The following is a 45,990-nucleotide window of genomic DNA, read 5'->3' as shown; positions in this document are numbered from 1 at the left end:
TAGCCCCGCTTGTTGTCCTCACGGATGACAGGCGGGGCTTTTTGTCGTGCTCCCCGCTCCCCGAGCGCACCGGCTATTCTTCACTAGGCACCCGCTCCCGTCCCCCCACGGTTGAGCGGGTGCTCTCGCACCCCTGAATGGCCCTACAGCCTCACTAGCCCACATTCCGGGCATGCCCACACGACGGCGTTGTTTCGTACCTCAGCGGCCATGGGGAGCAGGCACAGATCGCAAATAGGCGTCACTCTGTCGTCCATGCCCCCGACTTTACGCCGCTCGCCAATTTGTTGTTGAATTGCGACATGGCAGAACCGCGCGCGCCCCGTCCGCCGCTCGCTTACTCTGTTGTCGAGGCCGCAGAGGCCATAGGCATCTCGGCTTCCAAGCTCGAGCAGATCATTGCTCGCGGTGACATCGCCCCTCGTTGGATTGACGGAAAGAGGATTCTGACCGCCGTCGAACTGCTTGCCTATCTGGACTCTCTTCCATTCGACAAGCCCGAGTGAGCGTGACAACATTTTGACAACACTCTCTAGGAATTGACGCCAATTCAAGCCGTGTCATCTAACCCAACATCCGCGTAAATACGGGGGAGTTGAGGGGTTGTGACATAGGGTTAAGGGTCATAATAGAGTTCAAATCCCACCGTCTCCGCAGTGTGTGAAGTCGCAAGACATTGGAATAGCTCGAACCCACGGATTGTGGGTTCGAGCTATTTTTTTGTGCCTCGGGGTTGGTAGTCCCGGCTGAGGTCGATGGTGGCTTCGCGGAGGATCCCTCTGGTGGCAGCGTTGATGGTTCAGGCGGTGGCGGGTGTTGCCCGGTGGGGCAGCGAGTGGTGTGGGCGCCTCTGGTTTCATTCCTCGGCGAATTCCTCGAGGAGGAGCTGTAGTGGGGCGTGCGTGGTGGCTTGCGCCGCTTTGGCGGTCAATCATTTCTGCAGGGTCTACTGGAGGCGTTCGACTTTCCCTTGGGTTTGCGGGTGGTGGGGTTTGCCGTTCTTCTGGGTGATGCCGCGGGCGGGAGGGCCGATCCGTTTCGACTAGGGTAAACCGCGGAACAACGCTTCCCTGCAGTTGGAAGGATCACGTGCGCACTACCGCCGCTTCGAACGGCCATCGACGCATGTTCTGGCGACTTGGCATGCTCGGGGTCTTCATCATCGGAGTGGTCGTCGTAGAGATCGTGCTGCCGATGCCCACGGTCGATCAAATCCGTGCCGCTGCCGGCAGCGCCGGGGCGATGGGGGTGTTCGCGTTCGTGCTCGCCTACGGCGTGCTCACGCTCACGCCGGTGCCGAAGAATGTGCTCAGTATCGCGGCCGGCCTGACCTGGGGGTTCGGATTCGGATCCCTGCTGGTGTATCTCGGCGCTCTGCTTGGCGCGACGTTCGGCTTCGTGATCGGGCGTTTTCTGGGCCGGGAAGCCGTCGAACGATTCACCGGCGCTCGGGTCGCTCGGATCGATGAACTCCTGCGCAGGCAGGGCCTTGTCACGGTCATCGGCGCCCGGCTGATCCCCGTGCTGCCCTTCACCGTCATCAACTACGCTGCCGGGCTTACCGCGGTGCGTCGCGTCGACTACGCGCTCGGCACGGCCCTGGGTATCATCCCGGGTACCCTCGCCTACGTCGCCATCGGCGCCTTCGGACTCGAATTGGGTTGGCCGTTCTGGCTCGCCGTCGGGGTGCTGGGCGGCCTGACCGTGCTCGGGCTGTATCTGGGAAAAGGGGCCCGGCGACGCGTGAAAGCCGCACCGGGAACGGGCGAGACTGAAGCGGATGTTTGACGCCTTCTGCGCCGTGCGCTTGAGGTCCCACTGCGCGCCGCAGCGGTGACTCTGGATCGCCCCTGGACCGTCATCGAACGCGACGGCCTGAATGTGCGGTCCACATTCCTGCGGGGCGGGCATATTCGTGTGGTTGCCGGTACGATCCCCTAAACCGCGAGGGGTGTCCTGTGTGTCCCAGATCGCAGAAGTCCTGAGGGCCGGCGCCTAGGTTGGTGGGTAGAACACAGACAGAGACGGAAAACATGAGCAGGCAGAGCACGAGATTGGAATTCCCCGGATCCCAAGGGTCGCCTCTGGCAGCGCGGCTGGACCTCCCGGACACGACACCCCGAGCGTATGCCTTGTTCGCGCACTGCTTCACCTGCAGCAAAGACGTGCTCGCCGCCGCCCGGATCTCCCGAGCCCTGACCGATTTCGGCATCGCGGTCCTCCGATTCGACTTCACCGGCCTGGGCCAGTCCGGGGGCGACTTCGCCAACACGAACTTCAGCTCCAACATTGACGATCTGGTCCACGCCGCCGGGTTTCTCCGTGAGCACTATGCGGCACCCTCGCTTCTGATCGGGCACTCACTGGGCGGGGCGGCCGTGCTCGCCGTCACCCACCGCATCCCCGAAGTACGGGCTGTGGTTACCATCGGGGCTCCGGCAGACCCCGACCACCTCGCTCATCTCCTGGTTGAGAACCGCGCCGAGATCGAAGCGCGCGGAGAGGCTGAAGTATGCCTCGCCGGCCGTACGTTTCGCATCCGTCGGCAGTTCCTCGACGACATCGCCGCGCAACCGCAGGCCGAACGCATCCGCAACCTGGGTGCGGCCCTGCTCGTCATGCACTCACCCGTCGACAGCACCGTCGACGCGGACAACGCGCGGCGCATCTACGATGCGGCCCGGCACCCCAAGTCGTTCGTCGCACTCGACGGAGCCGACCATCTGCTGACCAAACCCGCCGATGCCACGTTTGCGGCAGGAATGCTCGCCACCTGGGCCAGCCGTTACGCGTTCGACCCGGTCCCGGAGCCGATCGCTCCCGCGCCGGCGGCCGATCCGGCCGAAGGGCTGGTCGTGGTGTCCGAAAGCGGCACGGGCGCCTTCGCCCAGAACATCACAATCGGCCGGCACCGGCTCACGGCAGACGAACCCGAACCGATCGGCACCGACACCGGCCCGTCACCGTATGACTTCCTCCTGGCGGGTCTGGGCGCGTGCACCTCGATGACGGTGCGAATGTATGCCGAGCGTAAGAAGTGGCCGTTGGAGAAGGTCACCGTGACCCTCCGGCACGGCCGAATCCACGCGCAGGACTGCGCGGACTGCGAAACCGAAACCGGACAGGTGGACCGGATCGAACGGGTCATCCGGTTCGACGGCGACCTCGACGACAGCCAGCGCCGGCGACTGCGCGAAATCGCCGACAAGTGCCCCGTGCACCGAACCCTGCACGCGGAGGTCATCATCGACACGATTGTCTCCCCGGCCGGGGAAGGCGCACGAGTCAGGGAACCGGCCGGCGCGGAAGGACTCGGATGAGTGACCTCCCGATCGCCGACCATGCACTGCTCTCGGATCGACACTCCGCCGCCCTGGTGACCCGGGACGGTTCGATCGCCTGGCTGTGCTTTCCCCGGTTCGACAGCGAATCCGTGTTCGCGTCGATCCTGGACGACAATGCCGGGCACTGGTCGATCCGACCGAGTGCGCCGAGTACGTCAACCCGGGCGTATGTGGCTGGAACGATGGCCCTGCAGACCACCTTCCACACCGACGAGGGCACCCTCGAACTCCTCGACGCCCTCGAGCTGGGGGGCGGGGTCGATCCACACCGCCTCGGCGAGAACGCCCCACATACCCTGCTGCGCGGCGTTCGCTGCACCAGCGGGCGGGTCACCATCGAGATGGTCTGCCGACCTCGACCCGAATACGGTCTGGTGGTCCCGGTCTTTGCGGAGATCGATTCCGGTGTCGTCGCCACGGGCGGTTCGGGCCGGCTCACCCTGTCGCTTCCCGCCCCCGTGACGGGTCTCGGCGGGGAGATCCGGGTTCGGTTCACTCTCGAGGCGGGGCAACACCGGTATTTTGCCCTGCAGCGCACTCGCCTCGGCGAGCCGCTACCGGGTGCTTATAGCCAGGCTGCGATCGCGGCCGGTCTGGCGGCCACGACCGCGAGTTGGCAGCAGTGGTCGGCGATGCACCAAAGCTATGACGGGCCGTGGCGGGAGCTGGTGCATCACTCGGGACGGGTGCTGCAGGCGCTGAGTTACCAGCCCACCGGTGCGATCGTGGCCGCCGCCACGACATCCCTGCCCGAGGAAATCGGCGGTGCCCGCAACTGGGACTACCGCTACTCGTGGGTGCGCGATGCCAGTTTCACCATGAAGGCACTCTGGGTTGCTGCCTGTCCCGACGAAGCCCACGAATTTTTCGCCTTCATGACCGCTGCCGCCGCGCACTCCCGCCCCGACCGTCATCTGCAGATCATGTTCGGCATCGGCGGCGAACACGACCTGTCCGAACGGGTCCTCCCGCAACTGGCCGGGTGGCGGGGGAGCGGCCCCGTACGGGTCGGAAACGGCGCCTGGGACCAACCGCAACTCGATGTCTACGGCGAACTCCTCGATGCCGCGTTCCGACTTCGAGGGCAACTCGGGGATATCGAACCGGCCACGCGAACCTTCCTGGTCGCCCTCGCCGACGCCGCCGCAAGCCAATGGCAGCAGCCGGACAACGGCATCTGGGAAGTCCGTGGTGCCCCGCGCCACTTCCTGTACTCGAAATTGATGTGCTGGGTGGCCCTCGATCGGGCAATCGCCATGGCTGACCAGCTGCACGCAACCGACCGAATCGATGAGTGGTCAACGACGGCCGCACAGATCCGCGCCACCATCCTCGAGAAGGGATGGAACGCGGAGGCAGGCGCCTTCACGCAGGCCTTTGGTTCGCCCGAGCTGGATGCGTCGTCATTGATGATGTCGATCGTGGGATTCCTGCCGGCATCCGACCCCCGCGTCCTCGCCACCGCGGATGCCATCAGCGCGCGGCTCATGGATACCCGAGGGCTGGTCTATCGGTACCAAACTGACACCGGCGTCGACGGCCTGACCGGCACCGAGGGCACCTTCCTGCTCTGTACTTTCTGGCTCGCCCACGTGCTCGCCGCCGGAGGTCGGTCCGGTGAGGCTCGCGAGGTGTTCGAGCGGGCCGTGAGCCACATCAACGACGTGGGCCTGCTCGCCGAGGAGATCGACTCGGAAACCGGCGAGCAGCTGGGCAACTTTCCCCAGGCCTTCAGTCACGTCGGTCTGGTCAATGCCGCGTGGGCCATCCAGCAAGCCGAAAGCGGCAACCCGGCTGACGAGGGAAGAGCACCGGAAAACGCCTCGTAGCGAGAGCGTCACCGCGGCGGGGTCTGCACCATCCGACAACCGCGGTGCGCGCTCCAACAAACCGGGCGGCACCCCGGCTGGATACGGTCAGGGTACTAACGGACTCACAGTGGAGGACCCATGGACACCTACGACGCTCTTCTCGCGACGATCACACCGAAGTCGGGACCGACGAGGGAGATCCTCGACCCCGCGACGGGAGCCGTTGTCGGCCTGGCCCCCGTAGACACCGTCGACGATCTCGACCGCGCCGTTGCCACGGCCGTCGCGGCCCAGCCGGCCTGGGCGGCCCTGGGCCACCCGGAACGCATCGCGATCCTGAACCGGGTTGCCGACGCCATCGACGCCTCCGCTGAGCCGCTCGCCCAGCTCCTGTCCCGGGAACAGGGCAAGCCGCTCAACGGGCCGAACGCCCGGTTCGAGGTCGGAGCCTGCTCCGCCTGGCTGCGTGCCACCGCCGCCACCCCGCTCGAGGCCGAGGTCGTCGTCGATGACGGCCAGGTCCACGCCGAGATGCACTACCGCGCAATCGGTGTCGTCGGCGCGATCGGACCGTGGAACTGGCCGATGATGATCGCGATCTGGCAGATCGCCCCCGCGCTGCGGATGGGCAACGCCGTCGTGGTCAAGCCGTCGGAATACACGCCCCTGAGCGTGCTGGCCCTGGTCGCGGTGATGAATCAGGTGCTGCCGGCCGGTCTGCTGACCGTCGTCTGCGGTGACCGCGAGGTTGGCGCGCGCCTCTCCGGCCACCCGGACATCGGCAAGGTCATGTTCACCGGCTCGACCGCCACCGGCAAGGCAATCATCAAGAGCTCCGCCGACACGGTCAAGCGCCTCACCCTCGAGCTGGGCGGCAACGACGCCGGTATTGTTCTCGCCGACGCCGACCCGAAGGCGATCGCCGAGGGCCTGTTCTGGGGTGCCTTCATCAACACCGGCCAGACCTGCGCCGCCCTCAAGCGGCTCTACGTGCACGACGACATCTACGACGCCGTCTGCACCGAGCTGACCGCGGTCGCCGCGGCCATGCCCATGGGGGTCGGACTGGACGAGCAGAACGTGCTCGGCCCGCTGCAGAACAAGGCGCAGTTCGACATCGTGTCCCGCCTCGTCGACGCCGCGAAGGCATCCGGCGCACGCGTGCTCCTCGGTGGGGACCCGAAGCTGGACCAGCCGGGCTACTTCTACCCGGCCACGCTCATCGCCGACATCGACAACGCCAACCCGCTCGTCATGGAGGAGCAGTTCGGGCCGGTCCTGCCGATCATCCGTTACACCGACCTCGACGACGTCATCGCGCAGGCGAACGGCGTCGACGTCGGGCTCGGCGGATCGGTCTGGTCCTCCGACCTCGCGAAGGCGCGCGAAGTGGCGGCGCGGCTCGAAACCGGGACGGTCTGGATCAACGGGCACGGCGGAGTGCACCCGATGATCCCCTTCGGCGGATCCAAGCAGTCCGGCTACGGCCTGGAGTTCGGCGTCGACGGCCTCAAAGCGCTCGGAGTGCCCCAGGTGATCAACGGCTGAGCCGCCCGATCGACGGGATCGCCGTTCACCGCACGCTGTGCCGGGTGAGCGGCGATTTCCGTGTCAGCTGGCTGGTTCCGTCAGGTCGACGACGTGGGACTTGACGTGGGACTTCAGGGATTCGATCCCCTTGATCGCAGCGGCCTTGGTCATATAACTTTCCGACGTGGCGATGACCTCACCGTTGTTGGCCTTGAGCCTGAACTGGTAGCCGCCGGATCTGTCGACATACACTTCGTATTTGCCGCTCATCACACGCTCTCTTCTTCGCCACGGAACATCATTGTCGACCGTTTGGCCGGTGACCTCAGACTACGCTCCGGCGGAGTGACGTCTCCCCCTAGCCCGGCGCGGGACCGTTCACTACGATCGAGGTCGGATCCGTTTCATCACGACCTGCGCAAGGGGGTCCTCGAAGCCAGGAGCAAGCATGCCAACGATCAGCCCGTTTCTCTGGTTCGACAGCCAGGCCGAGGAGGCCGCCACGTTCTACGTGTCGGTGTTTCCTAATTCCGAGTTGCGGAGCGTCTCGCGCTACCCCGACGACATGCCGGGAGTCGGCGGAACGGCCATGGCGGTGTCGTTCGCGCTCGACGGGCTGGAGTTCCAGGCCCTCAACGGAGGGCCCCAGTTCCCGTTCACGGAGGCAATCTCTTTCTTCGTGCGAGCCGACACCCAGCCCGTGATCGATGACCTCTGGTCGAGGCTCACCGAGGGTGGCGAGCCCGGCCGCTGCGGCTGGTTGAAGGACCGGTTCGGGCTGTCCTGGCAGATTGTGCCGCCGCTTCTCGGGGAGCTGCTCGGCGACCCCGACCGGGAGCGTTCCGGCCGGGTCATGCAGGCGATGCTCGCCATGGCGAAGATCGACATCGCCGAGCTGCGCGCCGCCTACGCGGCCTGAGGCGCGCGGCCTGAGACGCGCGGTCGCTGAGGCGCGGAAAAAGCACCCTGGCGGGCGCTGGGAGGGTGTCTTTTCCGCGCCTCAGCGGGGTCTGGCGCGAGTTGCTCGCGGGGAACGGACTAGGCGGGGGTGAGCATCCGGGTGATCGCCGAGGTGAAGAAGGAGAGCCCGTCGACGCCGCTGCGCATGGCGTCGGAGGTGTCGGGACCGAAGCCAGGCTCGACCGCGTGCTCGGGGTGCGGCATCAGACCGACGACATTGCCGCGGGCATTCGTCACGCCCGCGATGTCGTTCAGGGAGCCGTTCGGGTTGACGTCGAGGTAACGCACGACGACGCGGCCTTCGCCCTCGAGCCGCTCCAGCGTCTCGGCCGAGGCGATGAAGCCGCCCTCGCCGTTCTTGAGCGGGATGGTGATCTCCTGGCCGGCCTCGAAGTCGCCGGTCCAGTCGGTGCTGTTGTTCTCGACCCGCAGCTTCTGGTCGCGGCAGATGAAGAGGCCGTGGTCGTTGCGGATCAGTCCGCCCTCGAGCAGGTGCGCCTCGGCGAGCATCTGGAAGCCGTTGCAGATGCCGAGCACCGGCATCCCCTTGTTGGCCGCGTCGATGACCTCGGCCATGATCGGGGACAGGCTGGCGATGGCCCCGCAGCGCAGGTAGTCGCCGTAGCTGAAGCCGCCCGGCAGCACCAGGGCGTCGACGCCGTGCAGGTCGTGCTCGCCGTGCCAGAGGGCGACCGGCTCCGCGCCGGCCAGACGGATGGCGCGCTGGGCGTCGCGATCGTCGAGCGAGCCGGGGAAGGTGACGACGCCGACGCGCATCAGTGGGTCTCTCCGGCGGGTGCCTCCAGCACGTGGATGCCGACGACGTCCTCGATCACGGAGTTGGAGAGCACGGTGTCGGCGAGTTCCGTGACCTCGGCCAGCACGGCATCGTCCACGTGGCCGTCCACGGTGATCTCGAACCGCTTGCCCAGGCGAACGCTGGTGTACCGGCTCTTGCCGAGGCGACCGAGAGCGCCGGCGACGGCCTTGCCCTGCGGGTCAAGCAGCTCGGCCTTGGGCATAACTTCTACGACGATTGTTGGCATGGTTCACTCCGGAGACGTCAGGGGGTGGATTCCACGATTCTACAGGGCAGCCGCGGTGCCGCGCCCGGCGTCGGTGTCTGCCGCCAGCCCGCTCTGACCGAGCAGCACCCCACGGAGCACGTCGCGGATCGCGGCGACGCCCTCGAAGGTCTCGACGAAGCTGGTGCTGAGCGGCGAGAGCCCGATCCGCAGGGCGTCGGGGCCCCGGAAATCCGGGATCACATCGTGCTCCCAGAGCGTCTTCGTGACCTGGCGCATGGCGGGGTGGTTGATCGTGACGTGCCCACCCCGGTGCGTGTGCTCCCGAGGTGAGGCCACCCGCACGCCAAGCGGCGCCAGCCAGCTGTCGACGAGGCTCAGCGCGAACTCGGTGAGCGCCACCGATTTCGCGCGCACCTGGTCGATGCCGGCCTCCTCGATCATGGCGATCGTGTCCTGCATGGCGAGCATGCCCACGACGGCGGGTGTGCCGCTCATGAAACGACGGATGCCGTCGGCCGGCACGTAGCCCGGGCCCATCGTGAAGACGTCCTTGGTTCCCATCCAGCCCTGGACCGGCTGGGTGAGCACGTCCTGCAGGTCGTGCCGGACGTAACCGAACGCGGGGGCGCCCGGTCCGCCGTTCAGATATTTGTAGCTGCAGCCGACGGCCAGGTCGACGTCGCAGAGATCGAGTTCGACCGGCACGGACCCGACCGAGTGGCTGAGGTCCCAGAGCACCAGCCCGCCCGCCGCGTGCACGACCTCGGTGATCGCCCGCATGTCGGCGAGGAAGCCGGAGCGGTAGGCGACGTGGCTGAGCAGCACGAGGGCGGTCTGCGGGCCGACCGCGTGCCGAACCTGGTCAACGGTGACCCCGGAGGCCGGATCGGAGTGGATCCAGTTGAGGGTCAACCCGCGTTCGGCGGCGATGCCCTCGAGCAGGTAGCGGTCGGTGGGGAAATTGTCGGTGTCGAGCACGATCTCGGTGCGCACGGGAACGTTGTCGATCCGGCGGTAGTCCACGGCCGCGCGCGCCAGCTTGTAGAGCAGCACGGTGGTGGAGTCGCCGACGAACACCTGGCCGGGCGCGGCGCCCAGGGCGGCGTGGCCGAGGTCGTCACCGATCTTCAGGGGGAGGTCCATCCACTCGTCATCCCAGCCGCGAATCAACCGGGTGCCCCAATCGTGGGTGAGGAACTCGGTGATTCGGGCCACGCTGGCCAGGGTGGGCCGGCCGAGTGAGTTGCCGTCGAGGTAGGCGAACGGGTTCGGGGTGGCGTCGCCGACGGTCTCCGTGCCGACGAACTGGCGGCGGTAGTGGGCGAGGCCATCGATGCGGTCCATCCGGCGCGCGAAGGCGAGCTGGGCATCCTGGCCGCCGAGGCCGGCGTGGTTGGTGTCGGTGCTGGGGGTCATCGGGCTTCCTCGGGTTCGGACGGCTGGGGCGGCACGCTCCTATGATGACCGACTTCCCGGGCAGCCGCAGCCGGGACCACGCGGGCCGTGCACAGCCAGGCGGTGAAGCCTCGCGCGTCGCCCGGTCGGTCGCCGGGGATGAGCGTGACGGGATGCCCGACGCCTGGCCGCGGCAGCGCGGCCGGAAAGGCGCCGATGGAGTCGATAGTCAGGGCGCGGAGGAGGTCGTCGGGGGTGAGCCCGCAGGCCAGCAGGGCGTCGAGTTCGCGCCGGTTGAGTCCGGTCGGAAGCGGCCCGTTGCCGAGGTCAGTGCCGTAGAGCACCTGGCCGCCGGCGGCGTGGAACCGGCGCAGGTTGTCGCTCGCGGTGGCGAAGGCCGGGTCACGCCGACCCCAGCCGTGGACGTCGAGGGTGCTGATCCAGGTCATCCGCCCGGCCATGGCGCCGATGAGGTCGGCGTCCAGCGGCTCGTCGAATGGGGTGTGTGCGAGGGCGTCGACCCCCAGGTCGAAGGCGGCGCGGGCCTGGCCGGGACCCTCGGCGTGGGCAACGACCGGCACGCCCCGCTCGTGGGCTCTCGCGACGATCGCCGCGAGCACGTCGCCAGGCAGCACCGGCCCCGCCGCCGAGTTCAGGGTGACCTTGATCACGGCTGCGCCGGCCGCGAGCTGCCCGTCCACGGCGGCCGCGGCATCCGCGGCGCCGGTCACCTCGCGCACGCTGCCGGACGGTGTCCAGTCCTGCCTGGCCGGGTAGCCGCCCGGTGCGGTGAGGAACTGGCCGGCGAAGGTCGCCCGTGGGCCGGGGCCGCCGGCATCCGGCGTCGGGTGCGGGCCGCCGAGGTCGAGCACCCTGCCGATTCCGCCCGCCGCCAGGAGTGACGGGTCGATCAGGGCGAGGTGCACGTGCGCGTCGAGGAAGCCGGGATAGACGGTGCCGGTCATGCGGTGGCGCCCAGCCTGCGGCTCAACTGCCGAGCTCCGTGCGCACGGCGAACAGCTCGGGGAAGAACGTGAGCTCGAGCGCCTTCTGCAGGAACGCGGCTCCGCTCGACCCGCCGGTGCCGTGTTTCATCCCGATGATGCGCTGCACCGTCTTCAGGTGGCGGAACCGCCAGAGCTGGAAGTTGTCCTCGAGGTCGACGAGCTCCTCGCAGGCCTCGTAGGCGCCCCAGTGCAGGGTGGCGTTCTCGTAGATCGTCCGGAAAACCGCCACCAGCTCCGGATGCAGCACCCACGCCTCCGTCACGTCCCGCTCGAGCACCTCGGTCGGGATCGAGAAGCCCTGGCGGTGCAGGTAGCGCAGGAACTCGTCGTAGATGCTGGGCGCCTCGAGCATCTCGGTGAGCAGCGCGTGCCCCACGGGGTCGCTCTCGAACACGGTGAGCATGCGCCGGTTCTTGTTGCCGAGCGCGAACTCCACGGCCCGATACTGGTAGGACTGGAACCCGGACGAGTTGCCGAGCACCCCCCTGAACTCGGCGTATTCGCTCGGCGTGAGGGTGGCGAGCACGGACCATTGCTCGGTCAGCGTGCGCTGGATGTGCTTGACCCTGGCGATGCACTTGAGGGCGGGGGAGATGCGGTCACGGCGGAGGTGCTCCGTGGCGGCCCGCAGCTCGTGCAGCACGAGTTTGAGCCAGAGTTCGGTGGTCTGGTGCTGGATGATGAACAGGAGTTCGTCATGGTGTTCCGGTGAGCTCACCGGGTTCTGGGCGCTGAGGAGGGTGTCCAGGTCGAGGTAGGAGCCGTAGCTCATCCGGTCCCGGAAATCGGTCACGATCTCCGGATCGAAGTCCCGGGTGTTGTTCAGGGCGGACATGCGTGCTCCGTTCCGCACGACAGACATCGGGCCGCAGTGCCAGGTTTGGTTGACTGCATTCTCGTGGGACACGCCGGTGGACGCAACATGACGACCCGCAAACTCCGGTCGTGGAGGATCCCCTCCGCCAAGTCGGAGGTTGGGGTCCTAGAATCAAGCCCATGACTTCGCCCGAGCAGACCCAGCAGGACGGGGCGCAGCCGAGACGGCGTGACGCCAGACAGAACCGCGAACGTCTCCTCCTGGAGGCGCGCGCCCTGATCGCCGTGCACGGTGTCGACGCGTCCCTGGAGGAAATCGCCCGCCGGGCCGACGTCGGCGTGGCCACCCTCTACCGCAACTTCCCGACCAGAGACGACCTCATCCGTGCCCTGCACGAGATCGCCCTCGCCGAGCTCGCCACAGTGAAGGACGAGATCACGGCCGCTCCGACGGCGTGGGAGGGCATCGTCGTCTACACCGAGCGGGTGGCCGAATGGCTCGTCGCCGACCCCGCGCTCCCGGCGATCCTCAAGCGGATGGAGACGATCGACCCCACCCTGGGCAAGGGCAAGGAATTCAAGACCGCGATCGCGTCCCTGGTGGCCCAGGCCAAGCGCGACGGCACGCTGCGCCAGGACGTCGACGCGGTCGACCTCGCCGTGCTCGTCACGATGGTCGGCTCCCTCGGCACGCTGGGCGGCGGCTACACGGGCCAGTGGCGCCGTCAGCTCTCGATCGTGCTCGACGGTCTGCGCGCGAAGGACCTGGACCGGCCGAAGCTGCCTGGGCGCCCGCTGGCGGCCCGCGAATTCCAGGCGGCCGTGCACGGACTGTCCCGGCGCGGCAAGCGTGCCGCAGCCCGCCCGCCGGCGACGGGAACAGGGTCGGCGCCGTCGTTGGGAGCCTGATGACGGAGCGCGATATGACCGCCGCCGGCTGGCCGGCCGTGGCCCCGTTCGGAACCCTCCCGGTTCCGCCGACGGATGCCGTCGCCCACCTGGGCCTCGACCTGCCGGTCGGTCGCCTGACCGCGATCCGCTCCCGGCCGGACGCCCCGGCCCGCGGCGTCGTGCTGCTCGTGCCCGGCTTCACGGGCTCCAAGGAGGACTTCACCGGGTTCCTTCCGCTGCTGGCCGAGCTGGGCTGGGACGCCTGGAGTTACAGCCAGCGCGGCCAGGCCGATTCGGCGGCGCCTGCCGGGTCCGAAAACTACACCCTCGATCGGTTCGCCGGCGACGTGCTCGCCGTGGCAGAACTAGTCGGCGACGGTCGGCCCGTGCATCTGCTGGGCCACAGCTTCGGCGGGGTCGTGGCCCGAGCCGCGGTGATCGCCTCCCCCGGCGGCTTCGCCGACCTCACGATGCTGTGCTCCGGCCCGCACGGCTGGGCCGGGCGACTGGACCGGGAGGCCGACATCGTGCGTTCGCGGGGCTCGGAAGCCTGGTGGAACGAGGACAACCCGCAGACCGTCGGCCGCCCCGATTCCGCGCTCACCACCGATGAGGCGTTCCGTCGACTGCGGATGGGGCGCACCAGCGACGAGAACCTGATATCCGGCGCCGAGATCCTCTCCGATGACACCGACAGCACCGGCGAGCTGCTCGCCACCGGGCTGCCCGTGCTCGTCGCCCACGGCGCCGCAGACGACGCCTGGCCGCAGGAGTGGCAGCGCACCATGGCGCTGCTTCTCGACGGGCGGTACTCCGTCATCCCGGACGCGGCCCACTCGCCCCAGCTGGAGAATCCGGCCGGCACCGCCGCCGTGCTCGACGACTTCTGGGCCGCCACGGGTTCCGGCCCGGCGGGCGCCGCGGACGCTGCACCGCACGCCGACTAGCTACTCGACGGCCAAACCCTCGTTCATGGCCGGGTACATCTAGCGCGCGCGAACCACGATCTGGTTGCCCCAGGGGTCGTCCAAGCCGAGGGTCTGCCCGTCGTGGCGGGTCGCGACGCCGAAGTGGTTCATTCGCTCGTCGAGCGCGCCGATGTCGTCAACGGTCGGCAGGATGATGTCCACCTGGCCGAGTCCGAGCGCGAGCCGGCGCCTGCCGGATCCGGAGCTGTTCCAGGTGTTCATCGCCATGTGGTGGTGGTATCCGCCCGCCGAGACGAACAGCGCCGCGCCGCCGAGGGACGCGGTCGCCTCGAAGCCGAGTCGACCCACGTAGAACTCGTGGGCCGTCGCGACGTGGCCGACGGAGAGGTGCACGTGACCGACGATGGCGTGGCCCGCCGAGGGATCAGCCTGACCTGCCTCGGTGAGGTGCTCGCCGATGAAGGCGTTCGGGTCGAGGTAGAGGGTCGCCATCTCGACCTGGCCGTGCGTCCAGGTCCAGGCGGTGCGTTCCCGGTCCCAGTAGAGTTCGATCCCGTTGCCCTCGGGATCGGTGAAGTAGAACGCCTGGCTGACCAGATGGTCGGCGCTGCCGGTGAACGTGCCCGGATGCTTCGTGCCGACAGAGTAGACGGCTGCGGCGAGCTGGGCCTGGGTGTCGAAGAGGATCGCCGTGTGGAAGAGCCCGCTCGAGCGGGGCTCGGCCGCCGCCAGCTCGGGGGCGTGCTGGAGGATGACGATCGGCGTGTTTCCGCGCCCGAGCACGGCGACGGGGCCGTCCTGGCTCAGCACCGTGAGGGTGACCGCGTCCCGGTAGTAGGCGATCATGGCGTCGAGGTTGCCGACCCGGAGGGTCACCGCGCCCATACCGGTGGAGGGAGGCAGGAGGTCGTTCGCGGAATGGCTCACAGTGGCGTCAACGGATGCCGGCCCGCCGGTATTCCGGACTTCCCGGTTCGGGGGGAGGGAACCGCTCGGCGCCGACGGAGAGGTTCAGCCCTGGCGGGCGGGTGAGTCCTGGTGGAGCTGGATCAGGTTTCCGCAGGTGTCGTCGAAGAGAACCGACGTGCCGGTGGCATCCGTGCTCGGCTCGCCGATGAAGTGCACGCCCAGCGCGGACAGCCGGTCATAGTCGGCGCGCACGTCGGGGGAGCCGAACACGATCGCGGGCAGCCCGAGGGCGCGCAGGCCCTGGGCGTACTTCGTGGAGACTCGGTTGTCGCTGGGCTCGAGGAGGAGGCCGACGCCGGTGGGGTCTTCCGGGGACTTGACGACGTAGAGCTGGTGTTCCGGCAGGATCAGGTGTGCCGTGAATCCGAGCACGGAGGTGTAGAAGTCGAACGCGGTCGCCGGGTCGTTCACGTGCACACTACACATCTTGATACGCATGCCGGGAGCGTAGCATTTTCGCGCCGTCGGGCCGGCCGACGTGACGCCCAGCGACGCCGGCGGGCGGAGGCGGTGTCAGTGATCGTGCGACGACGGTGGCCACGGCGCCGGCGGTGTCAGTTCCCGGCGGCCAGTCCCGCGTGGGTCAGCAGTTCCAGCAGCTCCAGGTATCGGGCCGCGGTTCGCTCGATGATGTCCTCCGGCAGGGCGGGTGGGGTTCCGGTCTGGTCCCAGTGGGCGGCGAGCCAGTCCCGCACGATCTGCTTGTCGAAGCTGGCCATCCGCTGCTCCGGTGTGCCGCCGGAGCGCCACAGTCCGGCGTCCCAGTAGCGGCTGGAATCGCTGGTGAGCACCTCGTCGGCGAGGGTGATGACCCCGGTGATGCGGTCGGCGCCGAATTCGAACTTCGTGTCCGCAAGGATCACGCCCGCCTTCTCGGCGATGGCGGAGGCCCGCACGAAGATCTCGAGCGAGAGGCGGCGCAGTTCGGCCGCGACCGGTTCGCCGACGAGCTCGATGGTGCGTTCGTACGAGATGTTCTCGTCGTGCTCGCCCATCGGCGCCTTCCAGGCCGGGGTGTAGATCGGTTCGGGCAGACGGTCGCCGTTCGTCAGCCCGGCCGGCAGCGGAATGCCGCAGACGGTCTGGCCGGCCTGGTATTCCTTCCACCCGGAGCCGGTCAGATAGCCGCGCACGACGCACTCGATCGGGTACATGTCCAGGGTCTTGCAGAGCATCGCCCGGCCGGCGACCTCGGCGGGGATCAGGCTGGTGACGACGCCGTTCACGGTGTGGTCGGGCACGAGGTGGTTCGGCACCCCGGACAGCTGGTCGAACCACCACAGGCTGAGCGTGGTGAGCAGCTCGCCCTTGCCGGGGATGCCGGGCTCGAGCACGTGGTCGAAGGCGCTGACGCGGTCGCTGGCCACGACGAGAACCCGGGTGGCGGCGGCCAGGTCGGCTGGGGCATCCGGGGCAGTCCCCGCGGGAACGTAGAGGTCGCGCACCTTGCCGGAGTAGGCGTGGCGCCAGCCCGCAAGGTCGAGGGGCGATGGCTGGTCGAGAGAGGTCACGCTGTCATTCTCTCGCACCGGTCTTCCGTGGGCGAACGTGCGCTCGTCGGGCCGCCCGTCTCCGCTCCTCAGAGCGCGACGCGGGCGGCGATGTCGGTGCGGAACTGCGAACCCTCGAGGGCAACCAGGGCGAGCGCGTCGTAGGCGCGGGTGCGGGCATCCGCGAAGCCGTCGCCGACAGCGACGACGCTGAGCACGCGTCCACCGGTCGCGACGAGAACGTCGTCGATCACGGCGGTCGCCGCGTGCAGGATCGTGACCCCCGGCAGGGCGGATGCCGCGTCGAGGCCGGTGAGGGGGCGTCCGGTGACCGGCGTTTCCGGGTAGTTCTCGCTCGCGAGCACAACAGTGACGCAGGCGTCGTCCGAGAACACCGGGCGGGCGAGGCTGCCAAGCCCTCCGGTGGACGCGGCGAGCAGCAGCCCGGACAGCGGAGTCACCAGGCGGGGCAGCACGACCTGGGTCTCCGGGTCGCCGAAGCGGGCGTTGAATTCGATCACACGGATGCCGGCCTCCGTGAGAATGAGGCCGCAGTAGAGCAGCCCGATGAAGGGGGTGTCCTCGTCGGCGAGCCGGCGCACCGTGGGCAGGGCGATCGTCTCGATCACCTCGTCGACGAAGGCCTGTTCGCTGCCGAACCGCTCGTCGAGCCAGGGCAGGGGGGAGTAGGCGCCCATGCCGCCGGTGTTCGGGCCGGCGTCGCCGTCGCCGAGGCGCTTGTAGTCCTGGGCGGGGGAGAGCGGGAGCACGGAGTGGCCGTCGCTGAGCAGGAAAAGCGAGACCTCCGCTCCGTCGAGGAATTCCTCGATCAGCACGCTGCCGTGTTGCAGCCAATGTGTGGCGTGGGCGAGCGCCGCGGGGCGGTCCAGGGTGACGAGCACGCCCTTGCCCGCGGCGAGGCCGTCGGCCTTGACCACGTAGGGCGACCCGAACTCGTCGAGGGCCGCGGTGGCCTCGGCCAGCGTGCCGGCCCGAACGGCACGGCCGGTCGGCACCCCGGCCTGCTCCATGATGTGTTTGGCGAAGGTCTTGCTGCCCTCGAGCGCGGCGGCAGCCTTGCCGGGGCCGAAAACGGGGATCCCGCGGCTGCGCAGCGCGTCGGCGACGCCGGCGACGAGGGGGGCCTCCGGTCCGATCACGACGAGGTCGATGTCGTTCAGGTTCGCGTAGTTGGTGACCTGCTCGGGGTCGGCCGGGTCGAGCGGAACCACCGGGACATCCCCGGCAATGCCCGCGTTGCCTGGCGCGCAGACCACCTCGTGGGCCGGCTCCTCCCGGAGCAGGGCGGTGATGATGGCGTGCTCGCGGGCACCGGAACCGAGGACCAGAATTCTCACCGGTTCAGGCTACCGGATGCCGCCCCGCCCCACACCGCCCCACACCGTCCCACACTTCCCCGCTCGGTTCCGCGAAAGTGCAGTTTTGGCCCCTTCGCGAGCAACGAGGGGGCGACAAGTGCACTTTCGCGGAGGAAGGGGTGGGGGTGGGGCGGCAGAATGGGGGGATGGCCAAGGCGAGGATCGACGACGGGGTGGGGCGCGCGGCGGTGCGCGCATACGCGGCGGACGCTGCGGGGGCGAGCCGGGACATCCGTGCGCTCGCCGTGCGCTACACGCTGCAACTGCTCGCCGAGGAGGCCAACGGCAACACCCTCGAGGTTCGCGTGCCGCCGTTCGGCGCCGTGCAGTGCATTGCCGGGCCCCGGCACACCCGCGGAACTCCACCCAACGTGGTCGAGACGGATGCCGCCACCTGGCTCTCCCTCGCGACCGGCGTCCTTTCCTGGGCCGACGGCCTCGCGACCGGGCTCATCCATGCCTCCGGCCAGCGGGCCGACCTCACCGGGCACCTCCCGCTCCCGCTGGGACCGTAACAGCGACTCGGCCGCGACTCGGCCGCGACTCGGCGGCGACTCGGCCGCGACTCGGCCGCGACTCAGCCGAGGATCGCGGCGACCTCGGCCAGGGACGGCATCGAGCTCGTCGCACCGTGGCGGGTGACGCACAGCGATGACGCGACGGTCGCCCAGCGAACCGCGTCGATCATCTCCGCCTCACCGACAGCAGCGGCCCCGACAGCACCGGCCCCGACAGCAGCAGCCCCACCACCGGCCCCGCCACCACCACCGGCCCCGGCCCCGCCACCACCACCGGCCCCGGCACCGGTACCGGCCGCGCGATCGGACGCTCCGACCAGCCGGGCGACGAGCGCACCGACGAACGTGTCGCCGGCGGCGGTCGTGTCGACGGCCTTGACCGGGCGGGCGGGGGCGAGCCCGAGCACGTTGCCGTCGAAAGCGACGACGCAGCCCTCGGCCCCGAGGGTGACGATGGCCCAGGTGCCGCCGACACTGAGCGCCTCGGCGGCGCGCACCGGGTCACTCTCACCCGTCAGGGCCTCGGATTCCAGGCGATTGGGCACGATCAGGTCCACCCCGGCCAGCAACCCGTCGGGCAGCGGCACCACCGGTGCCGGCGTGAAGACCGTGAACACCCCCGCCGCGCGTGCGACGGCAACACCCTCGGCGAGTACGGAAACGGGCAGCTCGCACTGCAGCAGAAGGTGGGACGCGCCCGCGATCGTGTTCCGCTGGGCCTCGGTCAGGGCCGTGACCGAGGCGTTTGCCCCCGGCACGACGACGATCGAATTCTGGCCGGAGTCCACCACGGCGATGTGGGCGGTTCCGGTCGGTCCGGGCGCCGTCGCGAGACCTTCGATGCGGATGCCCTCGCCAGCCAACAGCGCGCGCACTTCGGAGCCGAAGCCATCCGAGCCGACCGCACCGATGAAGTCGACCGACGCGCCGAGCCGGGCCGCCGCGACCGCCTGGTTCAGCCCCTTTCCGCCCGGCACCGTCATGAAACCGGAACCGAGGATGGTCTCGCCGGGGTTCGCCGGCCGGGGCTGTCGCACCACGAGGCCCATCTTCGCGCTTCCGAGCACCGCAATCCTTTTCATCCGCCCAGTCTGCCAGCCGCAGGGAAACGCACAGCCGACCGCCCCCTGGCGCGTGCGAGAATAGACGGGTGAGTTCAGCCGATCAACCCGAAGAGCAGGCCCCGGAGTCCGGCGAAAGCGAGGTCGTCGTCGACCAGGCCAGGGTTACCGTGCGGCGCTCGCCGCGCTACCTCAACTTCATGATTCTCGGCGCCGTACTCGGCGCCATCCTCGCCCTCGTCCTCACCGTGTCGTTCCCCGGCACGACAGAGTTCGGGGCCGGCCAGGTCTTCGGATTTCTGCTGCTCGCGGGGCTCGTGGCGGGGGTCGCCCTGGGCGCCGTTGCCGCCATGGTGATCGACCGCGCCACCGCACGCTCGGCCGGCACCGTCCTCGTCGATAGACTTGGAACCTATGGGTCGAGCGACCTGGAGGCTCCGGCAGCTCCAGCCGATTCCCCGAATTCCGGCGGCACTCAGAGTACAGATAGTTAAGAGGCTTCGATTTGGCTGGTGGCGACGGACTTCTAGGTCATGACCTTCTTCAGGGCGAGAAGGGGCCACAGGATGCCTGTGGAGTCTTCGGCGTCTGGGCTCCAGGCGAGGAGGTGGCCAAGCTCAGCTATTTCGGCCTCTATGCACTGCAGCACCGCGGCCAGGAATCGGCGGGTATCGCCACGAGTGACGGCTCCAAGATCCTGATCTACAAGGACATGGGCCTCGTCGCGCAGGTCTTCAACGAGGCCGCACTGAGCACGCTGCTCGGCCACATCGCGGTCGGCCACACCCGGTACTCGACCACCGGTTCGTCGAGCTGGCAGAACGCCCAGCCCACCCTCGGTCGCACCTCGGGCGGAACCGTGGCCCTCGGCCACAACGGCAACCTCACCAACACCGCCGAACTCCTCAAACTCGTGCACGACCGCTACCCGAAGGTGGAGGGCGAGCTCGCCCGCGGCAACACCACCGACACGGCCGTGATCACCGCCCTGTTCACCGGCGACCTCGACCACACCCTCGAGGCCACGGCGCTCGAGGTGCTGCCGCGACTGCGCGGCGCCTTCTGCCTCGTCTTCATGGACGAGACCACCCTGTACGCGGCCCGCGACCCGCAGGGCGTGCGCCCGTTGGTGCTCGGCCGTCTCGAACGCGGCTGGGTGGTCGCCTCGGAGACCGCGGCCCTGGACATCGTCGGCGCCAGCTTCGTGCGCGAGGTCGAACCGGGCGAATTGCTCATCATCGATGAGGACGGCCTGCGCTCCCAGCGGTTCGCCGAGTCCAAGCCGGCCGGCTGCGTCTTCGAATACGTCTACCTGGCCCGACCCGACACCACCATCGCGGGACGCGGTGTGCACGAGGCCCGGGTCGAAATGGGCCGCCGCCTCGCCGCAGAGTACCCGGTCGAGGCCGACCTCGTCATCCCGACCCCCGAATCCGGAACGCCGGCCGCGATCGGTTATGCGCAGGCCTCCGGCATCCCGTTCGGCCAGGGACTGGTGAAGAACTCCTACGTCGGCCGCACATTCATCCAGCCGTCGGAGACCATTCGCCAGCGCGGCATCAAGCTCAAGCTCAACCCGCTCAAGGCCGTGATCAAGGGCAAGCGCCTCATCGTCGTCGACGACTCGATCGTGCGCGGCAACACCCAGCGCGCGCTCGTCAGCATGCTGAGGGAGGCGGGCGCCGCCGAGGTGCACGTGCGCATCTCGAGCCCCCCGATCACCTGGCCCTGCTTCTACGGCATCGATTTCGCCTCCAGGGCCGAACTTATCGCGACCGGTCTCGGCGTCGACGAGGTGCGCCAGGCGATCGGCGCCGACTCGCTCGGCTACCTCTCGCCGGAGGGCATGATCGCGGCCACGGAACAGCCGCGCGACAAGCTCTGCACCGCCTGCTTCACCGGGGTCTACCCGATCCCGCTGCCCGACTCGCTGCACCTCGGCAAGAACCTCCTCGAACGCCCGGCCGTCTCGGACGGCTGCGACCCCGGACCGGACTCGGAGTACGAGCCCCTGCTCGATGCCGCCGCGCGCCGCCCGGCCGTCCCGGCCGCAGTACCTGCGCACCAGGGCGGCAGCCCCGCGAAACCGGGACCATTCACGATCGGCGACCCAGGAAGACAAGAATGAGCAACGCTTCATACGCCGCGGCCGGAGTAGACACCGCGGCCGGCGACCTCGCCGTCTCCCTGATGAAGGCCGCCGTCTCGCAGACGCACGGGCCCGAGGTGCTCGGCGGCTTCGGCGGATTCGCCGGACTCTACGATGTGTCGTTCCTCACCTCGTACCGCCGCCCGCTGCTGGCCACGTCGACCGACGGCGTCGGCACGAAGGTCGCCATCGCCCAGGCCATCGACAAGCACGACACCATCGGCCAGGACCTGGTCGGGATGGTCGTCGACGACATCGTCGTAGTGGGCGCCCGCCCGCTGTTCATGACCGACTACATCGCCTGCGGCAAGGTGGTCCCCGAGCGGATCGCGGACATCGTCGCCGGTATCGCCCGGGCCTGCTCCGAAACCGGCACCGCCCTCGTCGGCGGCGAAACCGCCGAGCACCCGGGGCTACTGGGACCGGATGACTACGACGTCGCCGGCGCCGCCACCGGCGTGGTCGAGGCCGACCAGGTGCTGGGGGCGGAACGGGTGAAGGCCGGCGACGTGGTCATCGCGCTCGCGTCCTCTGGACTGCACTCCAACGGTTACTCGCTCGTTCGCCACATCCTCGCCCAGCGCGGCATCGGCTACACCGACACCTCCGCCGAACTCGGCGGGGTCGTCGGCGAGGTGCTGCTCACGCCGACCCGCCTCTACACCGGTCCGCTGCTCAGCGTGCTGGCCGACCCGGAGCTCGCCGGCGCCGTTCACTCGCTCAGCCACGTCACCGGCGGCGGCATCGCGGCGAACCTCGCCCGGGTGCTCCCACTCGGCGCCTGGGTCGAGGTCGACCGGTCGACCTGGTCTCCCTCGCCCGTTTTCCGGGTGCTCAGCGACATGGCCGGTTCCTCCCTGGAGAGCTCAGAGGGAACCTGGAACCTGGGCGTCGGCATGTTCGCCGTCGTCGCGGCCGACTCGGCGTCATCCGTGATCGCACGCCTGGCCAGCGACGGCATCCCCGCGTGGGTGGCCGGCCGGGTCTCGACCGTGGCGCACGACCTCTCGGGCTTCGAGCAGGGAGCCAAGGGCGTCAACGGCGGGGCCGTGCGGTTGGTCGGCGGGTACGCGGGCTGAGCGGGGGGCATCCGTTCGGGCGGTTTGGGCCGCTCCACGCCTCAGGGTGCTCTGAAAGGAACGGAGTGGCACGGTAGCCGTGACACTCCTGGGGGCTGCCGGATCAGGGGCTGCCGCCTTTCGTGAAGCTGCGCTTCACGCCTTTCGCGATGCGAAGCATCGCGCAGTTACGCCGTGCGCTGCTCGTCTTCGGTCGCGTAGGTGTCGACGTACTGGTCGTCGTCCTCGTCGGCCTTGCCCGGCTTCGACGCCTCGTACTCGGGCCACTTCGCGAGGTCCTCGTCGAGACGCTCGTCGTCGACCGGATGCCCGGTGAGTTCGCGTTCGAGCGCGTTGTAGTTGGTGTCCGGGCTGAAGTACTTCAGCTCGCGGGCCACCTTCGTGTGTTTTGCTTTTTGACGGCCGCGCCCCATGCGTGACCCCCTTACGATGCCAGGCCGAGTGAGGAATGAGTCACCCGGGGAGTTGCCGAACGGAATGGTGAAAACTAGCCGCTAGTTTAGCATGATGGGCCTGTGCCCCCGCTGACGCGGTTCACAGGCCACCGTGCTGGAATGAGGTGTGATGGCGAACGAGGCGGCGATACCCGTTGTCATTGTCGGCGCCGGTCAGGCCGGCCTTTCGGTGGCCTATTATCTGCGCAAGTTCGAGCTTAGCCCCGGTCGGGACTTTGTGATTTTCGACCGAGGTCCGGATGCCGGCGGGGCCTGGCAGCACCGCTGGCGTTCCCTTCGCCTCGGCACGGCCCACCGGGTGAACGACCTGCCGGGAATGAGCGAACTCGGGCTGAGTTTCGATACCGCCGATCGTTCCCTTCCCGCCCGGGAAGTCGTCACGGAGTACTACCGCCGCTACGAGGAGCACTTCGGCCTGAAGGTCGTGCGCCCGGTCGCCGTGCACTCCGTGGCCAACCGGGGGGCCGATCTCGTTGTGTCGACGACCTCGCCCGGCTACGGCAGCCGGGAGACGACGGCGCGCCTGCTCGTCAACGCATCGGGAACCTGGGGTTCCCCATTCGTTCCGCACTACCCGGGGGTGGAGAGCTTCACCGGGCGGCAGGTGCACACCGCCGGCTTCGTCTCCGCGGAGGAATTCGCCGGCCAGCGGGTCGTGGTCGTCGGTGGCGGAACCAGCGCGATCGGTTTCCTGCTCGAACTGGAGAATGTGGCGGCAGAGCTCCACTGGGCCGCGCGGCGCCCGATCGACTGGGTGCACACCGAGCAGCTCGACCTCGAGGGCGCGGCCTCGGCGGTCGCCGCACAGGACCGGGCCGCGAGGGCGGGACGCGCCCTGCCGAGCATCGTCAGCGGCACCGGCGTTCCGGTGAGCCGCCGGATCTCTGCCGGGATCGAACGTGGGGTGCTCGTGGCCCGGCCGATGTTCTCGAGAATCGAGCCGACGGGCGTGCGCTGGCCGGACGGCACGTTCACCGAGGCGGATGCCATCATCTGGGCGTCGGGATTCCGACCCGAACTGCGACACCTCTCGGCGCTCAGGCTCCGGGAGAAGGCCGGCGGGCTCTCCGTCGGCGCCGGGGCATCCTGGACCGACCCGCGCATCTTCCTGGCCGGCTACGGGCCGCAGGCGAGCACGGTCGGCGCAAGCAGGGCCGGTCGGATGATCGCCCGCCAGGTCGTCGCGCTGCTCTGACCGAGCGTCCGGCCGACCCTAGCGTGCGAGCAGATACCCCGCCGCGCAGACGCCCAGCCCGAGCACCAGGTTGCCGAACAGACCGATCAGTCCCGTCCGCCAACGGCCCTTGAGAATGAGGTCGACGGTCTCGACACTCCAGGTGCTGAAGGTCGTCAATCCACCGCAGACACCGGTGAACAAGACCAGGCGCAGGTCGTCGCCGATCGCGGCGCGCTCGGCGAGCCCGAGCACCACCCCGCCGATCAGTGATCCGGCCACATTCACCACGAGCACGCCGAGCGGCAACCCGCCGGGTCCGAGCGGGAGAGCGCGCGAGACCAGGTACCGGATGACCGCTGCCGCGCCGCCGAAGGCGAGTACGGTGGCGACCAGCCCGGCGTTCACGGGGTGCCCCCGGCATCCGTCGCCGCGAGCCCGGTCGGCCGGTTGACGTGCCGGGCGCCCAGCCACAGGCCCAGGCCGGCGGCCGCAAAGCCGAGCAGCAGGGTGGCCGCGAGGTAGCCCGCTGCCAGCGCCCAGGAGTTCACGGATGCCAGCGACACCAGCGAGACCATTGCCGCGGAGAACGTGGTGAACGATCCGAGCAGGCCAGGGCCGAGCGCGGCCTTGATCCACTGCGGCACGGCCGGTCGGGTCCAGAGGCCGGCGACCAGCCAGCCCAGAACGAACGCGCCCACTGCGTTGACGACGAGGGTGCCGGCCGGGAACTGGTCGGCGGAGTGCGGTAGCGCCAGGTCGGTGCCGAAGCGCAGTGCCGTGCCGATGGCGCCGCCGAGGAACACGGCGGGTGCTAGCCGCACAGGCTACTTGCGCTTGCGACGTCGCGCGGCGGACGGCCTGGACTGCGGCGGGATCACGCCGACCGTGGGCGGCGGCCGCACGGGGATCTCCTTGGTCGCCGGGGCGAGCGGCCTGCGCGGGATCGGACGGGGACGCACGGGCTCTCCACGACGGTCCTGCCCGGGGATCGGCCGGGACCGGCGCCCGTAGATGAGCTCGGAGGAGTCGAGAAGCCAGGGCACGAGAGCGATGGTGACGCCGTGCACGAGCATGAGCTTCTGGCGCAGGCGGCGGGCCTTGTGGTTGTGGAGCAGGTTCTCCCACCAGTGGCCGACGATGTAGATCGGCGTGTAGATGGTGACGACCTCGGAGCCGTGGTCTTCACGGCGGTCCTTGATGTAGCTGATCAGGGGCCAGCTGATGTCCCGGTACGGCGACTGCACGATGCGCAGCGGAACCTGGATGTTCTGCTTGACCCAGTCGCGCTTGAGCTGCTTGGTCTCTTCCTCATCGATCGAGATATGCACGGCCTCGATGCTTTCGTGGCGGGCCGCGATCGCGTAGTCGAGGGCCTTGAGCACGGGCTTCTGCATCTTGCCGACGAGTACGACAGCGTGGTCACCCTGGGAACCGAAGGTGGTTTCCGGGTCGACCTCGATCTCCTTGGCGACGTCCCGGTAGTACCGGTTCACGCCGAGCATGAGCGTGAACAGCACGGGCATCATCACAAAGACGAGCCACGCGCCGTGGGTGAACTTCGTGATGGTCACGACGATCAGCACGACGCCGGTGAGCAGCGCGCCGAAGCCGTTGATCGACAGGCTCGCGATGATGGATCCGCGGTTCGGCGGGTTCGTCTTGAGCAGCGTGAGCCAGTGCTTCACCATGCCGGTCTGGCCGAGGGTGAAGGAGACGAAGACGCCGATGATGTAGAGCTGGATCAACACCGTGAGGTTGGCCTGGTAGACGATGATGATCAGGCAGGCGAACAGGGCCAGGAGCAGCACGCCGTTCGAGTAGATCAGGCGGTCGCCGCGGGTGCTCAGCGACTTGGGGGCGTAAGAGTCCTTGGCCAGCACGGAGCCGAGCAGCGGGAACCCGTTGAAGGCCGTGTTGGCGGCCAGGAGCAGCACCGCCGCGGTGGCGGCCTGCAGCACGAAGAACATGATCGAGTTGTTGCCGAAGGTGGCGGCCGCGATCTGGGCGATCAGGCTCCGCTGGGGTGACGTCGCACACTCATCCCAGCCGATCAGGTCGCAGGGGTTCTCCGCGTAGTGCACCTTGGCGATCAGGGCGAGGGTGACCAGGCCGATGAACAGGGTGATCGCGATCCCACCCATCAGAACGAGCGTGCGCTGCGCATTCTTGACCTTCGGATGCTTGAACGCCGGCACCCCGTTGGCGATCGCCTCAACGCCGGTGAGCGCACTGCAACCACTGGCGAAGGAGCGCAGCAGCAGCAGGATGAACGCGGACTGGGCGAGATTCTGGGCCTGCACATCGAAGTTTGCCGATTCGGCCACCGGCGCATCACCGAAGGCGGCCCTGGTGAGGCCGACGATGACGAGCAGGAAGACGCTCGCAATGAAGAGGTAGGTCGGGATCGCGAACGCCTTGCTGGACTCCGCCACCCCGCGGAGGTTGACCGCGGCGAGGAGGATCACGAAGACGACGGCGATTTCGACCCGGAAGTCCACGAGCATGGGCAGGGCGGAAATAATGTTGTCCACGCCGCTGGCCACCGAGACGACCACGGTCATCACGTAGTCGACGAGCAGGGCGGAGGCCACCAGCAGGCCGGCCTTTTCGCCGAGGTTCTTCGAGGCAACCTCGTAGTCACCGCCGCCGGACGGGTAGGCCTTGATCAGCTGGCGGTAGGACGCGACCACGACCACGAGGAGGAGCACGACGACCGCCGCGACCCAGGGGGCGAAGCTCAGGAAAGCGAGCCCGCCGAGGGTCAGAATCATCAGGAGCTCTTGCGGCGCATAGGCCACGCTCGACAGCGGGTCGCTGGCGAAGATCGGCAGGGCGAGGTGCTTGGGCAGCAGCTGACCCTCGAGGTGCTCGGTCGACAGCGGGTCGCCAATGATCCATCGCTTGGGCGATCGTGTTTCGGGCGCTGGGCCGGTTCCCTCTGGTGTCACGAGGGTTGACACTACTCCCTTGCACAGTGCTGTCAAATTTGTGGGAGATGACCCCGGATGCGGCGTGGCGCCCGCGTGTCATGGCAAGTTCGGATACGGCCAGTTGAAGTGCTCAGCCGGGGTGTGTGGCGTCGATCACTCGCCAGAGCGAACGCCGCAGGGCCTCGAGTTCTTCGGCGCTCATCCCCAGCGAATCGATGATGCGCGGCGGGATGGTCGCGGCCTCGTCGCGGAGCCGGAGGCCGTCGTCGGTCAGGGCGACGTCAAGCATCCGTTCGTCCCGGTCGTTGCGGGTGCGACTGACCAGGCCGGCAGTCTCGAGTCGCTTGAGCAGCGGGGAGAGAGTGGCCGGCTCGAGGCGGAGTTCGGCGGCCAGGTCGGTGACGGAGCGAGGGCTGCGACCCCAGAGCGCCAGCATCACGAGGTACTGCGGGTGGGTGAGACCATAGGGCTCGAGAACGGGCCGGTACACCCCGATCACGCTGCGCGACGCGATCGCGAGCGCGAAGCAGACCTGGTCCTCCAGGCGGAGCAGGTCGGGGGTTTCCTCGGTCATCTGCGGGGCTCGCCTTCCGGACATAGTAAGTACACTAATTATTATGACACGCACTAGTAAAGGGGAGCGAGGCGGCCTGGCCGGCTTCGTCGGTCGGCTCAACCGTACGTTGTTGCCCTGGATCGGTCCGCCGCCGCTCGGCCCGTACACGACCGTGACGGCGACCGAAGAGGCCGCGGCGAAGTCCGAGGCGCGCTGCCCGATCTGCTCGGAACTGATGAGCCTGCACGAGATCGATCGCTCGGGGGAGCGCACGCAGGTGCATCACCCCACCCCGGAGCAGGTCGCCGAGCGCTCCGCCTAATCGGCCGGTGGTTGAGCCTGTCGAAACCAGCCGCCGGTGGTTGAGCCTGTCGAAACCAGCGCAGGCGCAGCGTAGCCGGGTCAGCGGCCGAGCGAGGCGAGGATGCCCGCGCGCACATCGGCAAGCTGCCGCCGCAGCTCCGGCACGGTGGCGGCCGGAACGTGGGAGCTGGCCGCGCTGCGGCGGAGGTCGGCGCGCAGCTGCTGGCGGAACTCGTTGAGCACCAGGTCGGCCTCGTGCAGCGCACGGTTCGACTCGAGCCGTGTTGCGCCTCCCGGCTCACTCGGCGCCTCGGGAGTCGGGCCTGCGCCGTCGTTCCTGGCCTGTCGTTTGGCCGAGGCCAGGTCGGCCCGCAGGCTCTTCATGGCCTCGGTCACGCCGAAGCGCACCTCGTCGGCGAGGCGTCGCACCGAATCGGTCACCTCGGTCTCGATCGCGTCGAGGTCACCCTCGCGGGCCACCAGCTCGGCGCGGCCGGCGTCGGTGATCTCGTAGACGGTCTTGCGGCCATCCGTTGTCTTGGTGACCAGGCCTTCCTCCTCGAGCTTGGCCAGGCGCGGATAGATCGTGCCCGCGCTGGGAATGTAGGTGCCGCCGAACCGGTCGCTGAGCGCCTGGATGAGCTCGTAGCCATGCCGGGGCTGCTCGGCGAGCAGGCTGAGCAGGTAGAGGCGCAGGCTGCCGTGGGCGAAGACGGGAGTCATGCCGAGGCCTCCCCGGCCGCGGTGGAGTCGGTTGCGGAGGGGTCGGTCGCCGCGTCCGTCGCCCGCCGCACGACGGAGACGTCGCCGGAGACCGAGTTCGCGTGCAGCTCGAGCCAGTCGCCGTCGAGACTGCCCGTGCTGGACTCGTAACCCTTGCCGAACGTGCCCTTGATGGTCTGGTCGTCGAGCTGCAGGGTGCCGGACACCGTGTTGAGGTGGAACCGAGTCGCCACGTCGGCGCCGAGCCGCACGGTCAGGTTGCCGCTGACGGTGTTCGTGTTGATGGTGTCCGGGGTGCCGTCGACGTCGAGGAAGACATCGCTGGTGACGCCGTCAAGACTGAAGCGACGGATGCTGCCGCTGGCGGTGAACTCGCCGGAGACCGTGTGCGCGGTGATGTTGCCGGAGTGGCCGAGCACGGACATCTCGCCGTTGACGCTGTTGAGCTCAAGATCGCCCGAGACGCCGTCGACCACGACGTCGCCCGAGACCGTGCTCAGCCGGGCGCCGTTACGCAGCCCGGAGATCAGTGCGTCGGCCGAGACGACCCCGAACTTGAGGGCCACATCGCGGGGAACCATGATGCTGATGTCGGCCTTCGCCGTGCCTCGGAACGACGCGAAGACCTCGATGAAGTTGTCCCAGCGAAGCTGAGGGTGGTCGATCTCGAGCGTGTCGCCGTCGAGCGAGATCTTCAGGTCCTTGCCGCTGACGCTGTGCACCTCGACCCGGGTGACCGGTTCGTCGTGTCCGATCACGTCGACCTTTCCGCCGATCAAGCCGACCTTGAGGTTGCGGACGAGTTCAATGTCGATCACCTTGGTCTGCCCGGGGGCGACCAGCCATTTTTCCAGTGCCATTGCGTTCTCCTTCGTGCGTGCGGCAGCCGTCGGGTCGTGCCGAAAACCGGAATCGCGATATATCGCGTCCATGGGCATTCACGATATATCGCGTTTGGTCGGTGCGCAAGCCCGATGCGCACTTCCCGGCATCCGCGGTGGTCGGGCCGCTCCGGCACTCGCGGTGGTCGGGCCGCTCCGGCACCCGCGGTGGTCGGGCCGCTCGGTGGTCGAGCCTGTCGAGACCAGTGAACACACCTTCGAAAACTTATCCACAGGACGTGACAAACTCTCACATTTGTGTCCCATTCTTGCTAAAATCGTGTTATGACCACCCCGGCAGACCAGCTCAGGCAAGCGGCAGATGCCGTCGCCCGTCTGGGCTGTTCCAGCGCCGACTATGAGGCCCTCTCGGATGCCGCCGCCCTGGCCGGGCAGCGTGACATCGCGACCGCCCGTCAGCTCCTGGAGACCTGCGCCGCGTGGATGGCCGGCACCATCGCCCGTCGTTCCCGCCCGGAGCTGGGCCACTCGGGTCTGGCCGCCCAGCAGGGTTTCCTCTCCCCGGAGGCTATGATCCAGAAGGTCACCGGCTCGAGCAAGAACGAGGCCTACAAGCTCGTCGCCGTCGGCACGATGCTCGCCCGCACCGAAGCCGCAGACCGGCAACCGGATGAGCAGCTCCCACCCGCCGCGGGAACCGGTGCCGCCGATCCCGCCGGAATGCCCGGGCCGGCCGGGGTCTCGGCCTCCGCTGCGTCGCCCGCGCCGTGGCAGGCGCCGATCGCCCGCGCGGTCGCCGCCGGCACTCTCTCCGTCGACGCCGCGGAGTCGATCCGTCAGGGTCTGGGCGATATCGACACCGCGGTGACAGCAGACCGGCTGGCCGCCGCCCTGACCGCCCTGCTGGCGGAGTCGGCGGGGTTGAACGCGGACCAGTGCTTCCGCCGGGCGAGGCGGCTGCGCGACGACCTCGATACGGCCGGCATCGCCGCCCGGGAGAAGCAGGCCCACGACGACCGGTACCTGCGCGTGTACCGCCTCCGCGACGGCAAAATACGTCTGCACGGACTTTTCGCCCCCGAGGATGGCGAGTTCGTCCTCTCCACCTACGACGCCCTCACCAGCCCCCGGCGCGGCGGGGTGCGCTTCGTTGACAAGAAACGTGCCGCCTGGGCCAAACGAATCCAGGACGACCCCCGCAGCACCGAACAGATCGCCGCAGACTCCTTCCTCCAGTTGCTCAAGCTCGGCAGCGAAGTCGACCCCGGCCGGATGCTCGGCGGCCGCCGCCCCGCCGTCCGCGTCATCGTCACCCAGACCGACCTCGCCCGACAGGGAATTCGCCCCGCAGACATATTGGTCGCCCCGGTCGCCCCGGCCGCCCCGATCGCCCCGACCGGGCACGGCTACCTCGAAGGCAGCCCCGTCCCGATCTCCCTCGCCACCGTCGAACGGCAGATCTGCGACACCGGGGTGCGCGGCATCCTCTTCGACGACACCGGCCAAGCCCTCGACGTCGGCCGGGAACAACGACTCTTCACCGAACAACAACGCACAGCCATCGCGGTCCGCGACGGCGGCTGCATCTGGCCCGACTGCGACCGACCCCCATCCTGGACCGAAGCCCACCACCTCAACGACTGGTCACTCAACGGAACCACCGACACCGCCGACGGAACCTGCCTCTGCCACCCCCACCACCTGCTACTGCACAACCAGGGCTGGAAAATCATCCGAGAGGGCAACGCGTACTGGCTGAAACCGCCAATCACGGTTGACCCGAACCAAACCCTCATCCCACTGAAGAGCAAGGCCGAACGCGCAGGGTGACCCTCGCCTGGGGGTCTCGACAGGCTCGACCACCGGGGTCACCGGGTCTCGACAGGCTCGACCACCGGGGGCTCGACCATCGGGGCGGGGTCACCGGGTCTCGACAGGCTCGACCACCGGGGGCTCGACCACCGGGGCGGGGTCACCGGGTCTCGACAGGCTCGACCACCGGGGCGGGTCCGCCGGGCGCGGGGCGGAGTCAGTAGGGGAAGATCGGGAGCCACTCTCGGGTGTGGGCGTGCACGATCACGAGGAAGACCACGACGTCGAAGAGCAGGTGCACGCAGACGACATAGGTGAGCGACCTGGTGATCTTGAAGGTGTAGCCCTGGAGGAGCGCGAACGGAAATGTCATCAGGGGTCCCCAGCTCTGGTAGCCGAGCTCCCACAGGAAAGAGCAGAAGATGACCGCCTGGAGCAGGTTGGCCTGCCAATCGGGGAAATGCCGTCTGAGCAGGGTGAATACGACGCAGATGAAGAAGAGTTCGTCCCAGATGCCGACGAAGCCCACACCGACGAAGAGGCGCGCAATCTCATCGGGAGCCGTCACGGCGGGCCAGTTCTGGTAGGAGCCCGATCCGATGAAATAGGTCGGCAGGATGGCGTAGCCGAGTCCGACCACGATGACGAGGTACCAGCGCTCGAGAGTGCTCCAGCGCTGGCCGGTACGAATCGGGAATCGAACCGCGTGGTCGCGGTATCCGTAACGGGAGATCAGATAGGGAACGAGCACGGCGAGCGAGAGCACGGTGCCCATCAACGCCATATTCGGGTAGTCGATGTTCGCCTCGACGGAGATCGTGCTGATGATCAGCAGGCCGAGTGCGATCAGGAGCAGGTCCTTGAAGAGCGCCCTGTTGACCAGAAGGGCCAGCGCAACCGCGATGACCAACACAAGATAGCCGGGCACGGGCGCGCGGACACCGAACAGCAGGACCGCAGACGCCGACAACAGGCCGGCGGGAACGAGCCCCCAGGACACGCGGGGTGGGGCATCCGTGGCTGCGGCGGTCGTGGCACTGTGCATGCCACATGGTAGCGAAGGTACCTCCGCGATCACGCCCGCCGCAGGTAGATTCAAGCTGTGAGCAACGATCAAAGCAGCGGTGACGACCCGATCGAGGTGATGCGGCGGCTCATCGGCATCGACTCGGTCAATCCCGATCTCGTTCCCGGCGCGGCCGGCGAGGGGATGATCGCGGCCTGGTGCGCGCGCTGGCTGGCCGACCACGGCTTCGAGATTCACTCTCTCGAAGAGCGCCCGGGCAGACCCTCGATCGTCGGCGTCTTCCGCGGGACCGGCGGCGGCCGCTCCCTCATTCTCAACGGCCACCTCGATACCGTCGGCGTCGAGGGCTACCTCGGCGATCCATTCTCGGGCGAACGTCGTGACGGCCTGGTGCTCGGCCGTGGCGCCTTCGACATGAAGGGCGGGGTGGCGGCGATTCTGGTCGCGGCGGCCCGGGCGTCGGCGACCGGTCTCTCCGGCGACGTGCTCGTCACGCTGGTCGCCGACGAGGAGTTCGGCAGCCGCGGCACCATGGAGGTGCTGCGCAGCTTCCGGGCCGACGCGGCGATCGTCGCCGAACCGAGCGAACTCTGCCTGACCCTCGCCCATCGCGGCTTCGCCTGGTTCGAGCTTGAGCTCAACGGGCTGGCCGCGCACGGCTCCCAGCCGGAGCGCGGCGTCGATGCAATCGCACACGCCGGCCTCGTGCTGCGAGCCCTCGATGGCCTGCGCGAGCGACTCGAGGCCGGGCCGGGGCATCCGCTCCTCGGGCACGGCGCCGTGCGGGTCTCAATGATCCGCGGGGGCACGGATGCCGCCACCGTCGCCGCGGCGTGCACGCTCACGATCGAGCGGCGCATGCTGCCCGGTGAGACCCCCGACGACGTCGAAGCCGAGTTGCGGGGCCTCCTGGCAGTCATCGCCGGCCGGGTCGCCGACTTCCGCTGTGAGCTCACCCGGCTGGTGGCCCGCGCGGCATTCGAGGCCGATCCGGAGTGGCCGATCGTGCGGCTCGCGGCGGCGGAGTCCGACCGGGTGCTCGGGCACCCTCCGTTGACGCGCGGAGAGCCGTTCTGGACGGATGCCGGACTCATTCACGAGGCCGGAATCCCCTGCCTGGTGCTCGGCGTGGCCGGGGGCGGCGCGCACGCGGACGCCGAGTGGGCGGAGGAGGCATCCGTGCTCCGGCTGACCGAGATCCTGGCCGGCACCATCGTCCGATTCTGCGAGTGAGTCGGTTCCGCGAGCGCGGCCTGCCGCGCCCTAATTCGTTGTCTTGCTCTTCAGCCAGCCGAACACGGCGGTCGCCAGGAACAGGATGATGCCGATGACGGCGAGCCAGAACAGCCCCTTGATCACGAATCCCAGCACCGCGAAGACCAGCCAGAGAACGAGCAGAAAGACGATCAGCTTCATCATGGAGCACACGATACGCCACGCTGAGCCTGGGCACACTGACCGACATTCCGACCGGCACGATCGTCGACTTCTGTGACGAACCCGGCCCGGCCCGGCCGGGGCCCCGCCCTCGCGACCCTGAGGAGCAGATTTGGGCCAAACGCTTATGTTGATTGTTGAACAATATGTAGGCTGTCACGAAATCAATCAGTGACCGCCGGCGCTGACGCACTTTCCCCTTCTCGAAGTGAGCGCCCCATGGTTTCCAACGTTGTCCCCGCCGTGTTCCGAGCGAAGATCGCCGGCAAGAAGAAGAAGCCGCGCGGCCCGCGCAAGGCCAGGCGGAACGCGCTCCTCGGCGCGATGTTCCTGATGGCGACGAGCGCCGTCGGACCCGGCTTCATCGTGCAGACCACCACGTTCACGGTGCAACTCGGCGCTGCCTTCGCCTTCGCCATCCTGGTCTCGATCCTGGTGGATATCGCGGTGCAGCTGAACGTGTGGCGGGTGATCGGTGTCAGCGGCAAGCGGGCGCAGGAACTGGCCAACACGGTTCTGCCCGGCGCCGGCTGGTTCCTCGCCGCGCTGATCTTCCTCGGCGGACTCGTCTTCAACGTCGGCAACATCGCCGGGACGGGCCTGGGGACCAATGTGCTTTTCGGCGTTGACCCCAAGATCGGCGGGGTCCTCTCCGCCGTCGTCGCCATCGCCATCTTCCTGAGCAAGCGGGCCGGGCTGGCCCTGGACAAGATCGTGGTGCTGCTCGGCGCCGTCATGATCGCCCTGATCGCCTACGTGGCCTTCGTGTCCCAGCCGCCGCTGGGCCTGGCCCTGAAGAACGCCGTGATCCCGGACCAGATCGACTTCCTGATCATCACCACCCTGATCGGCGGTACCATCGGCGGCTACATCACCTACGCCGGTGCGCACCGGATGATCGACGCCGGCATCACCGGCAGGGCCAACGTGCAGGCAATCACCCGCAGCTCCGTGCTGGGCATCATCATCACCGGCGTGATCCGCGTCCTGCTCTTCCTGGCCATCCTCGGCGTCGTCGCCGGCGGCGTCGCCCTCACGAGCGACAACATGCCGGCCGAGGCGTTCCAGGCGGCCGCGGGTGAGATCGGACTCACGCTGTTCGGCATCGTGCTCTGGGCGGCATCCATCACCTCCGTCATCGGAGCCGCATACACCTCGATTTCCTTCGTCACCACGGCACAGACCAAGCCGCGCACCCGGAGCATCGCCACGGTCGGCTTCATCGCCGTGTCAACGGCGGTGTTCACGATGCTGGGTCAGGCCCCGGCCACGCTGCTGATCATGGCCGGCGCGATCAACGGGCTGATCCTCCCGGTCGGCTTCGCCGTGATCCTCTGGGTCGCCTGGCGCCGCCGCGACCTGCTCGGCGGCTACGTCTATCCCCGGGCGCTGCTGTTCATCGGCGTCGCCGCGTGGCTGCTGACGCTGTTCCTCGGCTACAAGTCGCTGAACGGCCTCGCTCAGCTCTGGGTTTAGGAGACAAGGGATGCCGTCGTTCACGATGAACACCTCCGCGGTCCAGGGTGACCCGGCCACGCTCTCCCCGGCGGAGGCCCGCGCCCTGTTCCGGGGCGGCCGGGTCTCGCCCACGGCTGGCTGGGCCAACGGATTCACCCAGGCCAACCTGATCATCGTTCCCCTCGAGCAGGCCTTCGACGTTCTGCTGTTCGCGCAGCGCAACCCGAAGGCCTGCCCGATCCTGGGCGTGCTGGACGCCGGGCAGACCGGCGGCCCGCTGCTGGCGGGCGGCGACATCCGCACCGATGTGTCCCGGTACACCGTCTACGAGAACGGCGTCCTGGTGGCCGAGCCGACCGACATCTCGGCCTGGTGGCAGGACGACCTGGTCACGTTCATCGTGGGCTGCAGCTTCACCTTCGAGTCGGCGCTCCAGGCCGGCGGCGTGCCGATCGCGCACATCGACCAGGGAGTGAACGTGCCGATGTACCGCACCTCGGTGCGCTGCGCCGGCGCCGGGGCCCTGTCCGGGCCTCTGGTCGTGTCGATGCGCCCGGTCGCGCCGGGGCAGGTGGCCGACGCGGTGCGCATCACCTCCCGGTACCCGGCGGTGCATGGCGCGCCGGTGCACGTGGGGGACCCGTCCCTGCTCGGCATCACTGACCTGTCGGCGCCCGACTTCGGTGACGCCGTCACGATGCGGGAGGGCGACATCCCGGTGTTCTGGGCCTGCGGTGTGACGCCGCAGGCGGCGGTCATGGAGTCCAGGCCGCGGCTGGCGATCGGGCACGCGCCCGGCCACATGCTGATCACCGACGCGCGCGACTCCGATTACCTCGTGCCGTAGTCCCGGCGCCTCCGGAGAACCCCCGGCCGGGTACACCTAGCGACCTGGAGTGTCTAGCGGCCGGGCTCCGCCAGCGCGGACAGCAGCTGCGCCTCGGCCCGCCGCAGGTAGGCGGTCAGGAGGGCGGCGGCATCGCTCTGCCGACCGGCGCCCAGCAGCTCCACGACCCGGGCGTTGTCGTCGACATAGGGCGCGTGGAAGTGTTCGTCCTCGTCCATCGAGCGGAAGACCAGGCGCATCTCCGCGAGAACCTGAGCCATCAGCCGGTTGAGGCGCTCGCTGCCGGTCAGCGCCACGATCCCGGCGTGGAATTCCTGGTTGGCACCGGCCATGCCCGGGATCGACCCGGCGGCGCGCGCGGCGCGGGCCTGCTCGACAGCCTGGCGCAGCCGGTCCAGGATCGGCCCGGCCACCTCGTCGGTCAGCGTGTAGGCCAGCGCGGCCGGCTCCAGGTAGCGCCGCACCCGGTAGATTTCGCGGATGTCGTCGGCCGTCGGGCGGGCGACGAAGACTCCCCGATTGGGGATGCGGGTGACGATCCGCTCGGCGCTGAGCGTCGAGAAGGCCTCCCGCAGGGTGTTGCGGGACACCCCGAGCGCCTCGCACAGCGGCTCCTCGCTGAGCTTGGTGCCGGGCGGGAGCTGCCCCGCGGCGATCCGCTCGCGCAGCACGCCGGACACCCAGAGACCGGTCTCGGCGTGGCGCCCGGCCACGGTCTGGTGACGCAGGTCGGCGAGGGTCTCGGCGAGGGTCATGAACCTAGGTTACTGCCCGGTCAGAGCCCAAGTCAGTCCCCGATCGAGGTGACGGCGGCATCCATTGCCACGGTGTCTCCCGGCTGCACGAGTTGTTCGCCCAGGGTTCCGTCGCGGTGCGCCACGACGATGGACTCCATCTTCATGGCCTCAAGCACGAGTACCGGGTCGCCCTCGGCGACGATCGCACCCGGCTCCACCATCCACTTGACGACCGAGCCGCTCATGCCGGCCCGGAGCGCTGCCGGGTCGACGTCGGCCGATGCGGCCGCCGGTGCTGTCGCGGTGGACAAGCCCGGGCCCGCAGTCACGCCGCGCAGCAGGCCCTCGAGCAGTCCGGCGGGCAGGCCGAGCGCCATCCGGCGCCCGTCGACCTCGATGCTGATGGTCTGGCGCGGGGCTTCCGGCGCCACGGGATTGAACTGGGGATCACTGGACAGCTCCTCGGCGAAGTCCGCCTGGATCCAGCCGGTGTGAACCCCGAGCCGGTCGGTGGCCGTGAACGCGGGCGAGTCGACCACGGCACGGTGGAACGGCAGCACCGTGGGCAGGCCGGTGATCTCGAAGTCGGCCAGAGCGCGGCGGGCGCGGCGCAGGGCCTGCTGCCGGTCGGCGCCGGTGACGATCAGCTTGGCCAGCAGGGAATCGAACTGGGCGGGAATCATGCCGCCCGCCTTCACACCCGAATCGACCCGGATGCCGGGGCCCGTCGGCACGGTGAAGGTCGCCACGGTGCCGGGGCAGGGCAGGAACCCGCGGCCCACGTCCTCCGCGTTGATCCGGAACTCGAAGGAGTGCCCGCGCGGCTCGGGATCCGTGAATACGGGAAGCGGTCCACCGGCCGCGAGCTGGAGCTGGGCGAGCACCAGGTCGATGCCGCTCGTCTCCTCGGTGATCGGATGCTCGACCTGCAGCCGGGTGTTGACCTCGAGGAACGAGATCGTGCCGTCCTGCGCGAGCAGATACTCCACGGTGCCGGCGCCGGTGTAGCCGGCTTCTCGACAGATCGCCTTGGCCGAGGTGTAGATCTGCTTCTTCTGGGCCGCGGTGAGGAACGGCGCGGGCGCCTCCTCGACGAGCTTCTGGTTGCGGCGCTGCAGCGAGCAGTCTCGGGTTCCGACCACGATCACGTTGCCGTGGGCGTCGGCGAGGATCTGCGCCTCGACGTGCCGGGGCTTGTGCAGGAAGCGCTCGACGAAGCACTCGCCGCGGCCGAACGCAGCCGTGGACTCGCGCACGGCCGAGTCGTAGGACTCCTCGATCGCATCCATGTCCCAGACGACCTTGAGCCCGCGCCCGCCGCCGCCGAAGGCCGCCTTGATGGCCACCGGGAGTCCGTGTTCCATTGCGAATGCGCGCACTTCGGCGGCGGTCTCGACGGTGCCCTCTGAGCCGGCCACCAGAGGGGCTCCGACGCGGATGGCGATCTCGCGGGCGGAGACCTTGTTGCCCAGCACCCGGATCGCGGCGGGCGTCGGTCCGATCCAGATCAGCCCGGCGTCGATCACGGCCTGGGCGAAGTCCGCGTTCTCGGACAGGAAGCCGTAACCCGGGTGCACGGCGTCGGCCCCGGAATCCCGGGCAATGCCGAGCAGCTTGTCCACGTTGAGGTAGCTGTCGGCAGGAGTGTCGCCGCCGAGCGCCCAGGCCTCCGTGGCGGCCGAGACGTGTAAGGCGTCGGCGTCGACGTCCGCGTAGACGGCCACGGATTCGAGCCCGGCGTCGTCGCAGGCGCGAATGATGCGCACCGCGATCTCGCCGCGGTTGGCGATCAGGACTTTCTGCATGGCTCAGCTCTCTTTCGGGGTGGTGGCGGCGGGCGGTGGCACCGGCACAGGAACAGGCACCGGCACGGGCACGGGCACGGGCACGGGCGTGAAACGGATGCCGGCGCCCGTCGGCAGCTGCGCCGCCAGGTCAAGGTCTTCGGCGAGCACGACGCCGATCACCGGGTAGCCCCCGGTCACCGGGTGGTCGGCGAGGAACAAGACCGGCAGGCCCGACGGAGGCACCTGGATGGCGCCGCGGGCCGTACCCTCGCTGGCCAGCTCGCCCGCCCGTGACCGGGTGAGCGGTTCGCCGGCCAGTCGCAGGCCGATCCGGTTCGACTGGATGGTGACGGTCCAGAGTGCCCGGTCGAACCGGTCCACGGATGCCGCGTCGAACCAGTCCGCGCGCGGTCCGGGCACGTAGCGCAGCTCGGTGACCTCGGCCGGAGGTGCGGGCGGGGTCTCGGGGTGGTGCACGGCGCTGCCGGGGGCGGCCGGCAGCATCCGCAGCACAGTGCCGGGCGCCAGCGGGGCCGGCCCGATACCACTGAGGGTGTCGGTGGACCGGCTGCCCAGCACGAGCGGAACGTCGATCCCGCCGCGGAAGGCGAGGTAGCTGCGCACGCCGGCGCGCGGCGCGCCCAGGGTGAGGGTCTCCCCGGCGAGAAGGGAGACGGCGGAGTCCATCGGGAGCGCGCGGGGACCATGGGCGGAGTCGGTCACGGTCAGGAGAACGACGGCCCCGGTCACGGTGAGTACCTGGTCGGTCAGCGCGGTCAGCGACAGCCCGCCGAGGGCGTTCTCCAGCACGGCCGCCGTGGCCGGGTTGCCCACGACCCGGTTGGCACGCCGCAGGGCACCGCGGTCGAGGGCGCCGGAGCCCGTCACGCCCTGGTCGGCGTAGCCGGGACGGCCGAGGTCCTGCACGGTGGTCTGGGTGCCGGCGGAGAGCACGCTCACGCCGCTCGAAGGCGCGATCACATCCGGCACCGAGGTCGCGACGTCACCGGCGACGGATGCCTGCGCCCGCACCGCCTGGAACCGCACCCGGCCGCCCGGCCGGATCAGGGCCGGCTGGGCGCGGTCGAGGTCCCAGAGCCGGGCATCCGTGCGGCCGAGCAGTTGCCAGCCGCCCGGCGAGGCACGGGGATAGACGGCGGAGTAGGTGCCGGCCACGGCCACGGAGCCGGCCGGCACCGAGCTGCGCGGCACGCTGCGCCGGGGCACGGTCAGGCTCGCGTTCTCTCCGGTCAGGTAGACGAAGCCGGGCGCGAAACCACCGAAGGCGGCGGTCCAGACCTGTCCGGCGTGGGCGGCGATGACGCCGTCGACAGTCAGGCCGGTTTCCGCGGCCACAGCGGCCAGGTCCTCCCCGTCGTACACGGTGTCGATCAGCACGAGCGCGGTGTCGACGGTCGTCGCGGGTGCCGTGCGGAGGCCGCGGAGTGCCTCGGCGAAGCCCCGCGCGGCGGCGGAGGAGACGCCGGTGACGAGCACGGTCTCGGCGGCGGCCAGCACGTCGACCTGCCCCTCGAGGGGATATTCCTGCAGGTGAGACTGCAGGGCCAGAACGTCGGCCAGGTTGTCCAGTTCGACCAGGACGGCACGGTCCCCGACGGGACGGATGCTCCGGAAGGCGCCGGCCACGGGGCTAGACGAAGCTTCGGATCGGGATGCCGGCATCCTCAAGGGCGGCGCGCACGGCACCGGCCAGCGCGACCGCGCCGGGGGTGTCGCCGTGCAGGCAGATGCTCTCGGCCGCCACGGAGAGCAGGGTGCCGTCGACGGTGCGCACCTGGCGGTCGCCGGCCAGGCGGAGCACCTGCTCGGTGACGGCGACCGGATCGACCAGCACGGCGCCCGGTCGCGACCGTGACACCAGGGTGCCGTCCGGGTTGTAGGCGCGGTCGGCGAAGGCCTCAACGACCGTGCGGAGCCCCGCCGCGTCGGCAAGCCGCTGGATCTCGGAGTCGGGCAGCACCATCACGGGCAGGGTCGGGTCGACGGCCCGGATCGCGTCGATGACGGCCTGCGCCTGCACCCGGTGGTGCGCGATGGTGTTGTAGAGGGCGCCGTGCGGCTTGACGTAGCTGACACGGGTGCCGGCGACTGTGGCCAGCGCCTGGAGCGCCCCGATCTGGTAGATGACCTCGTCGGTGAGGTGCACGGGGTCCATGTCGATGAACCGCCGGCCGAAACCGGCCAGGTCACGGTAGCCCGGGTGCGCGCCGACCGTCACGCCGGCCTCGGCGGCGGCGGTACAGGTCGCGCGAATGGTGCTCGGGTCTCCGGCGTGGAATGCGCAGGCCACGTTCACGCTCGAGACCGAGGAGATGATGGCGGCGTCGTCGCCGAAGGACCAGTTGCCGAAGGACTCCCCGACATCACTGTTCAGATCGATGCTGTTCAGATCGATGGTGGTCATTCGTGCTCCGTCCGGGGAAGTTTGAACAAGACTGCACTACTTCGACGGATTGTTCAACAATCTGAAAGAAAATAGTCAGCGCCGGTGCCACCCGAAAGCGGCCGGACTAGTTCGCGGGACTGTCGATGGAAGGTGCGGAGGGGAGCACGGATCCCTCGAGGTTCTCCTCGAGCCGGACGTCGCCGGGCGCTGGCAGGGTGATCGCGAAGAACGGAATCGTCCAGTGGCAGAGCGGGCCGACGAGCACAGCGAACAGCACCGTGCCGATACCCACGTTGCCGCCGAGTACCCAGCCGATGCTGAGCACGGTGACCTCGATGCCCGTCCGAACGATCCAGATGCGCCAGCCGGTGCGCTTGTGCAGACCGGTCATCAGGCCGTCGCGCGGGCCGGGGCCGAAGTGCGCTCCGATATAGAGCCCGGTGGCGATCGCCAGCACCAACAGTCCGGCCGCGAACAACACGATCCGCACCCAGAGATCGAGGCCGGTCGGGATCAGCCAGAGGCCGACATCCGCCGCCGGCCCGACGAGCAGGGCGTTGAGCACGGTGCCCACGCCCGGCTTCTGGCGCAGCGGAATCCAGAGCAGCAGCACGACGCCGCTGATCAGGATGGTGACCAGCCCGAAGCCGAGGCCGGTGCGGCCCGAGATGCCCTGGGTGAGCACGTCCCACGGGGCCACGCCGATCTCGCCGCGCACGATCAGGGCGATCCCCAGACCGTAAAGAAAGAGGCCAATAAGGAGTTGGGAGAGGCGGCGGGTCATAGTGGTCAATCCAATTGCACTATTGGCCTGTTATCAAGTAGCCAATCTCTCTATAGTGGCCTCATGGTTGAGAACCAGATGAGTGCGCGGGCCCTCGAGTCGAGGCTGGGTGAGTGGCGTAATGGCGGAAGCGCCTATCGGGCGCTGTCCGATCGCATCCGTCTGCTCACCCTCGACGGACGCATCCCCACCGACAGTCGCCTGCCGGCCGAACGCGAGCTGAGCGACCGGCTCGGGGTGAGCCGCACGACCGTCACGGCGGCCTACCGCCGGCTCCGCGAAACGGGCTTCCTGGTCAGTGTGCGCGGCTCGGGGAGTATGGCCCGGCTCCCCGGTGCCCCCGCGGGGCACACCGCACCGGCGCCGGGCGGCATCCTCGATTTCAGCAAGGCCACCATGCCGGCGCTCGCCGGGCTGTCGGATGCTGCCCGAGCCGCAGTGGGCGACCTGCCCGGCCACCTCATGGGTTCGGGCTTCGACCCGGTGGGCATTCCCGAGCTGCGGGCCGCGATCGCCGACCGGTACCGGGCGCGCGGGCTGCCCACCGACCCGGAACAAATCATGGTCACGATCGGCGCCCAGCACGCGATCGCGCTGCTCGCCCGGGTGCTGGTCGGCCGCGGCGACCGGGTTCTGATCGAGGCGCCGACCTACCCGCACGCCTACGAGGCGCTGAACGCCGCCGGCGCCCGGCTTGTGCCGGTCAGCGTGTCGGCCGCAGTGCCGGGCGAGGATGCCACCACCGCCGGCTGGGACGAGACCGCGCTCCTGCAGACCCTCCGGCGCAGCAACCCCGTGCTCGGCTACCTGATGCCGGACTTTCACAACCCGACCGGTCGAACCATGCCGGTCGACCAGCGGGAGCGCGTGCTCGCCGCGGCCGCCCGCCAGGGCACCGTGCTGGTCGTCGACGAGACGATCGCCGAGCTCGATATCGACCGGGGCGACGAGTTCCTCCCATTCCCTGCCTACGCCGAGGCGGGACGGCCGGGCGACGTCGTCGCCATCGGCTCGGTCGGGAAGACCGTCTGGGGCGGTCTGAGGGTGGGCTGGATTCGCGCCGAACGACCCCTGATTCGCCGACTCGTTGCCGCCCGCTCGGCGAACGACCTCGGCACTCCGATCCTCGAGCAGCTGATCGTGGTGAGGCTCCTGGCCGGGATGCCCGCGATCCTCGAGGGCCGCCGCGCCGAACTCCGGGCCGGCCGCGACCACCTGGAGCGGCTGCTCGCCGCTCGGTTCCCCGACTGGCAGGTGCCTCATGTCGACGGCGGCATCACCGCCTGGGTCAACCTCGGATTGCCGGTGAGCTCGCAGCTCGCGCTCGCCGCGCGCAACCACGGCCTGCTCGTGCCGGCCGGCCCGCGATTCGGGCTCGACGGGGCGTTCGAGCGGTTCCTGCGCATCCCGTTCTGCTACAGCACGGAGCAGATGGACCGGGCCGTCGACGCTCTCGGCCTGGCCTGGGACTCGCTGATGCGGCATCCGGTTCCGGACACCGGGTACCTCGCCGACGTCGTCTGACCCGGCGGAGTACCCGGCGGCCGCAGCGTGCCGCTGCGGTGACTCAGTCCTCGAGCACGAAGGTGACCTCGATCACGACCTCCCACGACGTGATCGCACCGCCCGACACCTCGACCTTCTGCTCCTTGACCCAGGCCCCTGAGACGCCGCGCAGGGTCTGGTTGGCGCGGGCGATGCCGGCGGCGATGGCGTCTTCGAATGACGTGTCGGACCGAACGCTCAGGGTTGTTACGCGTGCAACGGACATGGTTACTCCTCGCTGGATGTGGTGGGGCTTGTGCCGCCGAGGATACGCGCGGGCCGTCGCCACCGACACCCCACGGGCGCGCCAGATTGCGGATTGCGAAGAAGAGCGTCAGCGAACCTGGACCACTAGAAGGCGACCCTGGCGGGTGCCAGCGGGCCTGCCCTCACGATGGCTGTGCTGGTGTCGTCGCAGCCGTCGATCGGGTTGGGGGTGGCCACCTGGCGCGGGTCGATCCAGTCCGGCAGCGTGACCGCGAGTTCGGTGACCGGCACGATCGTGCAGCTGTAGGCGCCTGCCTGAGTGAGGTGAAGCAGGCTGAAAGCGGATGCCCGCGGCGCCAGCGGCACGACGGCGACGGGGAACCAGCGGCCGGGGTCATCGGCGGAGACGGCGCCGATTACGGCGCCGGAGTTGTTGCTGACCAGGGAGACGGCCGGGTACCCCTCGACGGCGCACTCGACCGAGCTGTTGTTGGTCAGCTGCAGGTCCCAATAGAAGCTCCCGGCGCCGCTGTCGTGCGGACGGGACTGGAGGGAAAGCGCAATCTGGTTGGGCCCGCAGGCGGCGATGCCCGCGGAGGCGGTGGGGGACGGGGTGGGCGAGGCGGTGGCCGTGCCCGTTGGTGTGGCAGTGGGAGACGGAGTCGGAGTCGGCATCGGGGAGCCGGGTGAGGACGGTTGCGGGGCGGCGCATCCCGTAAGGAGCACGATCCCGGCGGCCAGGCAGGCCAACCCGGTCCTGCGGTTCCGCCCCCGGGCTCTTCTACTGGTCATGAGCCCAGTGTCACACTGCCGTGCGGATTGCGCGCCCCCGGACGGCTGGATCGCCCTGTTTGCCCGGTTCGCCCTGCCATATACTCAAAATCGACAGGAGGCAGAATGACCGCGAAACCCACCGGTCTCCTCGGTGAGCGCTACCGACTAATGGAGCTCATCGGCAGCGGAGGCATGGCCTCGGTGTACCGGGCCGCCGACGAGCGGCTGGGTCGTGAGGTGGCGATCAAGGTCTTCCGCACGAGCGCAATCGACCAGGATGACATCGCGCGGCAGCAGGCGGAGACGAATGTGCTCGCGAGCCTCAATCACCACAGCCTGGTAACCCTCCTCGACGTCGGTGTTCACCGCGCAACCCCGGATCGGCGCCAAATCTACCTCGTGATGGAACTCGTAGACGGGGTCGACCTGCGGGAGCGTCTGAGCCAGGGGAACATCTCCACCCGCCACGTCGCCCAGATCGGTTACGACCTGGCTGAGGGGCTCGAGTACATCCACAGCCGCGGCGTCGTGCATCGCGACGTCAAGCCGGCGAATATTCTTCTGGCCGAGTACAGCACCCGCTTGCGGGCCAGGGCCAAGCTGACCGACTTCGGCATTGCCCTCTACCCGTCCAGCGAGCGATTGACCAATGACGGCATGACGTCGGGGACCGCTGCCTACCTCAGCCCGGAACAGGCGAAGGGCGAAAGTATCGGACCGCCGAGCGATGTCTACTCCCTGGGACTCGTGCTGCTGGAATGCTTCACCCGCCAGATCGAGTTCCCGGGACAGCCGGTGCCGGCCGCCCTGGCGCGGCTGCTGCGCGATCCGGTCATCCCGGAGAACCTTTCACCTGCCTGGCGCGATCTGCTCGCGTCAATGCTGATGCGCGAACCAGAGCTTCGGCCGCCGGTGAGCGAAGTCGTGCTTGCACTTCGCCAGGCCGTGATCGCCGAGACGGGTCGGCACCGGGCCGACGAACTCCGCCCATTCTCGACCGATGAGGTGGCCCGGATGGAGGAGGTGCACCGCCTCGACATTTTGGACACCCCAGCGGACGGCGCGTTCGACCGGATCGCGGCGCTCGCCGCCCGTATCTTCGACGTGCCGATCGCCATCGTCAGCATCGTCGACCATGACCGGATCTGGTTCAAATCGCACCATGGCCTTGAGCTCGACCAGATCCCCCGCGATCCGGGACTGTGCGCCTCCGCGATCATGAGTGACGTGCCCTGGGTGGTCGAGGATGCGCGCTCGGATCCGCGCGCTCTTGCCAACCCGCTCGTGTCGGGCGAGTTCGGGCTGCAGTTCTACGCCGGCGTTCCGCTGACGACCCGCGACGGCTTCAACCTGGGCACCCTCTGCGTGCTCGATCACGCCCCGCGCACGGTCACGCCGGCCGAGATGGCGACCCTCGGGGACCTCGCATCCGTGGTCGTGAACGAGCTCGAATTGCGTCTGGAGAGTCGCCGCGCCGCACTCTGAGCCCCGAGCTGCCGGTCTTGTCTGGCCCGGCTTCGCGCTCTCTGAATCCGAGCCTCGACAGGGCCGACCGATATGGCCTGGGGCCCGGCGGATTGAGCCCGCTCAGAACGGTGCGTCGTGGTAGTTGGCTGCCGCCGGCGCCGGCGCCGGCGGCGGCGCTGTCGGTGGTGGTCCGGTGGGGAGGATGGTGGCGGGTTCGGTGGTGAAGTCGCGCCCGGTGGGTGAGGTCCAGGTGAGGATGCCGCCGGGTTGTTGGGCGACGGTCCAGCGGGTTTGGGTTTTCAGGGCGTGGCTGGCCGTGCAGAGGTGGGCGAGGTTGTCGGCTGCGGTCATGCCCAGCA

General features: G+C 69.0%; 47 protein-coding genes and 1 pseudogene. 20 read left to right on the top strand and 28 right to left on the bottom strand.

Translation table 11 applies throughout. The features are described 5' to 3' along the window. The first annotated feature begins 302 nt into the window (after nt 1–302). From QMG61_RS14460 to QMG61_RS14440, 5 genes are all read left to right on the top strand, one after another. Nucleotides 303–506, top strand: coding sequence for a helix-turn-helix domain-containing protein (locus QMG61_RS14460; protein ID WP_283495033.1), 204 nt, complete (start codon nt 303–305; stop codon nt 504–506). Nucleotides 507–1,125: 619 nt separating this feature from the next. After that, the gene (locus tag QMG61_RS14455) at nt 1,126–1,788 is read left to right on the top strand and encodes a TVP38/TMEM64 family protein (protein ID WP_283495032.1); all 663 of its coding nucleotides are present in this window, start codon (nt 1,126–1,128) and stop codon (nt 1,786–1,788) included. Between the two features lie 245 nt (nt 1,789–2,033). Beyond that, a complete protein-coding gene (locus QMG61_RS14450; protein WP_283495031.1) occupies nt 2,034–3,320 on the top strand; it encodes a bifunctional alpha/beta hydrolase/OsmC family protein in 1,287 nt (428 codons plus the stop codon). Beyond that, nucleotides 3,317–5,173, top strand: coding sequence for a glycoside hydrolase family 15 protein (locus tag QMG61_RS14445; RefSeq protein ID WP_283495030.1), 1,857 nt, complete (start codon nt 3,317–3,319; stop codon nt 5,171–5,173). Before QMG61_RS14450 ends, QMG61_RS14445 begins: the two co-directional genes overlap by 4 nt. Nucleotides 5,174–5,293: 120 nt before the next feature. After that, nucleotides 5,294–6,703, top strand: coding sequence for an aldehyde dehydrogenase family protein (locus QMG61_RS14440; RefSeq protein WP_283495029.1), 1,410 nt, complete (start codon nt 5,294–5,296; stop codon nt 6,701–6,703). Between the two features lie 63 nt (nt 6,704–6,766). On the opposite strand, the gene QMG61_RS14435 is transcribed toward QMG61_RS14440, so the two are convergent. Then, nucleotides 6,767–6,955 carry a YegP family protein gene (locus QMG61_RS14435; RefSeq protein WP_283495028.1) on the bottom strand — a complete coding sequence of 63 codons (189 nt, stop codon included), beginning with the start codon at nt 6,953–6,955 and terminating at the stop codon, nt 6,767–6,769. A gap of 178 nt (nt 6,956–7,133) precedes the next feature. On the opposite strand from QMG61_RS14435, the gene QMG61_RS14430 reads away from it, so the two are divergent. Further along, nucleotides 7,134–7,604 (top strand): VOC family protein, encoded by a 471-nt coding sequence (locus QMG61_RS14430; protein WP_283495027.1) that lies wholly within the window; start codon nt 7,134–7,136, stop codon nt 7,602–7,604. 119 nt (nt 7,605–7,723) lie between these two features. Here the strand turns inward: QMG61_RS14430 and purQ are convergent, their stop codons facing one another. From purQ to kynA, 5 genes are read right to left on the bottom strand one after another with little or no spacing between them, the layout of a single operon-like run. Further along, complete coding sequence (gene purQ, locus QMG61_RS14425) at nt 7,724–8,422, bottom strand: phosphoribosylformylglycinamidine synthase subunit PurQ (protein ID WP_283495026.1); 699 nt, start codon at nt 8,420–8,422, stop codon at nt 7,724–7,726. Beyond that, nucleotides 8,422–8,691 (bottom strand): phosphoribosylformylglycinamidine synthase subunit PurS, encoded by a 270-nt coding sequence (purS, locus tag QMG61_RS14420; protein WP_283495025.1) that lies wholly within the window; start codon nt 8,689–8,691, stop codon nt 8,422–8,424. The genes purQ and purS overlap by 1 nt, the downstream gene beginning before the upstream one ends. A gap of 39 nt (nt 8,692–8,730) precedes the next feature. Beyond that, nucleotides 8,731–10,089 (bottom strand): kynureninase, encoded by a 1,359-nt coding sequence (locus QMG61_RS14415; protein WP_502847047.1) that lies wholly within the window; start codon nt 10,087–10,089, stop codon nt 8,731–8,733. After that, nucleotides 10,086–11,033 (bottom strand): amidohydrolase family protein, encoded by a 948-nt coding sequence (locus QMG61_RS14410; RefSeq protein WP_283495024.1) that lies wholly within the window; start codon nt 11,031–11,033, stop codon nt 10,086–10,088. The genes QMG61_RS14415 and QMG61_RS14410 overlap by 4 nt, the downstream gene beginning before the upstream one ends. Before the next feature lie 22 nt (nt 11,034–11,055). Continuing rightward, nucleotides 11,056–11,910, bottom strand: a complete 855-nt coding sequence (gene kynA, locus QMG61_RS14405; RefSeq protein ID WP_283495023.1) for a tryptophan 2,3-dioxygenase — start codon at nt 11,908–11,910, stop codon at nt 11,056–11,058. A 161-nt stretch (nt 11,911–12,071) separates the two neighbouring features. Here kynA and QMG61_RS14400 point away from each other — a divergent pair, with 161 nt between their 5' ends. Together QMG61_RS14400 and QMG61_RS14395 are read left to right on the top strand one after the other, a co-directional pair. Continuing rightward, nucleotides 12,072–12,800: a TetR/AcrR family transcriptional regulator gene (locus QMG61_RS14400; protein ID WP_283495022.1), complete on the top strand. Its 729-nt coding sequence runs from the start codon at nt 12,072–12,074 to the stop codon at nt 12,798–12,800. Then, complete coding sequence (locus QMG61_RS14395) at nt 12,800–13,729, top strand: alpha/beta fold hydrolase (RefSeq protein ID WP_283495021.1); 930 nt, start codon at nt 12,800–12,802, stop codon at nt 13,727–13,729. The genes QMG61_RS14400 and QMG61_RS14395 overlap by 1 nt, the downstream gene beginning before the upstream one ends. A 39-nt stretch (nt 13,730–13,768) precedes the next feature. On the opposite strand, the gene QMG61_RS14390 is transcribed toward QMG61_RS14395, so the two are convergent. From QMG61_RS14390 to purD, 4 genes are all read right to left on the bottom strand, one after another. Beyond that, the gene (locus tag QMG61_RS14390; RefSeq protein ID WP_283495036.1) at nt 13,769–14,596 is read right to left on the bottom strand and encodes a VOC family protein; all 828 of its coding nucleotides are present in this window, start codon (nt 14,594–14,596) and stop codon (nt 13,769–13,771) included. A 126-nt stretch (nt 14,597–14,722) separates the two neighbouring features. Further along, a complete protein-coding gene (locus QMG61_RS14385; RefSeq protein WP_283495020.1) occupies nt 14,723–15,118 on the bottom strand; it encodes a VOC family protein in 396 nt (131 codons plus the stop codon). A gap of 116 nt (nt 15,119–15,234) precedes the next feature. After that, a complete protein-coding gene (locus QMG61_RS14380; RefSeq protein WP_283495019.1) occupies nt 15,235–16,191 on the bottom strand; it encodes a phosphoribosylaminoimidazolesuccinocarboxamide synthase in 957 nt (318 codons plus the stop codon). Nucleotides 16,192–16,259: 68 nt separating this feature from the next. Then, nucleotides 16,260–17,528, bottom strand: coding sequence for a phosphoribosylamine--glycine ligase (purD, locus tag QMG61_RS14375; protein ID WP_283495018.1), 1,269 nt, complete (start codon nt 17,526–17,528; stop codon nt 16,260–16,262). A 167-nt stretch (nt 17,529–17,695) separates the two neighbouring features. On the opposite strand from purD, the gene QMG61_RS14370 reads away from it, so the two are divergent. Next, nucleotides 17,696–18,064, top strand: a complete 369-nt coding sequence (locus QMG61_RS14370; protein WP_283495017.1) for a sterol carrier family protein — start codon at nt 17,696–17,698, stop codon at nt 18,062–18,064. Nucleotides 18,065–18,126: 62 nt separating this feature from the next. Here QMG61_RS14370 and QMG61_RS14365 read toward each other — a convergent pair whose 3' ends face one another. Continuing rightward, the gene (locus QMG61_RS14365; protein ID WP_283495016.1) at nt 18,127–19,149 is read right to left on the bottom strand and encodes a ribokinase; all 1,023 of its coding nucleotides are present in this window, start codon (nt 19,147–19,149) and stop codon (nt 18,127–18,129) included. Between the two features lie 68 nt (nt 19,150–19,217). On the opposite strand from QMG61_RS14365, the gene QMG61_RS14360 reads away from it, so the two are divergent. Genes QMG61_RS14360 through purM form a run of 3 tightly spaced genes read left to right on the top strand, consistent with a single transcriptional unit; the run spans nt 19,218 to nt 22,356 of the window. Continuing rightward, on the top strand, nt 19,218–19,622 hold the full coding sequence (locus QMG61_RS14360; protein WP_283495015.1) for a hypothetical protein: 405 nt from the start codon (nt 19,218–19,220) through the stop codon (nt 19,620–19,622). Nucleotides 19,623–19,633: 11 nt separating this feature from the next. Beyond that, nucleotides 19,634–21,256 carry an amidophosphoribosyltransferase gene (gene purF, locus QMG61_RS14355; RefSeq protein ID WP_283495014.1) on the top strand — a complete coding sequence of 541 codons (1,623 nt, stop codon included), beginning with the start codon at nt 19,634–19,636 and terminating at the stop codon, nt 21,254–21,256. Beyond that, nucleotides 21,253–22,356 carry a phosphoribosylformylglycinamidine cyclo-ligase gene (purM, locus tag QMG61_RS14350; RefSeq protein WP_283495013.1) on the top strand — a complete coding sequence of 368 codons (1,104 nt, stop codon included), beginning with the start codon at nt 21,253–21,255 and terminating at the stop codon, nt 22,354–22,356. The genes purF and purM overlap by 4 nt, the downstream gene beginning before the upstream one ends. A gap of 167 nt (nt 22,357–22,523) precedes the next feature. On the opposite strand, the gene QMG61_RS14345 is transcribed toward purM, so the two are convergent. Next, a complete protein-coding gene (locus QMG61_RS14345) occupies nt 22,524–22,769 on the bottom strand; it encodes a DUF3073 domain-containing protein (RefSeq protein ID WP_283495012.1) in 246 nt (81 codons plus the stop codon). A 151-nt stretch (nt 22,770–22,920) separates the two neighbouring features. Here QMG61_RS14345 and QMG61_RS14340 point away from each other — a divergent pair, with 151 nt between their 5' ends. Further along, the gene (locus QMG61_RS14340) at nt 22,921–24,006 is read left to right on the top strand and encodes an NAD(P)-binding domain-containing protein (RefSeq protein ID WP_283495011.1); all 1,086 of its coding nucleotides are present in this window, start codon (nt 22,921–22,923) and stop codon (nt 24,004–24,006) included. Between the two features lie 18 nt (nt 24,007–24,024). On the opposite strand, the gene crcB is transcribed toward QMG61_RS14340, so the two are convergent. The 4 genes from crcB to QMG61_RS14320 all read right to left on the bottom strand — a co-directional run bounded on the left by crcB (nt 24,025) and on the right by QMG61_RS14320 (nt 27,492). Continuing rightward, entirely contained in the window at nt 24,025–24,393 is a 369-nt protein-coding gene (gene crcB, locus QMG61_RS14335) for a fluoride efflux transporter CrcB (protein ID WP_283495010.1), read from the bottom strand. Beyond that, complete coding sequence (locus QMG61_RS14330; RefSeq protein WP_283495009.1) at nt 24,390–24,809, bottom strand: fluoride efflux transporter FluC; 420 nt, start codon at nt 24,807–24,809, stop codon at nt 24,390–24,392. Before QMG61_RS14330 ends, crcB begins: the two co-directional genes overlap by 4 nt. A gap of 3 nt (nt 24,810–24,812) precedes the next feature. Next, on the bottom strand, nt 24,813–26,948 hold the full coding sequence (locus QMG61_RS14325; RefSeq protein ID WP_502847046.1) for an APC family permease: 2,136 nt from the start codon (nt 26,946–26,948) through the stop codon (nt 24,813–24,815). A gap of 100 nt (nt 26,949–27,048) precedes the next feature. Further along, nucleotides 27,049–27,492 (bottom strand): MarR family winged helix-turn-helix transcriptional regulator, encoded by a 444-nt coding sequence (locus tag QMG61_RS14320; protein WP_283495008.1) that lies wholly within the window; start codon nt 27,490–27,492, stop codon nt 27,049–27,051. A 43-nt stretch (nt 27,493–27,535) separates the two neighbouring features. Between QMG61_RS14320 and QMG61_RS14315 the strand changes: the two genes are divergently transcribed. Beyond that, complete coding sequence (locus QMG61_RS14315) at nt 27,536–27,796, top strand: hypothetical protein (protein WP_283495007.1); 261 nt, start codon at nt 27,536–27,538, stop codon at nt 27,794–27,796. Between the two features lie 80 nt (nt 27,797–27,876). On the opposite strand, the gene QMG61_RS14310 is transcribed toward QMG61_RS14315, so the two are convergent. Together QMG61_RS14310 and QMG61_RS14305 are read right to left on the bottom strand one after the other, a co-directional pair. Beyond that, nucleotides 27,877–28,500 carry a PadR family transcriptional regulator gene (locus QMG61_RS14310; protein WP_283495006.1) on the bottom strand — a complete coding sequence of 208 codons (624 nt, stop codon included), beginning with the start codon at nt 28,498–28,500 and terminating at the stop codon, nt 27,877–27,879. Beyond that, on the bottom strand, nt 28,497–29,360 hold the full coding sequence (locus QMG61_RS14305) for a DUF4097 family beta strand repeat-containing protein (RefSeq protein WP_283495005.1): 864 nt from the start codon (nt 29,358–29,360) through the stop codon (nt 28,497–28,499). The genes QMG61_RS14310 and QMG61_RS14305 overlap by 4 nt, the downstream gene beginning before the upstream one ends. Nucleotides 29,361–29,666: 306 nt before the next feature. Between QMG61_RS14305 and QMG61_RS14300 the strand changes: the two genes are divergently transcribed. Continuing rightward, the gene (locus tag QMG61_RS14300) at nt 29,667–31,172 is read left to right on the top strand and encodes a DUF222 domain-containing protein (RefSeq protein WP_283495004.1); all 1,506 of its coding nucleotides are present in this window, start codon (nt 29,667–29,669) and stop codon (nt 31,170–31,172) included. 199 nt (nt 31,173–31,371) lie between these two features. Here QMG61_RS14300 and QMG61_RS14295 read toward each other — a convergent pair whose 3' ends face one another. After that, entirely contained in the window at nt 31,372–32,199 is an 828-nt protein-coding gene (locus tag QMG61_RS14295) for a CPBP family intramembrane glutamic endopeptidase (protein ID WP_283495003.1), read from the bottom strand. Nucleotides 32,200–32,256: 57 nt separating this feature from the next. On the opposite strand from QMG61_RS14295, the gene QMG61_RS14290 reads away from it, so the two are divergent. Beyond that, on the top strand, nt 32,257–33,414 hold the full coding sequence (locus tag QMG61_RS14290) for a M20/M25/M40 family metallo-hydrolase (protein ID WP_283495002.1): 1,158 nt from the start codon (nt 32,257–32,259) through the stop codon (nt 33,412–33,414). Nucleotides 33,415–33,444: 30 nt separating this feature from the next. On the opposite strand, the gene QMG61_RS14285 is transcribed toward QMG61_RS14290, so the two are convergent. Continuing rightward, the gene (locus QMG61_RS14285; protein WP_283495038.1) at nt 33,445–33,600 is read right to left on the bottom strand and encodes a hypothetical protein; all 156 of its coding nucleotides are present in this window, start codon (nt 33,598–33,600) and stop codon (nt 33,445–33,447) included. A 342-nt stretch (nt 33,601–33,942) separates the two neighbouring features. Between QMG61_RS14285 and QMG61_RS14280 the strand changes: the two genes are divergently transcribed. Together QMG61_RS14280 and QMG61_RS14275 are read left to right on the top strand one after the other, a co-directional pair. Then, nucleotides 33,943–35,094 carry an NRAMP family divalent metal transporter gene (locus QMG61_RS14280; RefSeq protein ID WP_502847048.1) on the top strand — a complete coding sequence of 384 codons (1,152 nt, stop codon included), beginning with the start codon at nt 33,943–33,945 and terminating at the stop codon, nt 35,092–35,094. Between the two features lie 10 nt (nt 35,095–35,104). Beyond that, nucleotides 35,105–35,923 carry a putative hydro-lyase gene (locus QMG61_RS14275; protein ID WP_283495000.1) on the top strand — a complete coding sequence of 273 codons (819 nt, stop codon included), beginning with the start codon at nt 35,105–35,107 and terminating at the stop codon, nt 35,921–35,923. 53 nt (nt 35,924–35,976) lie between these two features. Here QMG61_RS14275 and QMG61_RS14270 read toward each other — a convergent pair whose 3' ends face one another. The 5 genes from QMG61_RS14270 to yczE form a co-directional block, all read right to left on the bottom strand. Beyond that, nucleotides 35,977–36,678, bottom strand: coding sequence for a GntR family transcriptional regulator (locus QMG61_RS14270; RefSeq protein ID WP_283494999.1), 702 nt, complete (start codon nt 36,676–36,678; stop codon nt 35,977–35,979). A 32-nt stretch (nt 36,679–36,710) separates the two neighbouring features. Beyond that, nucleotides 36,711–38,465 (bottom strand): acetyl/propionyl/methylcrotonyl-CoA carboxylase subunit alpha, encoded by a 1,755-nt coding sequence (locus tag QMG61_RS14265; protein WP_283494998.1) that lies wholly within the window; start codon nt 38,463–38,465, stop codon nt 36,711–36,713. Nucleotides 38,466–38,468: 3 nt separating this feature from the next. Continuing rightward, the gene (locus QMG61_RS14260; RefSeq protein WP_283494997.1) at nt 38,469–40,130 is read right to left on the bottom strand and encodes a 5-oxoprolinase subunit B/C family protein; all 1,662 of its coding nucleotides are present in this window, start codon (nt 40,128–40,130) and stop codon (nt 38,469–38,471) included. Then, nucleotides 40,099–40,857 (bottom strand): LamB/YcsF family protein, encoded by a 759-nt coding sequence (locus tag QMG61_RS14255; protein ID WP_283495034.1) that lies wholly within the window; start codon nt 40,855–40,857, stop codon nt 40,099–40,101. The genes QMG61_RS14260 and QMG61_RS14255 overlap by 32 nt, the downstream gene beginning before the upstream one ends. Nucleotides 40,858–40,978: 121 nt before the next feature. Continuing rightward, nucleotides 40,979–41,638, bottom strand: a complete 660-nt coding sequence (gene yczE, locus QMG61_RS14250) for a membrane protein YczE (protein ID WP_283494996.1) — start codon at nt 41,636–41,638, stop codon at nt 40,979–40,981. A gap of 63 nt (nt 41,639–41,701) precedes the next feature. On the opposite strand from yczE, the gene yczR reads away from it, so the two are divergent. Beyond that, nucleotides 41,702–43,162: a MocR-like transcription factor YczR gene (yczR, locus tag QMG61_RS14245; protein ID WP_283494995.1), complete on the top strand. Its 1,461-nt coding sequence runs from the start codon at nt 41,702–41,704 to the stop codon at nt 43,160–43,162. A gap of 43 nt (nt 43,163–43,205) precedes the next feature. On the opposite strand, the gene QMG61_RS14240 is transcribed toward yczR, so the two are convergent. Continuing rightward, entirely contained in the window at nt 43,206–43,409 is a 204-nt protein-coding gene (locus QMG61_RS14240) for a dodecin family protein (protein ID WP_283494994.1), read from the bottom strand. A gap of 125 nt (nt 43,410–43,534) precedes the next feature. Next, nucleotides 43,535–44,182, bottom strand: coding sequence for a DUF4232 domain-containing protein (locus QMG61_RS14235; protein ID WP_283494993.1), 648 nt, complete (start codon nt 44,180–44,182; stop codon nt 43,535–43,537). A 105-nt stretch (nt 44,183–44,287) separates the two neighbouring features. Here QMG61_RS14235 and QMG61_RS14230 point away from each other — a divergent pair, with 105 nt between their 5' ends. Next, on the top strand, nt 44,288–45,649 hold the full coding sequence (locus QMG61_RS14230; RefSeq protein WP_283494992.1) for a protein kinase domain-containing protein: 1,362 nt from the start codon (nt 44,288–44,290) through the stop codon (nt 45,647–45,649). A gap of 102 nt (nt 45,650–45,751) precedes the next feature. Here the strand turns inward: QMG61_RS14230 and QMG61_RS14225 are convergent. After that, nucleotides 45,752–45,990 (bottom strand): annotated as a pseudogene (locus tag QMG61_RS14225) (hypothetical protein); the annotation flags it as partial.

This window comes from Cryobacterium sp. PH31-AA6, from assembly GCF_030063195.1.
In the GTDB taxonomy this organism is placed as follows: Bacteria; Actinomycetota; Actinomycetes; order Actinomycetales; family Microbacteriaceae; genus Cryobacterium.
The sequence above is the reverse complement of the archived record's forward strand: the minus strand, read 5'-3'. Positions and strand labels throughout refer to the sequence as shown.

Excerpts from the sequence above, each read along its gene's own strand:
- QMG61_RS14460 (WP_283495033.1), top strand. The coding sequence starts at position 303 with ATGGCAGAACCGCGCGCGCCCCGTCCGCCGCTCGCTTACTCTGTTGTC.
- QMG61_RS14455 (WP_283495032.1), top strand. The coding sequence starts at position 1,126 with ATGTTCTGGCGACTTGGCATGCTCGGGGTCTTCATCATCGGAGTGGTC.
- QMG61_RS14450 (WP_283495031.1), top strand. The coding sequence starts at position 2,034 with ATGAGCAGGCAGAGCACGAGATTGGAATTCCCCGGATCCCAAGGGTCG.
- QMG61_RS14445 (WP_283495030.1), top strand. The coding sequence starts at position 3,317 with ATGAGTGACCTCCCGATCGCCGACCATGCACTGCTCTCGGATCGACAC.
- QMG61_RS14440 (WP_283495029.1), top strand. The coding sequence starts at position 5,294 with ATGGACACCTACGACGCTCTTCTCGCGACGATCACACCGAAGTCGGGA.
- QMG61_RS14435 (WP_283495028.1), bottom strand. The coding sequence starts at position 6,955 with ATGAGCGGCAAATACGAAGTGTATGTCGACAGATCCGGCGGCTACCAG.
- QMG61_RS14430 (WP_283495027.1), top strand. The coding sequence starts at position 7,134 with ATGCCAACGATCAGCCCGTTTCTCTGGTTCGACAGCCAGGCCGAGGAG.
- purQ (WP_283495026.1), bottom strand. The coding sequence starts at position 8,422 with ATGCGCGTCGGCGTCGTCACCTTCCCCGGCTCGCTCGACGATCGCGAC.
- purS (WP_283495025.1), bottom strand. The coding sequence starts at position 8,691 with ATGCCAACAATCGTCGTAGAAGTTATGCCCAAGGCCGAGCTGCTTGAC.
- QMG61_RS14415 (WP_502847047.1), bottom strand. The coding sequence starts at position 10,089 with ATGACCCCCAGCACCGACACCAACCACGCCGGCCTCGGCGGCCAGGAT.
- QMG61_RS14410 (WP_283495024.1), bottom strand. The coding sequence starts at position 11,033 with ATGACCGGCACCGTCTATCCCGGCTTCCTCGACGCGCACGTGCACCTC.
- kynA (WP_283495023.1), bottom strand. The coding sequence starts at position 11,910 with ATGTCCGCCCTGAACAACACCCGGGACTTCGATCCGGAGATCGTGACC.
- QMG61_RS14400 (WP_283495022.1), top strand. The coding sequence starts at position 12,072 with ATGACTTCGCCCGAGCAGACCCAGCAGGACGGGGCGCAGCCGAGACGG.
- QMG61_RS14395 (WP_283495021.1), top strand. The coding sequence starts at position 12,800 with ATGACGGAGCGCGATATGACCGCCGCCGGCTGGCCGGCCGTGGCCCCG.
- QMG61_RS14390 (WP_283495036.1), bottom strand. The coding sequence starts at position 14,596 with ATGGGCGCGGTGACCCTCCGGGTCGGCAACCTCGACGCCATGATCGCC.
- QMG61_RS14385 (WP_283495020.1), bottom strand. The coding sequence starts at position 15,118 with ATGCGTATCAAGATGTGTAGTGTGCACGTGAACGACCCGGCGACCGCG.
- QMG61_RS14370 (WP_283495017.1), top strand. The coding sequence starts at position 17,696 with ATGGCCAAGGCGAGGATCGACGACGGGGTGGGGCGCGCGGCGGTGCGC.
- QMG61_RS14365 (WP_283495016.1), bottom strand. The coding sequence starts at position 19,149 with ATGAAAAGGATTGCGGTGCTCGGAAGCGCGAAGATGGGCCTCGTGGTG.
- purM (WP_283495013.1), top strand. The coding sequence starts at position 21,253 with ATGAGCAACGCTTCATACGCCGCGGCCGGAGTAGACACCGCGGCCGGC.
- QMG61_RS14345 (WP_283495012.1), bottom strand. The coding sequence starts at position 22,769 with ATGGGGCGCGGCCGTCAAAAAGCAAAACACACGAAGGTGGCCCGCGAG.
- QMG61_RS14340 (WP_283495011.1), top strand. The coding sequence starts at position 22,921 with ATGGCGAACGAGGCGGCGATACCCGTTGTCATTGTCGGCGCCGGTCAG.
- QMG61_RS14320 (WP_283495008.1), bottom strand. The coding sequence starts at position 27,492 with ATGACCGAGGAAACCCCCGACCTGCTCCGCCTGGAGGACCAGGTCTGC.
- QMG61_RS14315 (WP_283495007.1), top strand. The coding sequence starts at position 27,536 with ATGACACGCACTAGTAAAGGGGAGCGAGGCGGCCTGGCCGGCTTCGTC.
- QMG61_RS14310 (WP_283495006.1), bottom strand. The coding sequence starts at position 28,500 with ATGACTCCCGTCTTCGCCCACGGCAGCCTGCGCCTCTACCTGCTCAGC.
- QMG61_RS14305 (WP_283495005.1), bottom strand. The coding sequence starts at position 29,360 with ATGGCACTGGAAAAATGGCTGGTCGCCCCCGGGCAGACCAAGGTGATC.
- QMG61_RS14300 (WP_283495004.1), top strand. The coding sequence starts at position 29,667 with ATGACCACCCCGGCAGACCAGCTCAGGCAAGCGGCAGATGCCGTCGCC.
- QMG61_RS14295 (WP_283495003.1), bottom strand. The coding sequence starts at position 32,199 with ATGCACAGTGCCACGACCGCCGCAGCCACGGATGCCCCACCCCGCGTG.
- QMG61_RS14285 (WP_283495038.1), bottom strand. The coding sequence starts at position 33,600 with ATGATGAAGCTGATCGTCTTTCTGCTCGTTCTCTGGCTGGTCTTCGCG.
- QMG61_RS14280 (WP_502847048.1), top strand. The coding sequence starts at position 33,943 with ATGTTCCTGATGGCGACGAGCGCCGTCGGACCCGGCTTCATCGTGCAG.
- QMG61_RS14275 (WP_283495000.1), top strand. The coding sequence starts at position 35,105 with ATGCCGTCGTTCACGATGAACACCTCCGCGGTCCAGGGTGACCCGGCC.
- QMG61_RS14270 (WP_283494999.1), bottom strand. The coding sequence starts at position 36,678 with ATGACCCTCGCCGAGACCCTCGCCGACCTGCGTCACCAGACCGTGGCC.
- QMG61_RS14265 (WP_283494998.1), bottom strand. The coding sequence starts at position 38,465 with ATGCAGAAAGTCCTGATCGCCAACCGCGGCGAGATCGCGGTGCGCATC.
- QMG61_RS14260 (WP_283494997.1), bottom strand. The coding sequence starts at position 40,130 with ATGCCGGCATCCCGATCCGAAGCTTCGTCTAGCCCCGTGGCCGGCGCC.
- yczE (WP_283494996.1), bottom strand. The coding sequence starts at position 41,638 with ATGACCCGCCGCCTCTCCCAACTCCTTATTGGCCTCTTTCTTTACGGT.
- yczR (WP_283494995.1), top strand. The coding sequence starts at position 41,702 with ATGGTTGAGAACCAGATGAGTGCGCGGGCCCTCGAGTCGAGGCTGGGT.
- QMG61_RS14240 (WP_283494994.1), bottom strand. The coding sequence starts at position 43,409 with ATGTCCGTTGCACGCGTAACAACCCTGAGCGTTCGGTCCGACACGTCA.
- QMG61_RS14235 (WP_283494993.1), bottom strand. The coding sequence starts at position 44,182 with ATGACCAGTAGAAGAGCCCGGGGGCGGAACCGCAGGACCGGGTTGGCC.
- QMG61_RS14230 (WP_283494992.1), top strand. The coding sequence starts at position 44,288 with ATGACCGCGAAACCCACCGGTCTCCTCGGTGAGCGCTACCGACTAATG.